Here is a 57671-nt window from a genome sequence, read left to right on the forward strand (position 1 = left end):
AAGTCCGCAATGCTCACGTTGAGAAAGAGATTGCGGAAGCTATCGCGTCCCTCATTGCGCCCTCTTTGCTGATGATGACGATTACCCTGGTTTTATCTTTCTGGGCCATCAGTTGGATCATCCGGCCACTTAATCAGTTGCAAAAGCGCCTGGAAACCCGTTCTGCGGATAACCTGACGCCCCTGCCACTCAATACAGAAATCCGTGAAGTGGTGGCGGTGACCAACACACTCAACCAACTATTTTCCCGTCTTTCCAATACCATCCAGCAGGAAAGGCTGTTCACCGCCGATGCTGCACATGAGCTGAGAACTCCGCTGGCCGGCGTCCGACTGCACCTTGAAATCATGCAAAAAAATGGTGTGGATGGCAGCGATACGCTGATAAGCCGCATCGATCTGTTAATGCACACCATCGAACAATTGCTGATGCTTTCGCGCGCTGGGCAAAATTTTGCAAAAGGTGAATACCAGAAGGTTGATCTGGTGAGTAACGTCGTCGAACCTCTCCGGGAAGAGCTGAGTGAGATGCTTGCCGATCGTCAGCAGCAGCTGATCATACAGATGCCTGCCCGTGCTGAGATTCAGGGTGACGCGGTACTGCTCCGGCTTATGGTGCGAAATCTGGTGGAAAATGCTTACCGGTACGGGCCGGAGAACAGCGAAATTGCCATCGTGATTGAGCCTCAGAACAACGGCTTTCTGGTACAGATTAATGATGAAGGTCCGGGGATCGATGAAGCCAAAGCCAGTGAACTGACGCAAGCCTTCAAACGAGGCGATCAGCGGTATGGCGGCAGTGGATTAGGACTAAATATCGTTATACGCATTGCGAATTTACATGGCGGAACCCTGGCGCTCCGCAATCGCTTGGGGGCAAAAGGGCTCAGCGCCCAATGCTGGTTGCCACATGTGGCAATACAGAATTCGCTTACTCTCCCTTCTCTTTGAAAAAAAACCATTAAAAAAGCTGCCATAACAGGCAGCCTTTTCGCTATACGCACAACGCCAGTGCAGGGGATTAACGTTCGTAAATGATTTCGACGCCTTCGTCGTCATCTTCATCCCAGTCATCATCCCAGTCGTCGTCGGCTTCAGATTCCACTTCAGCCAGCTGTTCACGATGATAATCATCCCACATGAACTCAACTTTCTCTGGCACAGCAGCTTCAACGGCCATGTGCTTAGGATTTTCATTGATGAATTTCATCACATCCCAGCACAGTGCGTTAACGCCTTCGCGGTTCGCGGCGGAAATCAGGTAGTAATTACCTTCCCAGCCTAAAGCCTCAGCGATCGTTTTAGCACGTGCTTCTGCTTCTTCTTTTTCGATCAGATCAACTTTGTTGAATACTAACCAACGCGGCTTTTCAGCCAGTTTAGCGTTGTATTGCTTCAGTTCGTTGATAATAACTTTAGCATTTTCGATCGGATCAGATTCGTCGATTGGCGCAATGTCAATCAGGTGCAACAAAACGCGGCAACGCTCAAGGTGCTTCAGGAAGCGGATACCGAGGCCGGCACCTTCAGAAGCGCCTTCGATCAAACCCGGAATGTCGGCAACCACGAAGCTTTGTTCGTGATCCATACGCACAACGCCCAGGCTTGGAACCAAAGTCGTAAACGGATAGTCAGCAACTTTCGGTTTTGCAGCAGACACTGAACGGATAAATGTAGATTTACCTGCGTTCGGAAGACCCAGCATCCCCACGTCGGCTAACAACATCAGCTCGAGCGCGATATCACGCTCCTCACCTTTGGTGCCCATTGTTTTCTGGCGCGGAGAACGGTTCACGGAAGATTTGAAACGGGTATTACCCAAACCGTGAAAACCGCCTTTGGCGACCATGTTGATCTGACCATTCTGAGTCATATCGGCCAGCACTTCACCGGTGCTCTGGTCCAGAACGCGTGTTCCGACAGGCACTTTAATGGTGATATCTTTACCGCGTTTCCCCGTACAGTCGCTGCTTTGACCGTTGGTGCCGCGCTCAGCACGATAAGATTTCACAAAGCGGAAATCGATCAGCGTATTAAGGTTTTCATCAGCAAGCAGGTAAACGTCACCGCCGTCGCCGCCGTCGCCTCCATCAGGGCCGCCACGAGGGATATATTTTTCGCGGCGGAAGCTGACGCATCCGTTACCGCCATCACCGGCCACAACCAGAATCGTGGCTTCATCAACAAACTTCATTTGTACCGTCTCCGTAAATCATTCACCGGGCAGCTAGTGTTTAGCTACCAGGTTTTGCCCTGTCCGACGCGGCCACCAGCGATGGCCAACTGCGGAAAACATTGCCCCCGCCACCACCACAATTGCCCCGATATAACCAACAAAATTGAGCACGGGTGCAGCAAAAAAATCGGGCCAGGCAAGTGCCAGTAAATCTGAAAATAGCAGGGTAAACAGCGGAGTCAGCGTCACAATTGCACTGACCTGGGCCGCCTGCCATCTCGCCATCGCTTCCGCTAAGGCGCCATATCCTACTAAGGTATTCGCGCCGCAAAACAACAGACAGGCAAACTGCCAGCCGCTGAGCTGTGAAAGCACCGCCGGGCTGGCCAGCGGGAGCAATGCGATAGAACATAAAGTGTACAGCAAAAACAGGATCTGCGGTGAGGCGAGTTGACGCAGCAATACTTTCTGTGCCACACCATAAATCACCCAAACCGAGGCTGCCCCGACACCAAAAATCACACCCAAAGTGTAATCTGTCAGCCGGGTAAAAATCTCAATCAGGCTGGTATTAAAGAATAATACCAGCCCGAAAATCAGCATAATGGCGCCAATAACCTGCGTGATCCGCATCTTTTCTTTCAGGATAATCACACTCGCAAACATCATACCGACCGGCGAAAGCTGGCCGATAACCTGCGAGGCTGTCGGGCTTAGGAATTGCAAGGAGGAACTAAAAAGTACGAAGTTCCCCAGCAACCCGCACGTTGCGATCAACACTAAAATCAGCCAGCGTGGGCGGCTAAAAATCGCTCTGGGCGGCAATCTGCGTTTAACTGCCAGAATGCACCCCAGCACAATTGCAGCCAGAGAAAACCGATACCAAACCACAGTAAAAGGATCCATTACCACCAGGACCTGCTTCATGGCGATGGGTAAAGAACCCCAGCTCATAGCAGTAATTAGTGCTAACAGAATACCAACAGATGCCTGTGATTTTATGTCCATATCCCGCCAGAATGGGCTAACCAGAATGTAAAAAGCCCCGCAACGAATTGCGGGGCTTACATCTATTTACTAAGACGCGAAAAACTTATTCAGCTTCGATGCTGATGTACTTACGGTTTTTCGGGCCTTTAACTTCGAACTTGACTTTACCGTCAGCCAAAGCAAACAGAGTGTGGTCCTTGCCGCAACCCACGTTGATACCAGCGTGGAATTTGGTGCCGCGCTGACGAACGATGATGCTGCCTGCCAGTACTGCTTCGCCGCCAAAGCGTTTTACGCCCAGACGTTTAGCTTCTGAATCGCGACCGTTACGTGTGGAGCCGCCAGCCTTTTTGTGTGCCATTGTTCCGCTCTCCTAATCTTAAGCGCTGATGCCGGTGATTTTAACGTCAGTGAACCACTGACGGTGGCCCTGCTGCTTACGATAGTGTTTACGACGACGAAACTTAACGATTTTGACCTTTTCGCCACGACCGTGAGCAACGACTTCAGCTTTGATTACACCGCCAGCAACTAATGGCAGGCCGATGTTAATTTCTTCACCGTTTGCAATCATCAGAACCTGATCGAATTCGATAGCTTCGCCAGTTGCAACGTCCAGCTTCTCGAGACGAATAGTCTGCCCTTCGCTGACACGGTGTTGTTTACCACCACTTTGGAAAACCGCGTACATATAAAACTCCGCTTTCCGCGCACTCAACTTTGTATAGTCCAGAGGGCGCTATAAATATTCACAATAGGGCGCGAATTCTACGCAAAAAATCAGCATAAGACAAGAGCACAATGACGACAAAAGAAGAAAAAAAGCGCAGTTCTTTCGATATCATTTATCTACACTGTTTTTCAAGTACAATCCCCATTACAGTTAGCGCCATGTGCCAATGTGAGCCAGACCTCATTGCGGCGAAGAGAAAAACAGCCGAAAAAACACAATGAACCTAGAACAGATTATCGATCTTACCCAGGATGACATGGCTGCGGTCAACGCATCCATCCTTGAGCAGTTGAATTCAGAGGTTTCTCTCATCAATCAGCTGGGATACTACATCATCAGTGGCGGCGGCAAACGTATCCGTCCGATGATAGCAGTACTGGCAGCCAAAGCACTATCCTACGACGGTGATAAACACATTAAAGTCGCCGCTCTGATTGAGTTCATTCACACCGCGACATTACTGCACGATGACGTAGTTGATGAGTCCGATATGCGCCGTGGAAAAGCCACGGCCAACGCCGCTTTCGGAAACGCCGCCAGCGTGCTGGTCGGTGATTTTATCTACACCCGCGCTTTCCAGATGATGACAGATTTGGAATCACTGCCGGTTCTGGCTCTGATGGCCAAAGCGGTGAATGTGATTGCAGAAGGTGAAGTGCAGCAGCTCATTAACTGCAATGACCCCGACATCACCGAAGAAAGCTACATGCAGGTCATTTATAGCAAAACCGCCCGCCTGTTCGAAGCGGCATCACAATCTTCTGCCATGCTGGCTGGCGGGAACACCGAACAAATCACGGCGTTGCAGGATTATGGTCGCTATTTGGGCACGGCATTCCAGCTGATTGATGATCTGCTCGATTATGACGCCGATGGCGAAACGCTGGGCAAAAATACCGGTGACGACCTCGATGAAGGCAAACCGACTCTGCCTCTGCTGCATGCAATGCAATACGGCGACGCTGAGCAGTCAGCAATGATCCGCAAAGCTATCGAAGAAGGCAACGGACGCCATTTGCTGGAGCCCGTTTTGGCCGCCATGCATCAGTGGGGTTCTCTGGCTTATACTCGTCAGCGTGCTGAAGAAGAAGCTGACAAAGCGATTCAGTCTCTTCAAGTACTGCCTGAATCTGAATATCGCTCCGCGCTTGAAGGTTTGGCGCATCTGGCCGTTAAACGCGATTTCTGATGTTTCATGTTTCCTGACGTGCCTGTCTGCACAGGCGCGTCAGTTCTGGCAAATCTATGAATCGTCAGACTTACGCAGCCTGTTTAGTATTTCCGATACCCCTTCCCTCACGATAAAAGAGATCATCGTTTCGCGCTCAGGCTCCTTGAGTTGCTTATAACTTTCGATCCAGATCGCCAGCGGATCCTGATGTGACGTGTAAACATATTCAGCAGAATGTTCATTCATCGCGAGACTGGCGACGGTATTACCCGGCAGGCTGTCAATGTGATATTCCACTGCACGTCCCTGGACACCACGTCTGCGCCGTTTGATCCAACATAATCTGCGCGCCATGCCGTGCACGCCCTGTGTTGAGGTAGGAAGGCCATCTTTTCCGGTCAGTTCCTTTGCTGCAAACCACTCTTTTTTCATAACGATCCTTGTCTTTCTCATATAATCCAATAAGAAAGGTTGCTGTTATAAATCCATGAGAATTCTGCGGATGCTTTCCCTTTTCGCTGCAAGCCCATTTTAGAGAAGATATTAAAACAGACTATTTAGGAAAACGCCTATTTAACGGAAAGAAGATATTCAATTTTTCGGAATGAGTCTACTGTTGCCGCACAATGTTTCCATGAAATATGTTTATCAACAACAGAATATCTCCCTTGAAAGTCTTTTTTAGAAAGTTATGTAATCAAATTGACAGGCCGCATGCGCAATAAAATAAAAACCCTATAATAAACAAGCAATAATGTCATTTTAACCTTATGTGAAGTGCATATCCTCTTCATCATTCATTAACCCAAATCGTTATTTTCTTCTCTTAAATCATTCAGATCTATAATTGCGTTCAAATTATCAACACTTCAATAACGCGTTCGTATTAAATGAACTCGAAAAATAGGATAAAAAAAGAGTATCAGGCAAAAAAGCAAACTGAATTTACTTGTTTGTTTTAATTCTAATAAGAATGTATTTTCTTAATCCGAGCAGAAAATATTTTTTAGGAAACATTGATAGGATTGAACTGGACGCGACTAAGCAATCATTGAATATATGTTTTCAAAGAAAGTCTTATAAAAGCGATTTAAAAATAAGGAAAATACCATGATGACAAGGAATGATGACTGGCATCAGGCTGATATTATCGCAGCCCTGAGAAAGAAAGGGACGACACTCGCAGCGGTGTCACGATCCGCCGGATTGAGCTCTTCAACCCTTTCTAATGCACTCTCCCGGCCCTGGCCAAAAGGAGAATTGCTCATCGCCGGGGCGCTGGGCGTTCACCCGTCAATTATCTGGCCAAGCCGTTACTTTGATGCCACCACGTTTCAGATCATCGAACGCCGGTGCCGCATTCCCAATGAGCATAAATGATGCCAATAGAGAATGCCGCCGGAGATACCGGCGGCTTCACTTGAGGCTTATCAGTGATTGATAAACTGTTCTCCCAATTCGATATCTTTACGCAGGATATCCAGCATCGAATCCAGTGATTGCTGTTCGAAAGCGCTGAGCTTGCCAATATCAATGAGCTCAGTGATGCCCTTTTTACCCAACAGAACAGGCTGTGCGAAGAAACGGGCATAATCGCCCTTTCCTTCTACATAGGCGCATTCAACAACGTTACTTTCACCTTGCAGGGCACGAACCAGTGAAAGCCCGAAGCGTGCTGCCGCCTGCCCCATAGACAAAGTAGCAGAACCGCCACCCGCTTTAGCTTCGACCACTTCGGTTCCTGCATTCTGAATACGCTTGGTCAGCGCAGCGATTTCACTATCGCTAAATGCCACACCGGGCACCTGAGACAATAAAGGAAGAATTGTCACCCCAGAGTGTCCGCCAATCACGGGCACGTCAATTTCCTCAGGCTGCTTACCTTTAAGTTCAGCCACGAATGTGTTCGAGCGGATTGCATCGAGCGTGGTGACGCCGAACAGTTTGTTTTTGTCGTACACACCTGCATTTTTCAAAACTTCGGCAGCAATAGCAACCGTGGTATTGACCGGGTTGGTGATAATACCGATTAATGCGTGCGGACAGGTTTTCGCAACCTGCTGAATCAGATTACGCACAATACCGGCGTTAACATTAAAGAGGTCGGAACGATCCATACCCGGTTTGCGCGCCACACCGGCAGAGATCAAAACGATATCCGCGCCTTCAAGCGCTGGCGTTGCGTCTTCGCCACAGAAGCCTTTAATTTTTACTGCAGTAGGGATATGGCTCAGATCGACGGCGACACCCGGAGTAACAGGTGCGATATCGTATAATGACAGTTCGGAACCGGAAGGTAGCTGGGTCTTGAGCAGAAGCGCGAGGGCCTGACCGATACCGCCCGCAGCACCTAGAACTGCAACTTTCATCCTATACTCCTTTTTTATCACTAACTTATAAGTGTCGTGGAATTATTTTGGGTGTGACCTTAATCACTTATACAGCTAAAAACAATCGCTCAACTGCTGGGAAACTGAGCTTGGTCGTTAAGAAAGTAAAAAAACACCGCTTAGCGCCATTTTTCCGGTCTTTTATGACTTTTTATCGGAAAGCTACACCTTAAAAGTAGCACCACAAAACCCGCCAGGTTAAAAAATGGTTAAATTCAATTCAATGTGAGAGCTGAATCGAGATCATCTGATTAACAGCAATCCGGCGAATCATTCCCCGCGATGCACTATTTCGGCATATTCATGACGTCCAGATGTATACTTCGCCGCTGTCATACCCGTCTGAGTGCAAAATTCTGATGTTACGTGCCGACCCCGTGTTGCATAAAAATTCAAATATCTGCATAATCAACAAAACGATGATACAGAGACCAGGGTGCAAAATGCGTAATCCTGCTAAACAGGAAGATTTGATCAAAGCCTTCAAAGCACTGTTGAAGGAAGAGAAATTCAGCTCTCAGGGCGAAATTGTCGTCGCACTTCAGGAAGACGGTTTCGATAATATCAATCAGTCAAAAGTCTCACGGATGCTGACAAAATTCGGCGCGGTGCGGACCCGCAACGCAAAAATGGAGATGGTTTATTGCCTGCCTGCCGAAATCGGCGTGCCGACAACGACCAGCCCACTGAAGAATTTGGTCTTAGATATTGACCATAACGACGCCGTCGTCGTTATCCGCACCAGTCCGGGCGCGGCACAGCTGATCGCGCGCCTGCTTGATTCTCTGGGCAAATCCGAAGGGATACTGGGCACCATTGCCGGCGATGACACAATTTTTACCACGCCCGCACGGGGTTTCAGCGTCAGACAACTTCACGACGCAATCCTCAGTTTGTTTGAACAGGAACTCTGATACGGCGATATATTGCGCTGTTTCCTGCTTCAGTTCTGTGCCTGAGGTCAGAAGAAAATAATTTCTGGCCTCAGCCTTCCTTGCCTTATCCAACTATCAGTTACCCTTCTCTAACGTTATACCGTCGTTTTAAATACACGCCTCACGTCGTTATCCCTGTTAATTCTGTTCACACGAAGCACTTTCCCGTCACATAAACATTTCCATGGTGTGATTGACTGCAAAATTAAGCACAAATAGTCAAATTCACTCAATCCGTTGATTTTACGAAAAATTAACACCAAAAGATCGATTTTCGAGCAATTTTTATTCCTTTTTGTTATTAAAAATTCAAATAGCCCCCACATAACCACCAAAATAACTATTAGCAAACTATTAATATTCCGAGTGACTAGATGTATACTCATTTCCGTGGTGTGAAACACCAGTTGTTGAAAACATAATAAAATCGACGAGGTCAAAATCATGAACGTTAAAACTAAAATTGCAACATTAAGCATTCTATCTGCTCTGTCATTCGGTGCTTTTGCAGCACAACCTGTTTCTCAGGATCAGGCCGCTCATCTTCAGTCACACGGGATGATCAGCGTAAGCGGCGTTGCCGGTGCACCTTCTGATATCCGTCAGGCATTGTCTGATAAAGCGGATGCCAAAGGGGCTAAAGCATTTCGTGTTATCGAAGTGCGTGAAGAAGGTAACTACCACGCTACCGCAGAAATTTACCAATAAACCTGGGTAAATGAAGCGAAGGGGCCTGAATGATTCAGGCCCGCGCAAAGCGCATCAAGACGGATTTGTCTCTGCCATCATCAATGTTCCTCCACGCTTTTCGCGTTGCCGGACTCAGATATTCCAGAACTGATGAATCCAAATCTCAACCGGCGTTGCTCTCTCATTTTTTAACATCAACGTCTATGAAATTAGGAAATTATCATGAAAATCATGACCACTATTGCCGCTCTTAGCCTGCTGTCTGCTGTTTCTTTCGGCGCGCCTGCCGCACAACTGGTTTCTAATCAGCAGGCAGAGAATCTTCAGCCTATGGGCACTATCAGCGTCAGCGGCGTCAATGGCGTCCCGACAGACATTCGCCAGGAGCTGTCCGATAAAGCCGACAGCAAGGGCGCAAAATCTTATCGTGTGATCGAAGCACATAACGACGGTGCTTATCACGCAACCGCAGAAATCTATCAATAAGATTTCTGAGTCAGTCCCTGATACAAAACCACTGCCTGAGTATTTGAATTAGCGTTACCGGGTTTCAACAGCCACATACCAGCGAAAATTAATGCGCTGTTGAGGCTGGGAAGAGAGAAGACACTGCCACTGCCGCTCTCTTGCTAACGTAACCCTCGTCGTCCTGTCCGACGACACCCTTTGGCCCTCAAACTTTTTGAGGGCCTTTTTTTGTCTGCAAATCGCCGCATAGCCAAATCCCAGGCAAAAAAAAGCACAGCCATCGCTGTGCTTTCAGTTTATACGCTGCGGGTATAACTGTTACTGAGCGGCTTCCGCTTTGGCAGCCAGCGCCGTCAATAACTTCCCGTGAATGCCACCAAAACCGCCATTACTCATCACCAGAATATGATCGCCCGGCTGTGAAGCCTTGATCACCATATCGACCAGTGAATCGACGTCCGCACTCCAGTGCGCAGGCTGGATACAGCGCTCTGCCACTTCAGCAACCTGCCATGGAATATGCTGCGGCTGAAGCAGGAACACTTCATCGGCGCGACCGAGAGAAGGCGCCAGCTCATTTTTGCTCATGCCCATTTTCATGGTATTTGAACGCGGTTCGAGAACAGCCAGAATACGTGCCGTCCCGCCCACTTTGCTGCGCAATGCAGAAAGAGTTGCCAGAATAGCCGTCGGGTGATGCGCAAAATCGTCATACACGCTGACGCCATTTTCAACGCCACGCAGTTCAAGACGGCGACGGGCATTGATAAAATCACCCAGTGCCTTGCAGGCATCTTCAGGTTTCACACCAACATGACGCGCAGCCGCAATCGCCATCAGCGCATTATGCATATTGTGTTCGCCCACCAGATTCCAGTTCACCTGACCGACCACTTCGCCATGAAGATAAACCTCGAAAGCGCTGGCATCTGGTGTCAGTTTTTTTGCATCCCAGGCGCAATTTTCTGCTTCACCGGCAAATTCCTGTTCGCTCCAGCAGCCCATCGCCATCACTTGTTTCAGCGGCGTGTCATGCTCAGGAAGGATAATTTTACCTTTACCTGGCACCAGACGAACAAGGTGGTGGAACTGTTTCTGGATCGCTTTCAGATCATCGAAAATATCCGCGTGATCGAATTCGAGATTGTTCAGGATCAACGTCCGCGGGCTGTAGTGAACGAATTTGGAGCGCTTATCAAAGAACGCGCAGTCATATTCGTCCGCTTCCAGAACCATAAACGGGCTGTTTCCAAGACGAGCAGAAACCTCGAAGTTGCCCGGCACACCGCCAATGACGTAGCCCGGCTCGTAGCCGCAGGCTTCAAGGATCCACGTAACCATTCCCGCCGTTGTGGTTTTGCCGTGCGTACCCGCGACAGCAATAACCCAGCGCTCCGGCAGAACATGATCGTGCAGCCACTGCGGGCCGGAGACATACGGGATCCCCAGTTCGAGCACGGCTTCGACACACGGGTTTCCGCGCGTCATCGCGTTGCCGATAATTACCAGATCCGGTTGAGGATCTAACTGAGCCGGATCGTAACCCTGGATCAGCGCGATCCCTTGTTTTTCCAACAGCGTACTCATCGGTGGATAAACGTTGTCGTCCGAACCGGTTACCTGATGCCCTTGTGCACGTGCCAGCATCGCCAGCCCGCCCATAAACGTGCCGCAAATCCCAAGAATATGAATGCGCATATATTTTCCATTAATGCCTTTAAGTCAGCCGCTATTCTACCGCTCAGAATCGCCCAGAAGAAATGGATTTGCCTATGATTCGTCCATATATTTGGGCTAAACTGCCCATGCTCTTGTGAAGGTTTTATTAACGAACCGTTATCCATCCTAGATTCAGGGAACGTGTTATGAAAACGTTAGGCGAATTTATTGTTGAAAAACAGCAAGACTTTCCTCATGCAACCGGTGAGCTCACCGCCTTGCTGTCAGCAATAAAACTCGGCGCTAAAATCATTCACCGCGATATCAACAAAGCGGGTCTGGTTGACATTCTCGGCACCAGCGGTGCAGAAAATGTGCAGGGTGAAGTACAGATGAAACTCGATCTGTACGCAAATGAAAAATTGAAAGCGGCGATGAAAGCACGTGGAGAAATTGCCGGTATCGCGTCTGAAGAAGAAGATGAAATTGTCATTTTCGATGGCGAACGTGCTGAAAATGCGAAATACGTTATTTTGATGGATCCGTTAGACGGCTCTTCAAACATCGACGTGAACGTTTCAGTCGGAACCATCTTCTCGATCTACCGCCGGACTTCTCCGCTCGGCCAGCCCGTAACGGAAGCAGACTTCCTGCAACCGGGGAACCGTCAGGTTGCCGCAGGTTACGTGGTTTACGGCTCTTCCACCATGCTGGTTTACACCACCGGCGCAGGCGTTCATGCCTTTACTTATGATCCTTCACTCGGTGTATTCTGCCTCTCTCACGAAAAAGTCCGTTTCCCTGCAAAGGGCAACATGTACTCCATTAATGAAGGCAACTACATCAAATTCCCTCTCGGCGTTAAAAAATACATCAAGTATTGCCAGGAGCAGGATGAAGCGACGCAACGCCCTTACACCTCACGTTATATCGGTTCACTGGTTGCAGATTTCCACCGCAACCTGCTGAAAGGTGGCATCTATATTTATCCGAGCACAGCCAGCCATCCGAACGGAAAACTGCGTTTGTTGTATGAATGCAACCCGATGGCATTCCTGGCCGAACAAGCTGGTGGTAAAGCCAGTGACGGTAAAAACCGCATTCTGGATATCATTCCGCAAAAACTGCACGAACGCGCGCCGTTCTTCGTCGGTAACAGCTCAATGGTTGAAGATGCAGAACGCTTTATCGCTGAATTCCCCGATGAATAAACCAGTACCCGACTCAAAAATCATCTAAGAATGAACGTGATACCTCTGTAACCTAGCGTTTCTCAAACGCAAAAAGGTGGCTTTTAAAGCCACCTTTTTATTGTCTTCAACGTCACATTCAACGTATTAGTAATGCTCAGCGCGGTTTAGCTTAAACACCGCCATGCTTTCCGCCAGCAGTTGCGCCTGCTCTTCCAGAGAACGCGTGGCCGCCGTGGCCTGCTCGACCAGTGCCGCGTTCTGCTGCGCAACCTGATCCATCTGCGTAATCGCCACATTCACCTGTTCGATGCCGTGCGTCTGTTCAATAGTTGCGATGGAAATTTCGCGCATCAGGCTGGTCACCCGCGTTACTTCGCTGGAAATCTCAACCATCGTATCCGCCGCAGATTTCACCATCGCCGAACCTTCGGACACGCGGCTTTCTGAATCTCCGATCAGCTCTTTGATTTCACGGGCGGATTGCGCACTGCGCTGCGCCAGACTGCGAACTTCACCGGCCACCACCGCGAAACCCCGCCCCTGCTCACCGGCGCGGGCGGCTTCCACTGCGGCGTTCAGCGCCAGAATATTGGTCTGGAATGCAATGCCGTCAATCACGCTGATAATGTCACCGATACGTTTCGAACTGTCGGTAATCCCCTGCATTTTATCCATCACCTGATGGACAACTTCGCTGCCCTTATCGGCAATGACGGAGACGCTTTGCGCCAGCTGATTAGCCTGCTCGGAATTCGCCGCGTTCATGCGCACCGTTGATGTCAGCTGTTCCATACTGGCGGCGGTTTCTTCCAGAGAAGCGGCGGATTCTTCCGTACGTTGCGCCAGATGAACGTTACCGGCGGCCAGTTCGCGGGAGCCTACATCAATCTGATTCCCGGCATCTCGGACGCGCCCGACGGAGAGCACCAGCGAATCCTGCATTTGTTTCATGGCCTTGAGCAGGCGTCCCATTTCATTATTACGTGAATCATCGATTTCATGCGTCAGATCGCCTTTGGCAATGAATTCGAGCTGCGCTATAGAGAAATTCAGCGGATGCATAATAATTTTTTGCAGAGCAAACCAGGCGATCAGCGCAATCGCCAGTGCGATTAGAAAACCGATCACAATCACGGTCACCTGAATGCGGGCATTAGTACGTGCCTGTTCGATTCTCCGGGCCGTATTATCGGTGGCGTACGCCCGGAAATCTGCCAGCGCTTTGTCGTAAGCATTGCTGTACGGCGTGATTTTATTTTCCAGTACGTCGTAATAACCGTCGGCGCTTTGCGCCTGAAGTGCGGCCAGAAGTGGCACCAGGCCGTTAGCCTTATAAGCTTCGTAGCTTTTACTGACCGCCGCCGATAATTCACGGCCCCGCTCGGTGTCATCCTGAATGCTGTTGAATTTCGCCAGATCTGCATCAGCCTGTTTGATGTAACCGGCAATCCGGTCGGTGGTGGATTTGGCGTCGTCCATCATGCCAATTTCAAGCTGACGCACCGCAACACCACTGGCAACACGCGTGCGCAGCGAGAAACTGTAGCTGTCTGCCAGCGATCCCAGTTCATCTCCCTGAAGCTGGTTAATTTTCTGTAGTGAAGTGGCACTTTGCCGGATGGCATTGGCGCCAAGGACACTAACCAGCAACAAAATCAACGTCATCACGACCAGTAAGCCAATCAGACCGGCTTTTACGCTCAACTTATTCAACATACGGTGTTATCCAGCTATTCAGGTGAAAAGGAGAAACTGCGAATGAGGTAGGGATCAGGTTTGCCTGATTTTTTGTATGAATATTGTTATCGGCAATCCACTGAATCTCTTGATAAGAAAAGCAAAAACAGCCAGTTACACGGTAAAGAGGTACATGCGTAATGTTTACTGCCGATTCTGAAGATTTTGCCAATCCTCAGCAGCAGGTCATGCCGGAAAATTGGCAAAGGCGATACGACGAAAAGGGCGGGAAATCACGGGAGAGTTGGCTATAATGTGCGGCACTCTATTCCTGGTTCAATGAAGGAAACCAACAATGAGCTTACTGAACGTGCCGGCAGGCAAAGAACTGCCAGAAGATATCTACGTTGTTATCGAAATCCCGGCAAACGCGGATCCTATCAAATACGAAGTTGATAAAGACACGGGTGCACTGTTCGTAGACCGTTTCATGTCTACCGCAATGTTCTACCCTGCGAACTACGGTTACATCAACCATACCCTGTCTCTGGACGGCGACCCGGTTGACGTACTGGTTCCAACGCCATACCCGCTGCAACCAGGTTCTGTGATCCGCTGCCGTCCTGTTGGCGTTCTGAAAATGACTGACGAATCTGGTGAAGATGCGAAAGTTGTTGCGGTTCCGCACAGCAAACTGAGCAAAGAATACGATCACATCAAAGATGTGAACGACCTGCCAGAGCTGCTGCGCGGCCAGATCACTCACTTCTTCGAGCAATACAAAGCGCTGGAAAAAGGCAAATGGGTGAAAGTTGAAGGTTGGGCTGATGCCGCTGCTGCAAAAGCTGAAATTGTGAGCTCCTTCGAGCGCGCTAAAAACAAGTAATTGTTTTCTGCGACACGAAAAAAAACACCGTCCACTGGGCGGTGTTTTTTTATGTATAACGCGTTGGCTAGCAACGACTATTTCTGACGACCTTGCTCAGATTACTCGCTGACCGGTTCGTTACGCTTCACCCAGTCGCCACCCTCAATTCTCGGCACACCATCCAGTGAGCGAATGTAGAGGTAAATCCAGGCACTGCCGTAAGGCGTCGAGATCAGCTCGCGACGGTAATCTTTCGTATTGCTTTTCAGCTCATCCAACTCAGCCATGATTGACGAGTTAATGCGGTAAACTTCGCAATAGACCTTCCCGTCCCCTGGAATGACTGCCGGATAGTGCCCCAGATTATAAAGCGCATACCCTTCCAGCTCATGGTCACCCAACCATTGAGCATTCGTCATCCAATGACTGTTGCCTTGCTTGCGTCGCAGACTACCGTAAACAATTATTCGCATGTTTATATTCGTATAGTAAAAGTCACATGAATTAAAACTCAAACTGATAGAGCAAATCCAATGCCTGATCGATGCCCGATACCGCCTGCAGGTAAAGCTTCGGCATCAACCGATAGCGCAATGTCAGGGTTGCCAGCGAGTCAAATATCCCGACACCATATTTCACCTGTAAACCCGGTAAAACATAGCCACTGACCACGACCTGAGAACTGTCTCCCACGCCCTGAGTATCCAGCGCCAGATTGCTGACGCCAAATGCCTCGCCGATTTTACCCACAAGTTTACCACTTTGCGCAACCCCTAACCCGATAAGAGCTGAGGTCATAGCACCGCTGTCACCGCCAGAATTGTCTAATCCTTGCCCGCGAAGCAGGTAGGACAAGGCTTCCTGCTGCGACATCGCCGGATCTGAGAATATTTCAAGTTTAGGTGCATCTGCCTCGCCGGTAACGCGTAAACCGGCTACAACGTCATTTTCTGTCGCTTCAGGGTTACGGATGGCTTCCAGATTCAGCAGTGGCTGGTCCGCCGGACCGGAGAATAACAGCTGACCTTTGCGCACAATTAAGTCCTGACCGTACGCATGGAAACGCCCGGACGGAATATTAATTTGTCCGTTCAGACCCAACCCGCGGCTGTCCTGAGCCACTTTCAGCGCACCTTCCAGACGGGCTTTCAGACCAAACGCGTCCAGACGCACATCCGGGCCGATATTGACCATCAGGTTGCTATTGATCGGAATCGAAGCCGAAACGGGTGCGATCGGCTGACGCTGATCGTTAAGCATCACTTCATCCGACGAAATGCCCACAGCGCTTTCCGGCAGTTCCTGCACGGTAATGCGCGCCCAAGGAATATCGACAGTGCCGTTGAGGGAGAACAATTGCGGCGTGGCATCAAACACCAGGTCCGGCGAAACATCCAGCCGCACCATCGGCGGCACCGAAACGCGGACTTTATTCCCGCGCGCGGCAATACGGGCGCGCCAGGCGTTGATTTCGCTCCAGTCGGCGTTGCCGTTCAGCTCCAGCTGACCCTGAGCGGTTTTGATGACGCCTTCCATAATCGACGACATGCCGTTGAAGTTGATGTTGATATTGGCATCCGTGATATCAAACGGCATAAATTGCCCGTCGAAATCGACGCCTGTCAGCGCCAGTTTGCCGAAGACCTGCGGTTTTTGCGCATCACCGCCCAACCGCAGATTCGCATTCAGGATGCCGGAGGCTTTCTCACCATCCATCAGTGCGGGTTGCAGCAATGCCATAGAAACACGGGCGATATTCACGTTCCCGCTGAGATTACGTTTCCCTTGCGGATCGGCGATCTGGATATTGCCGTCGAGCTGGCCGTTGTGGGTAATTTTGATCAGCCAGTCGAGATTTGCCCGACCATTGTTTAGCCCGGCGTTCAGGTTCAGCGTATCGAACGCGACCGGCAGCGGATTCCCCTGCACCAGTTGCTGTACTTTCACGCCTTTACCCACCAGCGAAACGCTGGCCTGCGGCAGACCGCCTTCGGCTTTCCAGCTCACGTCGGCTTTGCCGCTGAATGTCCCGCTCAGCTGCGTATCGTCAGTGAGGAAAGGTTTGAACATCGCCAGATCAAAGCGGTTCAGCACCACGCTTGCCTGCCCGCTGGCACCGGCATCAATGGTTTTCGGTACGCACAGATCTGCATTCGGATTTTGCCAGCAGTGTGGCCCGACGGTGATCCGCTGCTCTTTATTGAAATAATCCAGCGCGATAGAACGGTTGAGACGCCACTGCCCGACCGGCGTATCAAACGACGTATTGTTGATAGTGCCTTTCCATTCTTCGGTTGCGCGGTCAAAACTGCCGGTCAGCGCCAGGCGCCCCGAGACCGGTTTGCCCTCCACTTTCAGCGTCAGCTGATGCTGCTTTTCATTGCCTTTGGCTTCCAGATTGATATCTGAAATATCCAGTGCATCCTGCTTAAGTTGCTGGACGCGCACAGCAAGATTGCCCTGAATCTGATCGGTGGAACTGACGTCGCCCTTCACATCCACGCGACGCACCGTCAGCGCCTGCCATTTCAGGCCGGTGGCAGTCAGATCGGCCAGCAACTTCGGCGCTTTCAGATCACCGCGCAGTTGCAGCATCCCTTTCACCACGCCGCCCAGCCCCGGCAATGCGCCATCAAGATGCGGCGCATCCACTTTAGCGTCCAGATTCCAGGTGTCGCTGAGCTTGCCTTTCACGTCCAGATTATTGCGCCCCAGCTCAAGGTGCAGCTGTGGAATATCCCACTGCCCGTAGCTGTTTCCGCGTACGTTGCCCTGCGCTTTGACCGCGTTTTGTTTGACGTTACCGGTCAGATCCAGCACCGGAACCTGCATCTGCCACGTGCCGCCATACAGGCTGCCGCGCGTGGTAATTTTACCCTGCAACTTCGCAGGCCAGTCCGGCCACTGTCTGGCGGTGTTAATCCCCGTCAGTTTCAGTTCGCTGTTCCAGCTTATTGCTTTGCTCCAGTCGACCACGCCGGTCAGGTCTGTATTGCCTTCCAGCGCCGCCAGGCGCAGCAACGTCAGTTTGAATTGCTCCACGTTCCCTTTACCGTCAACGGTCAGCGTGGCGGGCGGGATCTGATCGCCTTTGAAATCAGAACGCAGCGAAAGCGCATAATCCGTCGCTTTACCGCTGAAATTCAGTTTGAAGCCTTTCACCTGATACTGCGGCGTGCCGGTCAGCGGCCACTGCAATGCATCGCTGCTGAGTTTCAGATCCAGCGGCAGTCCGGCTTCCGCCAGCTGAGTCTGCAACGCCAGTTGGGCACGCACCGGGCCGGAAAGGTTCAGCCCCACATCAAGCTTGTCGCGCAGCCCCCCGGCAATTTTAAGTTTGATCTTCTCGCCTTTGAGCGGATCGAGATTCACGGCGGTATTAACCGTCATATCCACCGGCCAGTTTTGATTCAGCGTTGCCTGCCCGATGCCGTCCAGCGAACCCTGTGGCGAACGCACCTGCAATTTATCGAGCTTAACGATCTGATTTTGCGTACTGGCTTTCAGTTCGAAACGGGTGATGAGCACATCGGTGTCACCGGTCAGACGCAGGTTTTCACCTAGAATTTGCTGAATATCGAGATCGACCGGCAGACGGAAATCCGGTAATTCAGGCAGCAGCGGTTTGGCAAAAAGCTCCTGTAAAGTCTCACCCAGTGGTTTTTCAGGCACCATAACGGCCGGTTCTGCCGGTTTTCCGGTAGCCTTTTCGACCGCTTTGTCCTGCGCTGCCTGAACAACTTCCGGTAACGGATTGACCGGCGTTTTCGGCAAGGCAATCAGCAACCCGCCGATATGCGTTGGCATCAGCTGAATCGCCCGCCCTTCCCAGTGCGCGCCGGTGCGGAATGACGCCAGAGAAATCGCCCGGTCATCGAGCGTCACGTTGATATTATCCAGCGTCAGCACGCGCAGCGTAATCGGATACGGCGTGCTGAGATTGGTCAGCGGCTCGCTGTTTTCTGGCTGAGGTTGCTCCGCCGCCGGCGTCATTTCTTTGGTGTTCACCACCACATTGACGTCCTTCACGCGGAGCGCGTTAACGCACAGCGCGCTGTTTTTCAGGCACGAAAAATCGAGCGAAAGATGGAATTCTCCCGCTTTCACGTCAACGCCCGGCATTTCGTAATGCACACCTTTAAGGGTCAGATCGCGCCATCCGCCTTCGGTGCTGGCGATATTCAGCCCCGGCACGAAGCGGTTCGCGCCATTGATCATCAGATGCAGACCGGTTTGCGTACCGACTAAAAACGCCACCAGACTGATGATCAGCAGCAGGAAGATCAGGAAACCCAGGCAGATTTTCTTAAATACACTCATAATTCCGGACCTAAACCGATGTAGAACTGCAATCCATGCTCATCTTTGTCGCCAACGGGGGCGGCAACGTCTAATTTCACCGGACCGATCGGTGAAGCCCAGCGCACGCCTACGCCCGCACCGGTTTTAAAATCATTTTGCGTGATGTCGTTCACCGCTTCGCCGGAATCTACAAACACCGCACCCCACCATTTTCCGGTCACGTTGTACTGATATTCCACCGAACCGGTGCCCAGATACGAGGCGCCGGTCAGTTTGCCGTCATCATCGCGCGGGGAAATGGATTTGTATTTGTAACCACGAATGCTGCGGTCACCACCGGCAAAGAATCGCAGGGACGGCGGCACGCGCTCGAAGTCATTGGTTTCAATCCAGCCCAGATTGCCGCGGAATACGAAACGATGTTTTTCAGCCAGCGTCCGGATCCAGACGTTCTGCGCCTGAATCACGGCGAAATCGACGTCCGAGCCCCAGGTCGTATCCGAGACATCCAGAGAATAACGTTGGGAATCGCCCCAGGTCGGCATCAGTCCGCCGCGCTGACGCGTACGGTTCAGGCTCACACCCGGATAAATCAGCATCGTCGTGTTAGTGACGCTGCCTTGGGTAAAGTGGTCGAGGCTCCAGCGCAGGTTAACAGCGTGCTGCCAGCCGCTGGACAAATCCCAGTAACGGGCCAGATTCACCGTGGTGGAATCGGAGTTGGTGTCGTTCAGGTCTTCACGTTTGAAGCCGCCCTGAACCAGGTAATACTGTTCGAGCGGCGATTTCAGCAGCGGAATTTTATAGCTGAGATCCAGCGATTGTTCAGGGCCGGAGAGCGTCGTGGAAGTTTCAAAGCTCTGACCGCGATCGTTAACCCACGGTTTTTTCCAGTTAGCCGTCAGACGCGGACCGATATCCGTGGAAAAACCGACACCGGTTTCGATCGTATTTTCGGTACGCGGTGACGCCAGCGCATTCAGCGGCAGCGTTTTTGTGGCTTTGGCATCAGTAAAATCTGGTGACACAACGACCGAGTTAAACCATCCCGTGGCGGACAGGCGGCGGTTAAGCTCAGCCAGTTGCGCAGACGTGTAATAATCACCCGGCTTAAATGGCACCAGATTTTGCAAATATTCATCGCGGATTTGCGAGCCCTGATAATGAACGCCGCCAAAGCGATAGCGGTCACCGCTGTCGAACTGGATATCCCAGAACGCTTTGTGTTCATCTTCAATCACACCCAGCTGGCTTTTGCGCATATTGGCATCGAAGTACCCTTTGCGCACGGCCTCGCCGGTCAGAGAACTTTTAAAACTGTCGTAGGTGCCGTGGTTCAGAATGGTGCCTACCGCAGGAACCTGCTCTTTCTTCAGTTTCTCAAACTCATCATCTTTGGCCGCCTGCCCTTCAATAACGACATTCGTGCCAGCGATTTTTACCGGCGTACCCGGCGTCACTTTGGCAATCAATACCGGGCGGCCCGGCGGAGGGGTTTCGCGGTAATCGAAATCGATTGTTGGCGAATAATAGCCTAATGGCCGCAACCCCTGCTCAATGGCGGCGCTGACACGCGCGCGAAACCGCCCGTTAGCCCCGACTTCATCACTTTGAATTGAAGATAAGCGAACGCGAACGTTCCTTTCCAAATCGCCATCCAGGCCTTCCAGCTGCAAACGCACTTTCGCTGCCATGGAGAGTGAGGGGGCCAGCAGTACACATAACAAACCCAGTTCACGATATCGTGGCACACGCACTCCTGCTAATTTTGCTGTCCTGTTAAAAAATTCGTTACCCGCCGGGGCGTATCTGTTCGTTTCTGGCAGATTCATCTTTCCAAAGTCAGATGACAGCATTTTAGTGCTAATACCCTGAAAATGTTCAACGACGAAGCAACGTTCCCCGTATTGTGTGCAAAGACGCAATCAGATACAACTAAGAGTGGCCTGTTGGTCACTGATATTCACTAAGACCTTTAGTTACAAACCTTGTTCATTAAAGCAACAACTGGAGTTTTCCGTGGTGCAACTTTCCGATAAAGCGCAACCCGTCAGTCATGAGGATGCGTTACCTGGCCGTACAACCCCGATGCCGGTTGCAACGATTCACGCAGTAAACGGCCATTCAATGACGCATGTGCCTGATAATATGGAAGTCGCCATCTTTGCGATGGGCTGCTTCTGGGGCGTTGAGCGTTTATTCTGGCTGCAGAATGGGGTTTACAGCACAGCCTCCGGTTACAGCGGCGGTTTCACACCGAACCCGACTTACCGCGAAGTATGTACCGGCCAGACTGGCCACGCCGAAGTCGTCCGCGTGGTGTTTGATCCGGCAGTTATCAGCTACGCGAAGTTGCTGCAAATCTTCTGGGAGAATCACGATCCGGCTCAGGGGATGCGTCAGGGCGGCGATATCGGGACACAATATCGCTCTGCATTGTATGTGCTGAGCGCAGACCAGCAGGATCAGGCGCTGGCCAGCCTGGCGAGTTTCCAGCAGGCGATGGATGAAGCGAACGATAAGCGCACCATCACCACAGAAATTGCTGAAGCCCTGCCGTTCTATTATGCAGAAGACGATCATCAGCAATATCTGTATAAAAACCCGGAAGGCTATTGCGGATTAGGCGGCATCGGCGTCTGTTTACCGCCGCAATAATGCGGGATTTTTAAGCGCTGGCGGCAGTCTCAGTGCTGCTGCTATACTATGCGGGTCACAAATGTGGCCCTTTAAAACTATTTCTGGCAATTATCTTTGTTTTTCATCCTTACGCTTTTTTCTTATGAACTGCTTTTTACGGCTTCATTTAAAAAGATGTTCTTTTAAGCAACAAAAATAATGAGAGCCTTTCCCTGCCGGTTTACCCCGGTGTTAAACGGATAGATTATGTTAAACAGTATTTTACTGATTCTTTTACTCATCGCGATCAGTGCATTTTTCTCGCTGTCAGAGATATCGCTGGCAGCTTCCCGCAAAATCAAACTTAAACAGTTGGCAGACGAAGGAGACGTCAATGCCGCACGCGTAATGAAATTACAGGAAACCCCTGGCCTGTTCTTTACGGTGGTTCAGATTGGCCTGAATGCCGTCGCCATCCTCGGTGGTATCGTCGGTGATGCCGCGTTCTCCCCCGCTTTCCAGACTTTCTTTGTTCGCTTTATGTCGCCTGAACTGGCGGATCAAATCAGTTTCATCTGCTCATTCGCACTGGTCACCAGCCTGTTTATTCTGTTTGCTGACCTTACGCCGAAGCGCATCGGTATGATTTCACCTGAGTCGGTTGCCGTCCGTATAGTCAACCCGATGCGTTTCTGTCTGATGATTTGCCGGCCGATGGTCTGGTTCTTTAACGGCATGGCAAACATGATTTTCCGTTTGTTCAAACTGCCGATGGTTCGTAATGACGATATTACGACAGACGACATTTATGCCGTGTTTGAAGCCGGTGCGCTGGCTGGCGTGCTGCGTAAACAGGAACATGAGTTGATTGAAAACGTGTTTGAACTCGAATCGCGTACCGTTCCGTCGTCCATGACCTCGCGTGAAAGCGTGATCTATTTTGACCTTCGCGAAAGCGAAGAAAGTATTAAAGAGAAAATCGCCACGCATCCGCATTCCAAATTCCTGGTTTGCGATGGTCATATCGATCAGGTCGTGGGCTATGTCGATTCCAAAGATTTACTGAACCGCGTGCTGGGCAATCAGAGCCTGATGCTGAGCAGCGGCGTGCAAATCCGTAATGCGCTGATTGTGCCGGATACCCTGACGCTTTCCGAAGCGCTGGAAAGTTTCAAAGCGGCAGGCGAAGATTTCGCGGTGATCCTCAACGAATACGCGCTGGTGGTGGGCATTATCACGCTCAATGACGTGATGACGACGCTGATGGGCGACCTTGTCGGTCAGGGCATGGAAGAGCAGATTGTGGCCCGTGACGAGCATTCATGGCTGATTGAAGGCGGTACGCCAATTGAAGATGTCATGCGCGTGCTGCATATCGAAGAATTCCCGCAGTCCGGCAACTATGAAACCATTGGCGGCTTCATGATGTTCATGCTGCGTAAAATTCCAAAGCGTACGGATTTCGTGAAATTCGCTGGTTATAAATTTGAAGTCGTGGATATCGACAGCTACAAAATTGATCAGCTGCTGGTGACACGGATTATCGATCAGCCTGCTGCTCCTTTGCTGCCAAAAACACCGCAGGAAATTAAAGACGAGAAGAAGGCACAGGCGTAACGCCATCCGTTTTTTGTTCTCCGGAAAGACAAACGGCCCCAAAAGGGGCCGTTATTGTTTGCGCAAGCTGCTCGCAAAAGGCGGCAGCGACAACGCGCAGGGCTGTCAGCCCATTTCCGCCTGCAGGTGCGTCACCTGGCGGTTAACTTCAGACATCACGCTGAAATGGCGCTTATCCCGGACCTTTGGCAACAGGATTTTGCCTTGGTCAAACTCGAACGCGCCGACGTCTTTAATATACAAACGCCCACGAAACAGTGTCTTGACGTACTTTGCGACTTTCATCGGATTGTAACGCTGGAAGATTCTCATTTTTCTACTTTTCTCCGTTAAATCACTGCATGCACCAGCCACGTCGCAAGGCGACAGATACTGGGGCAGAAAAAGGTCGATTGCAGTGAAGAGACCTATAACATAGCAGGGCAGTCAGGTATTGCCAGTGTATTTAACTGCTTTTACATTGCTTTTCAGTATTGTCCTAAGTCTTGACGCTAAATGGCAGTATAACCCTGCTTTATGTGGCAATTTTGTAACCTGCAACACAAATTTAACAACCCAACAGGACAGACCACTTGGGCGATCCTATGATGGAGTGGACTGTTCATTTGCGCCCCGGAGAATCTATGCTTTTAAGAAGTCTTTTTGTGATCACTTTTATGACATTTTCGCTTTTTGCTTCCGCTCATAATTTTACCGTCGGCCAGCGCGTGGCTCCTGTTGGCGTAGACGATAAAGGCGAGCTTAGTGACGTCAATGACCAGTTCAGCTACAGCAAATGGAACAGCGCGAAATTGCCGGGCAAAGTCCGCATCGTGCAGCACATGGCGGGCAGAAGCAGCGCCAAAGCGCTCAATGAACCGCTGATCACCGCCATCCGCGCCGCAAATTTGCCGCACGATCGTTACCAGACCACCACTATCGTTAACACTGACGACGCAATCATCGGCACAGGCCTGTTCGTGCGTAAAAGCATTGAAAGCGGCAAGCGTGAATTCCCGTGGTCACAGGTGATTGTCGACAGCAACGGAGCAGTGAAAAAAGCATGGGAACTGCAACCGGAAAGTTCGGCGGTCGTCGTGCTGGATAAAAATGGCGTGATCAAATTTGCCAAAGACGGGCAACTGACGCCGCAGGAAGTGCAGCAGGTGATTACGCTGGTAGATCAGCTGGTGAAAGAGTAATGAAGAAAACCCCGGCGTGAAACCGGGGTTTTTGTATCAGAAGAGAGAAACCCGGAAGCCCGGATTCAGGAAAGACTCACGCGGCGTATACGTCAGCGTCTGCCCTTTCCAGTCATGCACCTGCGCACCGGCGGCCAGCGCCACGGCGTGTCCTGCGCCAGTATCCCAGATATTGGTCGGCCCGAAGCGTGGATAAAGCTGCGCAGAACCTTCGGCCACCAGACAGAATTTCAGCGATGAGCCGATAGCCACGGTCTGATGTTCGCCCAGCTGCGCCAGATAATCCTGCAATTCCGGGTCATTACTGAAATGTGAGCGACTCACAACCACCAGCGGCGGATGCGCTTCGAGCACCTGAATCTGCCGGCGCTCGCCCTGGTCTTCCTTCCACGCCTTGCCTTCGGCTGCGCTGTACATCACTCGGGTTACCGGCACATACACCACGCCCAGCACCGGAACACCGTCTTCGATCAGCGCGATATTCACAGTGAATTCACCGTTACGCTTCAGGAATTCTTTGGTGCCATCCAGCGGATCGACCAGCCAGTAGCGCGTCCATGTCTGACGCTCGCTCCAGCTTTGCGGATCCTCTTCCGACAACATCGGCGTTTGCGGATCCAGCTTTTGCAAACCGGCCTTAATCACGTTATGCGCCGCAATATCGGCCGCCGTGACCGGTGAATCGTCTTTTTTATGACGCGCATCGAGCGGCTGCTCGCCGTCATAGACCGCCATTATGGCGTCGCCCGCCTCGCGCGCTAACTGACAAATTTGTTCTAACATCTTTTACCTCAATGCTTTGAATCTCATTTCTCAAGCCTAGTTTTTTTTACCGTGAATAGCCATCCCGTAATGTTACCGGGCCAGCGTAATGGCGGTTTAAAGACGTCATAAATTTGTTACAACTCACATTTATTTATGGCAACTGGTTACAGTCTCAGCAAATTTTGAGATACATATCCGGTTTTTCTTTTCCGGGCGTCGCCCGTTCTCTGGAGGCAAGGCAATGAATAAGCGTCATCTGACGTTATCCCTGTTGGCTACGCTGGTCGCAACATCTGCGGGCGCGGCACAGGTGGATCTGCGCATCATGGAAACCACGGATCTGCACAGCAACATGATGGACTTCGATTACTACAAAGATAAACCGACGGACAAATTCGGGCTGGTGCGCACCGCCAGCCTGATCCACGCGGCGCGTAACGAAGTAACCAACTCTGTGTTAGTCGATAATGGCGACATCATTCAGGGCAGCCCGCTGGGCGACTACATGGCATCAAAAGGGCTGAAACAGGGCGATGTTCATCCCGTTTATCTGGCCATGAACACGCTGGATTACGCGGTCGGTAACCTGGGGAATCACGAATTCAACTATGGTCTGGATTACCTGAAAAAAGCGCTGGCCGGGGCGAAATTCCCGTACGTGAATGCCAATGTGATTGATGATAAAACCGGAAAACCACTGTTCACGCCGTTCCTGATAACCGATAACGCAGTCAAAGACCGCGACGGCAAAACGCATAATCTGCGCATCGGTTATATCGGTTTCGTACCTCCGCAAATCATGGTCTGGGACAAGGCTAATTTGCAAGGCAAAGTGACGGTCGCCGATATCACCGAAACCGCGAAAAAGTGGATCCCTGAAATGCGCAAGCAAGGCGCCGACATTATCGTCGCCATTCCGCACTCCGGCCTGTCGGGCGATCCGTATAAAACGATGGCCGAGAACTCGGTGTATTACCTGAGCCAGGTGAAAGGCATCGACGCCATTATGTTCGGTCACGCGCATGCTGTTTTCCCCAGCGAAGAGTTTGCCAATATCAAAGGCGCTGACATCAAACAGGGCACGCTGAATGGCATTCCTGCGGTGATGCCGGGCATGTGGGGCGACCATCTGGGCGTGGTGGATATGGTTTTAAATAACGACGGCAACGGCTGGAAAGTTGAAACCGCGAAGGCCGAAGCGCGCCCGATTTATGATAAGGTGCAGAAGAAATCGCTGGCCGCTGAAGATCAGGAGCTGGTGAAAGTCCTCGCGCATTCTCACGATGCCACACGCGAATTTGTCAGCAAGCCGATCGGCAAATCTAATGACAACATGTACAGCTATCTGGCCCTGGTTCAGGATGACCCGACCGTGCAAATCGTCAATAATGCGCAGAAGGCCTATACCGAGCATTTCATTCAGGGTGATCCGGATTTAGCGAATCTGCCGGTATTATCCGCTGCAGCACCGTTCAAAGTGGGCGGGCGTAAAAATGATCCGGCCAGCTATGTTGAAGTGGAAAAAGGTGAGCTGACCTTCCGTAATGCGGCAGATTTATACCTGTATCCGAATACGCTGGTGGTGATGAAAGTCACCGGTCAGGAAGTGAAAGACTGGCTGGAATGCTCTGCGGGTCAGTTTAATCAGATTGACGTGAACAGCACTAAACCGCAGTCGCTGATCAACTGGGACGGATTCCGTACCTATAACTTCGACGTGATCGATGGCGTGAATTATCAGATTGATGTCAGCCAGCCGGCGAAATATGACGGCGAATGTACGCTCATCAACAAAGATGCTGAGCGCATTAAAAACCTGACGTTTAACGGTAAGCCTATCAATCTGAAAGCGACATTCCTGGTTGCCACAAACAACTACCGTGCCTACGGCGGAAAATTTGCGGGCACCGGCGATAAACATATTGCCTTCGCTTCGCCGGATGAGAACCGTTCTGTAGTGGCTGCATACATCGGCGCAGAAACCAAAAAGCACGGTGCCGTTACGCCAACGGCGGACAACAACTGGAAGCTGGCAACGATTAAAGCGCCGCAGCCGCTGGATATCCGCTTCGAGACATCGCCGGGCGACAAAGCCGCAGCCTTCATCAAATCTCACGCGCAATATCCGGTCACCGCCAAAGGCACGGACGATATTGGCTTCGAGGTTTATCAGGTCGATTTGCAAAAATAGCCCTTCACTCAACGCTCCTCCGGGGGCGTTTTTTCTTTCTGTACTTCTTTTGAGCTATAGCCTTGCCTTAAAGATGCATTTATAATGCATGTTATAAATTAATTCATTTAACGAGGCTTCATCATGGACTATCGCGACCAACCTCTTGGCGCTCTGGCAGTTGCCATTCCGCGCGCAACCCGTCTTTTTCGTCAGTATGATTTAGATTTCTGCTGTGGTGGCAAACAAACGCTTCTGCGCGCCGTAACCAAAAAAGAGCTGGATATTGATGCGATAGAACAGCAACTTGCTGAAATTGCACAGCAACCGGACACTTCGACGGACTGGAAAACCGCGCCGCTGGCAGAGATCATCGATTTCATTATTCCGCGTTATCACGATCGTCACCGTCAGGAGTTGCCGGAACTGGTACTGATGGCGGATAAAGTCGAACGCGTTCACGGTGACAAACTGCCCTGCCCGCACGGTCTGGCGATCCAGCTGCAACTAATCCTCGACGAACTGACCCAACATATGATGAAAGAAGAACAGATCCTGTTCCCGATGATCCGCAGCGGAATGGGACGTCAGGCCGCCGGTCCGATTTCAGTGATGGAACGTGAACATGATGATGCGGGCGATATTCTGGAAGAGATCAAACGACTGACCAATAACGTGACGCCGCCGGAAGGCGCCTGTGTCACCTGGCGTGCGCTGTATGCCGGGATTAATGAGTTCATTACCGACCTGATGGAACATATCCATCTGGAAAATAATCTGCTGTTCCCGCGGGCATTACGCGGCGAGTAATTTCGCTATCCGTAAGTGACACGCCCTAAAAGTCAAAGATGAAAAAAGGGCGCAAATGCGCCCTTTTGGTTTCTGGTTTCCGCGCGGAATTACAGAATTTCTAACAGCTCAACTTCGAAGACCAGCGCGCTGTATGGAGGGATGGAAGCACCCGCACCACGTTCGCCGTAAGCCAGGTTATGAGGGATGTACAGTTCCCATTTAGAACCCACTGGCATGAGAGTCAGTGCCTCAATCCAGCCAGCAATCACGCCGTTAACCGGGAATTCAGCCGGCTCACCACGTTGTACGGAGCTGTCGAACACAGTGCCGTCGATCAGTTTACCGGTGTAATGAACACGTACGCGGTCCTGACGGCCCGGGATAGTGCCTTCACCCTGAGTGATAACAGAGAATTGCAGACCAGATTCGGTGCTGCTCACGCCTTCGCGCTGTGCATTTGCAGCCAGGAATTCCTGGCCCTGAACAGCCAGGGCTTCCTGACGTTCACGACGAACAGCATCAGCACGTTCGTGGACTTCACGCAGTGCGCGGTGAACCACATCAACAGGAACGGCTGGCGTATTCCCTTCCAGCGCGTCACGTAAGCCTGCCAGCAGTGCGTCAGGCTCTAAGCCTTGCAAACCTGATTCCTGCAACTGTTGACCGACCTGCAGGCCGATGCCGTAACTTGCCTGCGCTTCTACGCTGTCAAATGAAGGGGTAGTCATGAATTTTCCTTAGCTCTTAAAAATGTCGAACGCGCAGCATAGCAGCGCAACGCTTTTGGGTAAAATTCTCTGTGAGGCAACTTGACGCCTGACGCAGTTCCTTCCACTTTTCGATAAATTTTTCGTATTTGCCGCTATTTAACACATCGTTTGAGTGATATTTATGCTTTGCCCCTTTCCGCATCAAGCAGTTAAACGGCTATACTAGGCAGCAACAGGCAGTCGAAATTGTGACAGTGAAAAAGAGAGGTTGTCATGGGCAGAATCCCGCCCAGGAGAAGGAAAGCCGTCCGTATTTATCAACCCATGTTGAGATCCTGGATTGCCATTATGAAAAGGCCGATGCAAGACACGACAGCGCAAACTGAAAACGAAGAGGAAGAAAACGTCGGGCAAACCGGTCGCGGTTCTTCTGCGATGACGAAAAGCAAAACGCTGCTCAGCAAAATCTGGCATATGAGCGACGATTTCCACTGGATGTCGCCCCTGCCTTATGCGCACCGCCGTGGCATGATTATCAGTGTACTGGTGATCCTTCTGGCACTGCTCTGGCCTTATACGCCGGAAAATACTTACGCGCCTTCACAACCGCAGCAGCCGACCAGCATTCCGATGCAGGCCGATTTGCGTAACGATCAGGGCCGGACCACGCAAATGGCTGAACCGGACCCGGTACAGCCGCAGGTGAACGACAGCACCGGCACCTGGCGCAATTATCAGGTTCAGTCAGGGCAAACGCTGGCTCAGCTGTTCCGCGATAATAATATGGCCGTGAATGATGTGTTCGCGATGGCGCGCGTTGAAGGTGCTGACAAGCCGCTGAGCACGCTCAAAACGGGTCAGCAGGTGAAGATTCAGCGTGATGCGCAGGGCGTGGTCACCGCATTACAGGTGACGACGGATCAGAATGTGACGGTGACGTTTACGCGCCAGCCGGACGGCAGTTTCCAGCGCGGCGGTTAAGCATTGAGCTTTTTATGCAGTTTTTCCAGTAGAAACTCGCGCAGCACGACGGCCTGATTATGGTGTACGTCTTTGCTGCCAAACAGCAGGGTCAGCGAATGGCCTTGCTGCACTATCTCCAGTAATCCCTTCCAGTGCTCACTGACTTCTAGCTGCTGACGATAACGTGCGGTGAACGCATCCCACTGATCGGTGTGATGATGAAACCACTGACGTAGCTCAGTTTTCGGTGCTACCTCTTTGAGCCAGACGACGCCCTGCAATCTTTCTTTGCTGATACCACGCGGCCATAAACGATCCGTCAGATAGCAATGTTGTTGTGCCGGACCGTGGAAATCGTAAACGCGCTGAAGAGTAATGTCTGCCATCGAATCGCTCCATGAATGCCTTTTCAGACTAGCGTATTTTGCCGGACGCAGAAAAGCAAAACGCCGGCACAAGGCCGGCGTTTTACAGGTTAACTGCAGCGTATTACGCTTCAGCAACCACAACTACGTTCAGTTTAGCGAATACGTCGCTGTGTACCTGGAACTCAACTTCGTGTTCACCAGTGGTACGCAGAACGCCATTCGGCAAACGAACTTCGCTTTTAGCAACTTCAACACCAGCAGCAGTTACTGCATCAGCGATATCGCGAGTACCGATAGAGCCGAACAGTTTGCCTTCGTCGCCTGATTTAGACGCGATGGTTACTGAACCCAGTTCGTTGATTTTAGTTGCGCGAGCTTCAGCAGCGTTCAGAACGTCAGCCAGTTTGGCTTCCAGTTCTGCACGACGTGCTTCGAAGAACTCAACGTTTTTCTTGGTAGCAGGAACAGCTTTGCCCTGTGGTACCAGGAAGTTACGAGCGTAGCCCGCTTTAACGTTAACTTGATCACCCAGGCTGCCCAGGTTTGCTACTTTATCAAGCAGAATAACTTGCATTACCTTATCCTCTCAGAGTCGTTAATTGACAGTTGCCGATTACTGATGACGATCAGTGTATGGCAACAGAGAAAGGTAGCGTGCGCGCTTGATGCAACGAGCGAGCTGACGCTGGTATTTTGCACGAGTACCGGTAATACGGCTCGGGACAATTTTACCGCTTTCGGTAATGTAGTTTTTCAGCGTAGCGATGTCTTTGTAATCAATCTCTACAACGCCTTCCGCGGTGAAACGGCAGAACTTGCGACGACGGAAATAACGTGCCATTAGGCTAGTCTCCAGAATCTATCAAATCAATCTGCTCGGCATGTAACACCACTTTATTCAGTCCATTGCGCCCTTGATGGCAACTAATGAATCCGGAAACAGTGAGTTGCGTGCCGACCGTTATGCTGTGAGTTAATGCTTGTGACGCTTGTCCGCTGACAACGATGGGCATTCTGCACCATGCTTGTCGGCTAAATCCGGCTTCCTGCTGCTGCGAGCGGTGCTCAAGCACAAACTGGCAGTGAGGAATGCCCGAAGGACTGACTTTACGAATGGGGGTCTTGCACACAGTGCCTGACAACACCAGACGATTCGCCGTCACGGCAATTACTCTTCAGAATCCCCAGCTTCAGCATCATCGTTAGCTTCAGCAAAGTCTTCACGGCGATCACGACGCTCGTCTTTTGCTTTAACCATTGGAGATGCTTCAGTTACCGCGTGTTTAGTACGCATAACCATGCTACGGATAACGGCGTCGTTGAAGCGGAAGTTAGTTTCCAGCTCATCGATCGCTTCCTGCGGAGCTTCAACGTTCAGCAGAACGTAGTGAGCTTTGTGCAGTTTGTTGATCGGGTAAGCCAGTTGACGGCGGCCCCAGTCTTCCAGACGGTGAATCTGACCAGCAGCGTTAGTGATTACTGCACTGTAACGCTCGATCATGCCCGGAACCTGTTCGCTTTGGTCAGGGTGAACCATAAAAACGATTTCGTAATGACGCATCGAATTGCTCCTTACGGATTATTCAGCCTCCTGTCAGGGTCAACCGCGGCCCATGGAAGCAAGGAACGTGTTTGTGTGCGGTCGAAAAAATGACGCGCAATTATATGTACAGCCTGTGGGAAACTCAAGGATAAAGGCAGATTAATTTCTCTACAGCTTTGCGGCGAAGAATGCCGTACTTTTCGCCAGCGCATTCACCGACACTTTATGCTTCGCATCCGCTTCTGAAATAAACGTCAGGTTTGCATCCGCGCTATTCTCTGCGAGTTCCTGCCGCAGGCGCTGACTTTCGCCGAACGGGACGACATCATCCTGTTCACCATGCCAGACAAACAACGGCTTACCGGCAATTAAAGCCGCTTTCCCGCTGAAATCAAGGCTGAGTAACGGTGCAAATTCACGTTCAAACGCGTCGCGTTGCGCGGTGTCTTGCGTGTCGTAAGCCGGAAAAAGATGGTGCGATAATTTTGAAAAATAACCGGAACCCATCAAATTAGCCGCCACTTTTACCCACGGGAATTTTACCAGCGCGGCCATCGTCGTCATTCCGCCCATCGACACGCCGCCGACGCCCAATCTTTCAGAATCAGCCAGACCTTTGCCGACGAAGTGATCTTTCAGGACCGGTAACTCTTCGACGTTGCCCTGTAAAATGCCCCAAAAATTCGCCAGCAGCCGGGCTTCATCCCCGTCCGCGCGTGCTCCATGCAGGCGGGCGTCGGGTAAAATAACGCGAAAACCGGCCTTCGCCAGCGTGTAACCAAAATAGGAGTAAATTTCTTTCGAAGAGGTAAAACCGTGATAGAAAAATATCGTCGGGAGCTGCTGCTGATATTGCCCGGCAGGAACGGCGTGAACAACCTGGATCCCGTCAATATTTTCTTCATACATCTCAACCATCGGATACTCCCTTTACGCTTTCTGGCAAATGAATTTGGCTTCGGTCTGGTTTTCATTTTACCGGCCTGCGGCCAGCCGACCACAACCTTTTTCGTATGATTTATAACCATTTACTGAAGTGAAAGTAAAATCAGCTCTTTTCATAAAATGAAAATTCACACATCGAGAATGATTTCATTGATTCAGATCAATTTTTTATGAAATAACCGGTTACATTTGAACGTTAATCCTTTCCCGTTTGCCGCCGTTAGTGCGCTATCAGAAGCAAACGGAAAAACACCATGAAAACGGCATCAAAACGCTCATTTCGCCGCTGGAGCATAGGCGCAAAACTGGCCAGTATCGCTTCGCTGCTGGTCGGCACCCTGTTTATTATTTTCACTTTGTCACTGACACACTCTGCGGGCAGACAGGTTAATGCACTGGCCGTTAACGCCATTTCAGAACAGGTGACCGGCGTCGTTGACATGATTGAGATGTATAACGCCAGCCTGAATGCCGAAGTGGACAGCTACACGCGCCTGTTCAGCCATTTTCTGCCTGAGAATTTCGAGCTGGATACCGCCAGCCAGGTGATGATCGGCAGTGAGTCTGCCCCTGTCATTAAAGCAGGCGGCAATCCCCTGAATCTTGATACGCGTATCCCCGATGATTTTCTGGCACGCACCGGCGCGATCTCTACGGTTTTCGCCCGCCGTGGCGATGATTTTATCCGCGTGACCACTTCGCTGAAAAAGCAGGACGGCAACCGCGCCATCGGCACTTTGCTCGACAATACCAGCCCCGCTTACGCACAAATTATGGCAGGACAACCTTTTAGCGGTCTGGCGACGCTATTCGGCAAAAAATACATCACCAAATATCAGCCGGTTCGCGACGCGCAAGGCAGCGTGATTGGCATCCTGTTTGTCGGGGTAGATATCACCAAAGAATATGCAAACATGCGGGAAAAAATTCTTTCCAAACGCATTGGTGACCATGGGTACTTCTTTGTGCTCAATAGCGCGCCCGGTAAAGATCTCGGTAAATATCTGGTGCATTCCACTGATGAAGGCAAAACACCGGCCTGGCCTGAAGGCGAACTGCAACAGGTGATGGCGCAGCCAAAAGGCCAGCGCGAGTACACAGACACTGCCAGCCAGCACCAGCAATTCATGGTGTACGCGAATGTTCCGGCATGGCACTGGGTCGTGGCGGGCAGCACCGATAAAGACAGCCTGATGGAGCAGGTGAACAGCACCCGTAATCACTTCCTGCTGATAAGCCTGCTGGCGCTGGCGTGCTTTGCCGCATTTTTCATCTGGCTGACGCGCAAACTGGTCAGCCGTCCGCTCAGTGACGTGGTTCATATCGCCCAGCAATATGCCAGCGGCGATCTGCGCGCGCGGGCACAAACGCAGCGTGTGGACGAAATCGGCGCGCTGATGCATGCCATCGACGGCATCGGTCATGGTCTGGAGAAGATTGTCGGTGAGGTACGGCAGGTTTCGTCCGAAGTCATGCTCAACACGCAAGGGCTGGCGCACGACAGCCAGCAGATTAATCAGCAGATCGGCACGCAGGCCAGCAGTCTGGAAGAAACGTCCGCCAGCATGGAGCAAATTACCGCCACCGTGCAGAACACCGCAGACAACGCCTCACAGGCAACACAACTGGTGCAACAAACCGATAAAGCCGCCACGGTCGGCGCGGATGCGGTGAATCAGTCCGTCGAAAGCATGGAAGCCATCAGACATGCCTCAACGCGCATTGCGGATATCACCACGGTGATTGAAGGCATCGCCTTCCAGACCAATATTCTGGCGCTGAACGCCGCTGTAGAAGCCGCCAGAGCGGGTGAGCATGGTCGTGGTTTCGCCGTCGTCGCCTCGGAAGTGCGGGCACTGGCACAGCGCAGTTCGAATGCGGTGAAAGAAATCGAAATGCTGGTGGCCGATTCCCTGAGTAAAGTGGAAGATGGCCATCAGAGCGCGGCAAAAACACAGGCGAATATGAGCAATATCTTGCAAGGGATCCGCCAGGTGAAAGTGCTGATGAGCGATATCGATGTGGCTTCGCACGAGCAGTCTTCCGGCATTTCGCAGGTGAACATTGCCATTATGCAGATTGGTAAAGCGACGCAGGAAAATGCCACGCTGGTGGAAAACTCACAGCAAACCGCGGCGGCGCTCAGCGAACAAGGGCGTCATCTCTCACAACTGGTGAGCGTCTTTAAAATTTCCGAACGGTAAGACGTGAAATGCGCGGCAATAAACGCCGCGCAGACTCGCCAGCAGACCGGTGAAAGGACTACACTTCAGGCATCGCCCTTTTACCGGATATCACAATGAAATCCCTCCGAATCTCCGCTGCGCTGCTGTTACTGGTTGCGCTGAGCGGTTGCAGTAATCTGATGCAAACCACGCCGGTTGCGCCGCCTGCCATAACAGCTAAAGCGCAGGAAATTACCCGTGCGCAGACCTCCACTCTCACCAAAATTGGCAGCATCACCGTCGATGTGATTGGCAGCCCGATGGATGCAGAAGCAGAAGTTCAGCGCCGCGCCGATGCGGCGGGGGCGCATTATTACGTCATCATGTTTAACAGCGAAACCATTATTCCCGGCCGCTGGTATTCGCAGGCCACACTCTACCGCTGATTATTCAGCGCCGATCGCGCGGTTGAGCAACAGCTGGCACAAACGTTCCGGCAACAGCGTTTCACCGCGCGGATCGAGCACCATTCTGCACCACGCGTCCGCCACCGGTGGCGAAGCAAATTCCAGCATCTGAGTTGCTGTCATCAGGTTAAACAACTGACTTGTCAGCCAGCGGCCATGCGCTTCTTCCGATGAGCGCAGGCGCTGTAAAAACTGGCGGGATGCCCGGTCAAATATGCGGTTTTGGCCGCGCACCTGATACAAGACCTGTTGCAGCATTTCTCCGCTGGCGGGTAATTTTTTGAGCGTGCGCAGAACATCCAGACACATCACATTCCCCGACCCTTCCCAGATGCTGTTGACCGGCATTTCACGGTACAAACGCGGTAACTCGCTGTCTTCGCAATAACCCAGACCGCCCAGCGCTTCCATCGCCTCAGCAACAAAAGGCATCCCCTGACGGCATACTTCAAACTTAGCGGCGGGTGTCAGCAACCGGCACAGTAAGATTTCCGCAGGAGTATCCTGTGCGCCGGACGCCGCCGCCAGTCGCATCAGCACCATCGTCTGACCTTCCAGCATCAGCGCCATGCGGCTCAGCGTCTGACGCATCAGCGGTTGTTCGATGAGGGGCTTTCCAAAAACCTGCCGCTGGAAGGCGTGATACAGCGCAACCGACAACGCCCGGCGCATCATGGCGTGGCTGCCCAGCGCACAGTCAAAGCGCGTATGGCCGCCCATTTTCAGGATATGTCGGATGCCTTCGCCCTCTTCGCCCAGCAGCCAGCCGGTGGCATTCTGAAACTCCACTTCGCTGCTGGCGTTCGACCGGTTGCCCAGTTTGTCTTTCAGGCGCTCAATGCGGACCGCATTGCGGGTTCCATCGGGCAGAATTCGGGGCAGGAAGAAGCAGGACAGCCCGCCGTCAGTCTGCGCCAGTACCAGATGCGCATCGCTTTGCGGTACGGAGAAAAACCATTTATGACCGACCAGATGATAAGGCTTTCCGCTGCCACGCCCTTCCAGCGCTGTCGCCCGTGTGGTGTTACTGAGCACATCGGATCCGCCCTGCTTTTCCGTCATGCCCATGCCGATCAGCACGCCTTTCTTCTGGTCGCCGGATTGCAAATGCGGATCATAGCGATCGGATAACAGGGGTTTAAGCCAGCCGCTGAATTCCGCTGGCAGCGTTTTTTGCAGTAAAGGGATCGCCCCAAAGGTCATGGTCACCGGGCATAACGTTCCCGCTTCAACCTGGCCGTGAAGAATAAAGCGCGCTGCACGGGCGACCGCCGAGCCGATGCGTGCATCCTCCTGCCACGGCAAATTATGCACGCGGTTGGCAATCAGCCCCTGCATCAGCAAGTGCCAGGCCGGATGAAAACGCACGTCGTCGAGACGTTCACCACAAGTGTCATAACGTAAAAGTTCTGGCGGATGAGTATTCGCCAGCCTTCCGAGCTCCAGCGATTCGGCAGAACCTAACTGTTGCCCGAGCGACGCCAGTACATCAGCATCCCAGCCAGCCTGCTGACGGGAAACCGCCTCGCGAAGCGGAGTGTCGGAAAGGAATAAATTGCTGTTACTCAGCGGTTTGGGCTGATTAAAAACCCGGTGTGTTTCCCAGTTCATCGCCTGCTCCCTGTTCAAAGGATATGGCCTAAGTATGGTAAAAATCGGGGAATTAACAGGCGGGCAGATCACAAAGGCAGAAATGCAAACGGGAGCCCTGAGGCTCCCGTTTCATCAGCAACAAAGAAAGCAGTAATCAGCTTTTCTTCAGGCCACGCTGACGTACCGCTTCGAACAGACAAACACCGGTTGCAACTGAAACGTTCAGTGAAGACACGCTGCCCGCCATTGGGATGCTGATCAGTTCGTCGCAATGTTCGCGGGTCAGACGGCGCATACCTTCACCTTCTGCGCCCATCACCAGCGCCATCGGGCCGGTCATTTTGCTCTGGAACAGGTCATGATCGGCTTCACCGGCAGTGCCGACGATCCAGACATTGTGTTCCTGCAATACACGCAAGGTGCGCGCCAGATTGGTCACGTTGATCAGCGGCACGTTTTCAGCCGCGCCGCTGGCAACTTTTTTGGCGGTCGCATTCAGTTTGGCAGAACGGTCACGAGGCACGATCACCGCGTGAACACCGGCCGCATCCGCGGTACGCAGGCAAGCACCGAGGTTATGCGGGTCAGTGACGCCGTCCAGCACCAACAGGAACGGGCAATCCAGGCTTTCCAGCAATGCCGGCAAGTCATTTTCCTGATACTGACGGCCTTCGCGCACGCGCGCGATAATGCCCTGATGCACTGCGCCTTCGGATTTTTCATCCAGCCACTGGCGGCTCGCCACCTGGATCACGATCCCGCTGGCTTCCAGTTCGTCGATCAGCGGTTTCAGGCGTTTATCGTCGCGGCCTTTCAGAATAAAAACTTCCAGAAAGCGTTGCGGATCGTTGTCGAGTAAGGCTTTAACGGAATGGATACCGTAGATAATTTCGCTCATGATGCTCTTTAAAATAGACTTGCGGACAGCAAGCTGTCCGCAATTTAATAAGGTTACAGGCGATTCTACCATAGAAGAATCGCCGGAAAGGATTAGCTGTCAGTCGACTTTTTCTTCGCGCGCTTGGCTTTGGTGGCCGCCGCAATTTTTGCCGTTTTATCAGAAGGCTTTTTGGCTTTCTTCGGCTTGCCGTCTTTACCGACTGCGCCGGCCGCTTTCTCTTTCTTCGGTTTGGCAGGTTTCGCGTCATCTTTACGGAAGGCGCTGTCCGGCTCAAAGTTCACGTTTTTCTTACCGGTGCGACGACGCCCCGCATTGGCCGGTGCAGTGGAACGCATGGAACGCTCACCGCCTTTTTTGGCGCGGTCACGTGCGGTTTTGCCTTCACCACGCGCTTTACGGGTGCTGGAAACCAGTGCGAAATCGATTTTACGCTCGTCCATATGTACGGCTTCAACACGGATTTCAACAGTATCGCCCAGGCGGTAAACTGCGCCGGAAGATTCGCCGACCAGACGCTGACCGATGTTGTCGTAACGGTAATAATCGTTGTCGAGCGAGGACACATGCACCAGACCATCGATGAACAAATCGTTAAGGCGCACGAAGAAACCGAAACCGGTCACGCTGGCGATAATGCCGGTGAAGACTTCGCCGACGTGATCCTGCATGAAGTCACATTTCAGCCAGTCAGCCACGTTACGCGTCGCTTCATCCGCACGGCGTTCTGCCATCGAACAATGCTCGCCGAGCTGCAACATATCTTCGTAATCGCTGTGCCATCCGCCGGTTGGCGTCCAGCGCTCTTTCAGCGTGCCGTGCTCTTTCGCCAGCAGGTATTTGATTGCACGGTGCAGCGCCAGATCCGGATAACGACGGATTGGTGACGTGAAGTGCCCGTAGGACTGCAACGCCAGACCAAAGTGACCACGGTTTTCCGGGTCATAAATCGCCTGTTTCATCGAACGCAGCAGCATAGTCTGCAACATTTCGCGGTCAGGACGATCCGCCAGTTCATCCATGATCTGCGCATAATCTTTCGGCTCAGGCTTCAGACCGCCGCCCATGACCAGACCCAGTTCACCCAGCACGCTTCGTAGCGCGGAAATATGATCATCGCTTGGACGGTCATGTACGCGGAACAGCGCAGGTTCGTTATGTTTTTCAACAAAACGTGCGGCAGCGATATTCGCCAGGATCATGCACTCTTCAATCAGTTTGTGGGCGTCGTTACGCACGGTCGGTTCGACACGTTCGATACGGCGCTCGGCGTTAAAGATGAATTTGGCTTCTTCAGTTTCGAATGCGATACCGCCACGTTCTGCACGTGCCTGATCCAGCACTTTGTACATGGTGTGCAGTTCAAGCAGATGCTTCACCAGCGGCGAATATTGCTCGCGCAGTTCCGGATCGCCTTCAATGATGCGCCAGACTTTGTTGTACGTCAGACGTGCATGGGAGCTCATCACCGCTTCGTAGAATTTAGAGCTGGTCAGCTTGCCCTGCGCGGAGATCGTCATCTCACAGACCATACACAGTCGGTCTACCTGAGGGTTCAGGGAACACAGGCCGTTGGACAGCACTTCCGGCAGCATCGGGACAACCTGCGACGGGAAGTAGACTGAAGTGGCGCGGCTGCGTGCTTCGTCGTCCAGCGCCGTGCCGTGACGGACGTAATAACTCACGTCAGCGATAGCCACCCACAGGCGCCAGCCGCCACCGCGTTTTTTCTCGCAATACACGGCATCATCGAAGTCGCGCGCATCTTCACCATCAATGGTGACCAGCGGCAGGCTCCGTAAATCCACCCGCCCTTTTTTGGCCTCTTCCGGCACCTGCTCACTCAGGTCTTCGACCTGTTTCAGAACCTGTGGTGGCCAGACGTGCGGGATCTCGTGAGTACGCAGCGCGATATCCACCGCCATGCTGGTGCCCATTTTATCGCCGAGGACTTCAACGATTTTACCGACCGCTTTAGTGCGGCGCGTCGGACGTTGTGTCAGCTCGACCACCACCATATAACCCATGCGCGCGCCGTTAATGGCGTCGGCCGGGATCAGAATGTCAAAACTCAGACGACTGTCGTCAGGCACCACAAAACCGGCACCGGCGTCAGTAAAGTAACGGCCCACGATCTGGCTGGTTTTCGGCACCAGAACGCGCACGATACGCGCTTCGCGGCGGCCTTTACGGTCGGTGCCAACCGGTTGTGCCAGTACCACGTCGCCGTGGATGCACATTTTCATTTGTTCAGCAGAAAGGTATACGTCGTCTTTCTTAACGCCTTCAAGACGCAGGAAACCGTAACCATCGCGATGGCCAATAACCGTACCTTTCAGCAGGTCCAGACGCTCCGGTAGCGCATAGCACTGGCGGCGGGTGAAGACCAGCTGTCCGTCACGCTCCATCGCGCGCAGACGACGACGCAGCGCTTCGAGCGCTTCTTCTCCGGACAGATTCAGTTCATTACCGATTTCTTCCCGGCTGGCCGGGGTTTCACGTTTCGCGAGATGTTCCAGAATAAATTCACGGCTGGGAATAGGTGATTCGTATTTTTCTGCTTCTCGTTCCAGGAATGGATCTTGTGACATAGCGGTTCCTCCGTTGTCATCAGCAGTTTGTTGAAAGTCTTTCATTCAACAAGCAATAATTTGTAGAGCGTTGAGTTATCTTTGACCATATCGGCCAGAGTGTACTGATTCAGCTCATCAAGAAAATGTTCTACAGCAGTGTGCAGGACTTGTTTTAGCCGGCAAGCGGGCGTGATATGGCAAAAATCACTGTCACAGTTAACCAGTGAAAGCGGCTCGAGTTCGCGAACCACATCGCCAATGCGGATTATTTCCGCGGGTTTCCCCAGTTTAATGCCCCCGTTTTTTCCACGGACAGCGGTGACCAGGCCCGCACGGCTCAACTGATTAATGATTTTCACCATGTGGTTGCGCGATACACCATAAACTTCGGTGACCTGCGAAATGTTGGTCATCTGATCGCCTGGCAGGGATGCCATATAAATCAACGCTCTCAGACCATAATCAGTAAAACTCGTTAACTGCACACATACCTCTGGGTAGTTGTTTACCCGGTCTTTCCACGTCAGCAATGACAACAGGGTGAAGATGATTGTTTATTATGACACTTTGATGATAAACCAGCCGCGAACTTTGCAGCTAATCATTTAGATAGTGGATGCTTCGCGGGAAGTAAACAAGCGTGGAAGGTCAGAAAAAAATAAACCGGGCAAATTTGCCCGGTTATGACGTTTTTACACAATCAGCTCAGGCTGTTATGCGTCAAACGGGTCGCGCAGGATCATGGTTTCGCTACGATCCGGACCAGTCGAAATGATATCAACCGGAACTTCAGTCAGCTCTTCGATACGCTTGATGTAGTTCAGCGCTGCCTGCGGCAGATTTTCGACTTCTTTCACGCCGAAGGTGGTTTCGGTCCAGCCTGGCATGATTTCGTAGATTGGCTCGATGCCTTCCCAGCCTTCTGCAGCCAGCGGGGTGGTGGTCATTTCGCGGCCATCAGGCATGCGGTAACCGACACACAGCTTCACTTCTTTCAGTCCATCCAGCACGTCCAGTTTGGTCAGACAGAAACCAGACAGGGAGTTGATCTGCACAGAACGACGTACGGCAACGATATCCAGCCAGCCGCAACGACGGCTACGACCGGTGGTCGCACCAAATTCGTTACCTTGCTTACGCAGGAATTCGCCGGTTTCGTCGAACAGTTCAGTCGGGAACGGACCTGCCCCCACGCGGGTGGAATAAGCTTTTACGATACCCAGAACGTAATCTACGTAACGCGGACCAATGCCTGAACCGGTAGCAACGCCGCCAGCGGTGGTGTTGGAAGAAGTTACGTACGGATAAGTCCCGTGGTCGATGTCCAGGAGCGTACCTTGTGCGCCTTCGAACATGATCAGATCGCCACGCTTACGCGCGCCATCCAGCAGCTCAGACACGTCAACAACCATAGCCGTCAGGATGTCGGCGATAGCCATGACATCATCCAACGTTTTCTGGAAATCAACGGCTTCTACTTTGTAGTAGTTAACCAGCTGGAAGTTATGATAATCGATGATTTCTTTCAGCTTGATAGCGAAAGTTTCTTTGTTGAAGAGATCGCCAACGCGCAGACCGCGACGGGCAACTTTATCTTCATAAGCCGGGCCGATGCCGCGACCGGTCGTGCCGATAGCTTTATCGCCACGCGCTTTTTCGCGCGCCATGTCCAGTGCGACATGGTAAGGCAGGATCAGCGGGCAAGCTTCAGACAGTAACAGACGTTCGCGTACAGGGATGCCACGAGCTTCAAGTTCGCCCATTTCTTTCATTAAAGCGTCAGGTGCCAGAACAACACCGTTGCCGATGATGCTGATCACGTTCTCACGCAGAATGCCAGACGGAATTAAATGAAGAACGGTTTTTTCACCGTTGATAACCAGAGTGTGACCGGCGTTGTGACCGCCCTGATAGCGCACAACATATTTAGCCCGTTCAGTAAGCAGGTCTACGACCTTGCCTTTCCCTTCATCACCCCATTGTGTGCCGAGTACGACGACGTTCTTACCCATCTCAAGAATCACCAGGTTGCTTAAAAAAGGATTCTAACATCTCATTCTGTGCTTTCCAGTACTTTTAGCACACGTTTGCGGGAAAAATTTTAATTGCGTGCTACCGGTCTCAACAGGACGTGACACGCTGAACGTAACAAAACCTCAACCACCCAGACGACCACGCAACATGTAGTAAATTACGAAGCCTGCGACCACAAGACCCCCGCCAAAACGACGTAAAACGGAGTCCGGAAGATTCGCCAGAGTGAGGATCATTTTTCTCCACGATTTTGGATAAAGCATCGGCCCCAGGCCTTCCAGAACCAAAACTAAGGCCAGCGCCAGCCAGATTGTCGAATTCATGGTGAATGCGTCTCAGTGATTCCCTTCAACAGGAAAAGGAGTTTCAGAAATGACAAAAGGCCCGCGAAGGGCCTTTTGGAAATTGCATCAGCAATTATTTGTTTTTTAGCTGGTCAGGTGACTTCATAAAGCGGAAGAAGTCGCTGTCAGGGCTTAACACCATGACATCGTTACCGCTCTTGAAGCTGGCCTCATAAGCACGCAGGCTACGGATGAATGCGTAGAAGTCCGGATCCTGGCTGAATGCATCAGCAAACAGTTTCGCCGCTTCGGCATCGCCTTCACCGCGGGTGATACGGGCAGTACGTTCTGCTTCAGCCACTGTACGGGTTCTTTCGTAATCCGCCGCTGCCTGAATCTTAGTCGCCTCTTCTTTACCCTGAGAAATATGGCGCAATGCCACCGCATTACGCTCTGCGCGCATACGGTCGAAAATCGCGCTGGACACTTCTTCCGGCAAGTTGATTTGTTTCAGACGAACGTCAACCACTTCAATACCCAGCGCCGCCATGCTGTTCGGGTTCACCGCAGGCTGTTTGCCTTTGGTTTCCTGCTCAACACGTTTCGCCGCAGACGCGATCGCATCATCAGCTTCGGTTGTCGCTTCCGGCTCATCACCTGCGCTACCGGTGTTCAGCGCGTCACGCACATCCAGCGTCAGACGACCGCGGGAATCGGTCACGATGTCTTTCACATCCAGACGACCAATTTCAGAGCGCAAACGGTCACTAAATTTACGTTTCAGCAGAACTTCGGCCTGAGAGACGTCCCCGCCGCCCGTTGCCAGATAGTAACGGCTGAAATCGCTGATACGCCATTTCAGATAGGAATCGACGATCAGGTCTTTCTTCTCGCTGGTCACGAATCGGTCAGCCTGGTTGTCCATGGTCTGGATACGCGCGTCGAGCATTTTGATAGATTCCACAAACGGAACCTTGAAATGCAGACCCGGCGCATACACCAGAGGCTTGTTATCGCTGTCGCGCAGGACTTTGCCGAAACGCAGCACGATACCGCGCTGACCTTCCTGAACCACAAACAGTGAAGCATAAAGCGCCACCAGCACCACAACGACGATAAGTAAAAATGACTTACGCATTGTTATTCTCTCCCTACGCGAAGTGTATCGTCACGCTGTGCATTAGCACGGCGCTGGTCCATGACACTGCCAGACGAACGGGAACTGCTGTTATCGGCACTGCTTTTGCCATTACTGCTGGTCAAGCCCGGCACAGAAGGTAACAAACCTGCATCATCATTTTTGCTGGTGTCGTTCGCTGCCGCGTTATTTCCGCGCAGCATCTGATCCAGTGGCAATACCATCAGGTTATTTCCTTTGTCACTCACCAGAACTTTACGGGTGTGACTGAGGACTTTTTCCATGGTTTCGATATAAAGACGCTCGCGGGTAATTTCCGGTGCGGCTTTATATTCTGGTAACAATTTGGAGAACCGGGCCACTTCACCCTGCGCTTCCAGAACGGTACGGTCTTTATACGCTTTCGCGTCTTCCAGCAAGCGCTGTGCTTCACCGTTTGCCAGAGGCTGGATCTGGTTCGCGTAAGCTTCTGCTTCACGAATAGACTGCTGCTCTCTTTCACGGGCGGCAATCGCGTTATCGAAGGAAGCTTTCACTTCTTCCGGCGGACGCGCGGTCTGGAAGTTGACGTCCTGAATAGTAATACCCATTTTGTACGGACGAATGGTTTCTTCCAGTACACGCTGAGTGTCGCTACGCACCGTGGTACGGCCTTCAGTCAGGATTTTATCCATCGTGTATTTGCCGATAACGCCACGCAATGCGCTGTCCGTTGCCTGGCTCAGGCTGTCGTCAGGGTTGGCAACGCTGAAAAGGTAAGCTTCAGGGTTTGTCACGCGATACTGCACGTTCATTTCGACGCGTACCACGTTCTCGTCAGAAGTCAGCATCACACCAGACGCGGCCAGTTCACGTACCGACTCGACGTTCACTGCGCGAACCTGATCGATGAAGGTCGGTTTCCAGTTCAGGCCCGGCTCAACCAGATGGCTGAACTTACCAAAACGGGTGACCACACCACGCTCAGCTTCTTTTATGGTATAGAAGCCCGTCGCCGCCCAAATCACAACCACCGCGGCAACCGCGATGCCCGCAATCCGGGTACCACTCATCCCGTGACCAGAACCGGTTGGCACGCCATTGTTGTTATTGTTGTTGCCTGAACCTTTTCCACCGAATCCACCCAGCTTCTTGCTGAGTTTACGAAAGATATCGTCCAGGTCAGGTGGCCCCTGATTGCGGCCGCCTTTGTTGTCATTATTTCCACCAGAATTTCCACCAGAGTTGCCGCTATTATTGCTGCTGCCCCAGGGGTCGCGGTCCTGTCCGTTATTACCGGGCTGATTCCACGCCATGTTATAGCTCCATTATTCTATGATTGGTGTTCTTCAGGCTAAATCAGACAGGCTCTGGTTGCGGACATAGCTTTCCAGTTCCTGCTCTTGTTTGCAGAGGCGACGCCAGTCAACAATGGGCATTCGCACCATCAGACCGATACTGCCATCCTCTTCAATCCATTCTTTTTCAATGGCCTGAAGCTGGTAAAAACGGCTACGAAGGCGGCCAGCTTCCGGCGGCAGGCACAATTCATGCTGCGCAATTTCGCCAGATAACCGCTCCGTTAACGCCTGAAAGAGCAACGGAATACCTTCACCTGTCACGGCTGAGAGCCAGACCCTGACCGGCAAATTCTCCTCGTTGCGGTCGATACGCGGGACAAAATCATCCAACATATCTATTTTGTTCATCACTAACAGCGCAGGAATTTCATCTGCTTCAATCTCTGCCAGCACCGTATTAACCGCGTCAATATTTTCCTGAACACGGATGTCCGCTGCATCAATCACATGTAATAACAGAGATGCCTGTCGGGTTTCCTGCAACGTTGCCTTAAAGGCGGCAACTAAATCATGGGGCAGGTGACGAATAAACCCTACAGTGTCTGCCAACACTGTTTCCCCGACATCTGCCACCATAATGCGGCGCAGCGTAGGATCCAGCGTAGCAAACAACTGATTGGCCACGTAAACATCGGCCTGAGTGATACGGTTAAAGAGTGTAGATTTTCCGGCGTTGGTATACCCCACCAAAGACACCGTCGGAATATCCGCACGAACGCGCGAACGGCGACCCTGTTCACGCTGCTTAGCCACTTTTTCAAGACGGCTGAGAATTAAAGTAATCCGGTCCCGCAGTAAACGGCGGTCCGTTTCGAGCTGGGTTTCACCCGGGCCACGTGCACCAATGCCGCCGCCCTGACGCTCAAGGTGTGTCCAGCCGCGAACCAGTCGGGTAGCAATGTGGCGTAATTGCGCCAGTTCTACTTGTAACTTACCTTCGTGAGTTCGTGCCCGCTGGGCAAAAATATCTAAAATCAAACCGGTGCGGTCGACAACGCGACATTCGCATAAGGCTTCCAGGTTTCGTTCCTGGCCGGGGGACAAAGCGTGATCGAACAGGATGACAGAAGCGCCCGTTGCTTTGACGGCATCTGCGATTTCTTGGGCCTTTCCTTCACCGACAAAGTATTTAGGGTGCGGTGCCTTGCGGCTCCCGGTGACGACTTGCAACGCCTCTACACCTGCAGAAGAAACCAGCGATTCAAATTCGCTCAGGTCTTCCGTGTCTTTGTCTTGCGAGAAATAGATATGAACCAGTACGGCCTGCTCACCGGCTTCATAACGGTCAAACAAGCTTGCGACCTCTCATTTGGGAAAAATTCGCCAGCCGGGGGTGCATAAGCATAATCGGAATACTTATGAACCCCTTCGTGGTTGACCAACGTTGCGCTTTATTCAGCGTCATCGTTTTCCTGCTGCGGCTGTTGCGCAGACGGAGTACTACCTTGGTGATAATTGTTGGTGCTGCCCGAACCTGGATTATTGCTATGGTGTGACACCGGGCGGGAAGGCACTACGGTGGAGATAGCGTGTTTATACACCATCTGGCTTACCGTATTTTTTAACAGAATGACAAACTGGTCAAAAGACTCAATCTGGCCTTGCAGCTTAATACCATTCACCAAGTAAATAGAAACCGGAACACGTTCACGACGCAATGCGTTCAGGAACGGATCTTGCAAAGATTGCCCCTTAGCCATTCTATCTTTTCCTTATTAGTTTGTTGTTTGTAACTTTGAGCCTATCGGCTCGAAAATAAATCACATAAAAAATTTGCGCGCTGAGTACTCATCAATTGTACACAATCACCCAACCTATGCACTAACAACCTGAATTACACGGTTTAAGGCCTCTTCTGGCTTCTCAGAATCGAGCCATTCGACACCCTCCCAACCCCGCAACCAGGTCATCTGACGTTTGGCCAGTTGTCGTGTCGCGCAAACACCACGATAAACCATTTCATCGTAATCGAATTCACCAGACAAATATGACCACATCTGGCGATAGCCTACACAGCGAATAGAAGGCAAATCGGTATGCAAATCGCCCCGAGCTATCAGCGTTCTGACTTCGTCTTCAAAACCATTGGACAACATCTGACTAAAACGTTCCTCGATCCGCGCATGTAATGTTTCACGGCGGGTCGGGGCAATCGCAAACTGATGAACGCGATAGGGTAACGTTTCACCCGAAATTTTAGTCAGTTCCGTTAAAGTTTTACCCGAAATATAAAAAACTTCCAGTGCTCTGGACAGTCTCTGCGGATCATTCGGATGAATTCGCATAGCCGCGACGGAATCAATCTCGCTCAGCTGACTATGAAGTGCTTCCCAACCCAGCTCTGCGGCCTGTTTTTCAATGCGTTCGCGCACAGCCGGATCGGCGGGCGGCAACGGTGAAAGTCCTTCGAGCAATGCCTTGAAATAAAGCATAGTCCCACCCACCAATAACGGGATCTTATTGCGCGAGGTTATTTCTGCCATTTCGCGTAAAGCATCCGCACGAAAGTCAGCCGCAGAATATGCGCGGGTCGGGTCGAGAATATCAATCAGACGATGTGGTGCTTGCGCCAGTTCTTCCGCCGTCGGTTTCGCGGTGCCGATATCCATGCCACGGTAGATCAGTGCGGAATCCACACTGATTAACTCAACGGGCAGATGTTTCATCAGCGACATCGCCAGTGCGGTTTTACCGGATGCGGTCGGCCCCATAATAAAGATCGCCGGGGGAGCGGTGTGTTTTTCAGAATCAGTCATGCTTAAAAGCCGCCAGCGCGGACTGTAAATCAAGAGGTTGCAGAAGTCCGGAGGGAGGCGCTTTAACCAAATGTGGGCAAAGCCGCTCAACGTCCGTGAGTAATTGTATGGCTTGTGAAACTGACCAGACCTCGTGTTCGCAGCCACAGTGGCGGGCAAACCACATAGCTACCGCATCAGAAGTCACCTCCTGCTGAACAGCAAGGTAACCTAACAGATCAGGTATCAACTTTTGTAAATTTTGTTGGCGTAATGGTAAAGGTACCGCGCGAACCGTCACACGCTGTGACTCGCTGAGCATTTCTAAACCAAAATGCTGTAATAGCGTCTGATATCTCGCCAGCGCGGCGATTTCTTCTTTACTCAACGTCAGCTTTAGCGGGATCAGCAAAGGCTGCGGGCGAAGCCCTTCTTCCGGCGGTGTCAGTTGCGCCCACTTCAGCCAACGATCGGCCACCGGCAACGATAAAAGCACCAGCTGCTTTCCGCGTTCCAGCAACGCATATTCCGCCGAACAGACCGTCAGTACGCGCCCGAAACTCTGGCTGTGCGCTTCAAGTGCCGGTTCAGCCAGTGTACGAGCGGCGGATGGCGCAGGCTTAGCGGGTTGTGCCACGACCGGAACCGGTTCCTGCAAAGAGAAATCCCCGGCGGCAGGCTGCAAAAGCTGCTGATAGGGCTTTGCTTCATTACGGTTGTATGCCGGTTCAGAACTCCGGAATGTCGGTTCGCGCGGCGCGCTGCTTCGGGCAGTTTCAGGAAAAACATTTTCCTGTAGGGGCTGAGCCGGCTTTTTATCTGCGGGCTGTGAGAAATGATTTCCCCCTGCCGCCTGCCGGTTTTCCGGCTGCCAGCGCGGTGCTTCTGCCTGCAACTGCGGTTCTTCAAGCACCGGATTGCCTGCCTGTTGTAAAACAGACATGACAGCCTGATAGATGAAATCATGCACCAGCCGCGACTGATGGAAACGCACTTCATGCTTGGCCGGATGCACATTCACATCCACCTGATGCGGATCGACATCCAGGTACAACACATACGCAGGCTGCTGATCGTCTTTTAACTGATCCTGATACGCCTGGCGGATCGCATGATTAATCAGACGATCTTTCATCATACGGTTATTCACGTAGCAATATTGCATGTCAGTCAGGCTGCGCGAACCCGTGGGGTCAGCAACCCAGCCGCGGATCGCCAGATCGCCGTGGCTCCATTCAACTTCCAGCGCATGTTCAACGAACGTCGGGCTGCAAATACTGGCCAGGCGGCGGGAAGACTGCGACGGATCTTTCACGGCGCGGTACTGGCGGATCAGTTTGCCGTTGTGGCTGAGATTGACGGAAACGTCAAAGCGCGCCAGCGCAATGCGACGGACGACTTCATCAATGTGGGTAAATTCGGTCTTTTCGGTGCGCATAAATTTGCGCCGGGCTGGCGTGTTGTAAAACAGATCCAGCACTTCAACGGTAGAACCCTGCGGATGCGCGGCCGGTTTGACGGTTACCGCCATGTCGCGGCCTTCGGCGTACGCCTGCCAGGCTTCCTGTTGTTCTGCGGTGCGTGAAGTCAGGATCAGGCGTGATACCGAGCTGATACTGGCTAGCGCTTCGCCGCGAAAACCGAGGCTGAGAATGGCCTCCAGATCGTCGAGGCAGGTGATTTTACTGGTGGCGTGACGCGCCAGCGCAAGAGCCAGATCGTCTTTACCAATCCCGCAGCCGTTATCACGAATACGGATGAGTTTGGCGCCGCCACGATCGATATCAATATCAATGCGCGTCGCACCAGCATCCAGACTGTTTTCCACCAGTTCTTTCACCACGGAAGCCGGTCTTTCGACAACTTCACCGGCCGCTATCTGATTAGCAAGCTGCGGCGGCAATACCTTGATCGGCATATCGGCTCCTGTGGCTGGCGGCTATAAACCGCCGTTATGACTGTGGAATCGTTAAGGTTTGGCCGAGCTGCACCTCGCCAGACTTCATGTGATTCGCCGTTTTGATGTCATTCATGCTGACACCGTATTTGCTCGCTATCGCGGAAAGCGTGTCGCCGCGTTTCACCGTATGTTTTGCCGGTTTCTTCGTTGCTTTGGCCGTCGTAGCAGAAGCGCGCGATGACGATGCTGTAGAAGTGCGGGTGCCAGCTGGCACTTTCAATCTCTGGCCGACCCAGACGCCATCTTTTTTCAATTTATTCAGGTCACGCAGCGCCGCGTTGGTCGTTCCGTAGCTACTGGCAATGCCGGTCAGCGTCTCACCACGGGTGACTTTGTGGATTTGCGTTGCCCCGCCGGAAGCCGCAGTGGCTTCAATCGGGCCAGGCTGACTGACGGAAGAACTGGCTGATGTATCGCTTCCCGCTACGCTATCACTTGCCGCCGATGCTGATGCCAGCAGCGGACGGTTTTCGACCTTTGGGCCGTTTTGTATCGGATGCGACTGGAAATAATTACGCAGGCCAATGTGAATGGCTCGTGCAATTTTATCCTGGTACGCGCTGCTGCCCAGCAGCCGCTCCTCGGTTGAGTTACTGATAAAGCCGGTTTCTACCAGCAGAGACGGGATATCCGGAGAACGGAGTACGCCTAAACTGGCGTGTTCCGGTTTGGCTTTGTGTAGCGAGCCGACCGAGCGAAGTTCCCGTAAAACGCGGGTCGCCACGTCATAACCCACGCGCTGGGAATGGCCGAACTGTAAATCCAGAACCGCCTGGCTCAGGTAAGGGTCAGACGCAGTATTCGCCAGTACATCGCCTGCACCGCCGAGCAATTCTGATTGTTTCTCGTGTTGTTCCAGCCAGTTACCCATTTCGCTGTTCGCGCGACGGTTAGACAGAACCCACACCGACGCCCCGCGCGCACTGCGGCTTGGCGCCGCATCGGCGTGAATGGAGACCAGAACGTTGGCGTTTTTCTTACGCGCCACGTCAGAACGCCCCATAACGGAAATGAAATAGTCGCCGTCGCGGGTCAGCACCGGTTTGAACATCGGGTCGGCGTTGAGCAATGTCTGAAGCTTGCGGGCAATAGCGATAGTGACATTTTTTTCTTTCAGGCCGCCGCCGCCAATAGCGCCCGGATCCTGCCCGCCGTGACCGGCGTCGATCGCGACAATAATTTTACTGTCGCTGGTGGAAACAGTGGAAGAACGTGAGTTGTCCGGCGCGACGGTGGTAGCGATAACTTTCGTCTGATCATTGGTAAACGGATTCGATTTTTGCGAGGCGTCTGGCGTGACGGTAGCATTCGGCGACGGCGTATTGGTGACCGTGGAAACCGGCGCATTGCGGCGCGGTGCGGCCGATGCATTCATGGTCAGCACAACGGTGTACTGGCTGCCGTCTTTTTGTTTCGTCGCGTTGGTTCTGACTTTCTGATTCAGTTCAAAAACCAGACGCTGACTTTGCGCATTCGGCGGCGTACTCGCACGCACGCGGGTCACCAGATTCTGGCCGTTAAATGTCAGCGGCAACCCTTTCATCACGCCATCCTGACGGATATCCATGACAACGCGTTCGGGGTTATGCAGCGGAAAAAAAGAATAATCCGGCGAGCCGTCAAAGGTAATCGTCACCGTCGACTGCATTGCGCCATTGGAAACATTGATGTTTTTCATACCAGCCGCCAGTGCGGCGGACGGAATCAAAACAACAAAAAGCAGCAGCGTCGACAAAAGTATTGCCGCTGAATGGAAAAGAGAGGTGAAGCGTAAGTTCATCGCGCGGTCATCCTTGCTGTTGAACACGATGCAATAACGTAACACCGGCTTGCGACACTGCGACCAGTTTCGCCGTGCGCGCCAGAGGCTGCTCCTGCGATGAATAGTCCAGCGTCAGTTCAATATCCGGCTCGGGTAAAATACCTGCGCCTTTCTGCGGCCATTCCACCAGACAAATGGAATCCTGCGCGAAATAATCACGGATCCCCATAAATTCCAGTTCCTCCGGATCGGCAAGGCGATATAAATCAAAATGATAAACAGCGATATTGCTCAACTGATAAGGCTCAACCAGCGTATAGGTCGGGCTTTTCACGTTGCCCTGATGCCCTAATGCCTGAAGAAAACCCCGGCTAAAGGTCGTTTTACCGGCGCCCAGATCACCATAAAGATGGATAACCGCAGAGCCTTCGCAGGCTTTCGCCAGTGAAGCACCTAATTGCAGCGTCGCTGCTTCGTCGGGTAAAGAGATATTAAGTTGATTCATTCAGATATCTGTTTCTTCAGGTCTGGATTAACTAACGGGGGAATCACCGCTAAAAGATCAGTCGCCAGCATACCGCGCGTTCCCTGCCGGTGGGCGATTTCGTCCGCAGCTGCGCCATGAACTACTGTGCCCGCGCAGGCCGCATCATATACATCGAGTTTTTGAGCCAGTAATCCGCCGATAATACCAGAAAGTACGTCGCCCATGCCGCCCGATGCCATTCCGGCATTACCGACGTCGGCAACGGCGAGCCCGCCGCGTTCACTGGCGATCAGCGTGCCTGCGCCTTTCAGGACGACCACGCCGCCGTAGCGTTCAGTAAGTTTTCTGGCAGAAAGTAAGCGATCACTCTCAATATCCTCCACACTGCACCCGAGTAAACGAGCTGCTTCGCCGGGATGCGGTGTCAGTACGCGATTTTGCCGTTTCCCGGGATTGATTGCCAGCAGGTTAAGCGCATCGGCGTCCCATAACGCCGGTTTATCCGATTTTTCAGCCTGCTCTACCGCCTGCCTGCCCCAGTCGCGTTGTCCTAGCCCCGGACCGATGACCAGAACGTCTGCCCATTTCAGGCCTTCTTCCAGTGATTTCGCCGTGAGCTCCTGCACCATCAGTTCAGGTCTTGCCGTCAGCAATGGCCCGGCGTTTTCAATGTGAGTGAGTACTCGCACCAGACCGGCACCGGCACGCAGCGCGGCTTCAGACGCCATGCGGATGGCACCGGCAAAACCTGTGTCGCCGCCAACCACCAGCAAACGTCCATGATCGCCCTTGTGCGAACAGGGGCGACGCGGATGCAACCATTGCGCCAGCTGCGTTGCGTCCAGCCGTTGCAGGTGCGGAAGATGTCCGCCCAGCCAGCTTTGCAGCCCGAGCGGATCGCAATGCAATTTCCCGACGTAATCTCGCGCCTGGCCGGTCAGTAAGCCGGGTTTCAGGGCAATAAAGCTGAGCGTGTGCGTGGCGTGAACCGCCTGTCCGGCGGCCTGCCCGGTTTGGGCATCCAGACCCGAAGGGATATCTAAAGAAAGAACCGGAACCGGCGTCGCGTTAATGTTTCCGATGAGCCCGTCGTAGGGCGCGCGCGGTGCAGACGTCAGGCCGGTGCCCAGCAAACCATCGATTATGAGATCAATATCCTGCGGCCATTGCGTATCAGCAGCGCCGCTTTCTCCGCCCGCTTTCTCCCAGCCCAGACGCGCTGATTCTGCTTCATCAGGCAGCGGCTTGTGGCTGTCGACCGCCAGCAGCGTCACCCGAATTCCAGCCTGCTTAGCCAGACGGGCAACTTCATAACCATCGCCGCCATTATTGCCGTGCCCGCAAAATATCAGCCAGTGCCGCGCGTCAGGAAATTGGCGCTGAGCCATCAAAAAAGCCGCTTTGGCCGCGCGCTGCATCAGGGTAAACAGAGAAATCCCTGTTTCCTGCGCCGCCTGGCGCTCAGCTTTTCGCAGCCAATCAGCAGAAAACACGGAATGTGGTAAACTCGCCTCGTTTCGTTTTTCACGTTGGTTCGTCATGACACTCCCTCTCGATCTCGTTCAACTGGCTCAACATATCAAGCAATGGGGCCAATCGCTAGGCTTCCAGCAGGTCGGCATCTGCGATACAGACTTATCCGCAGAAGAGCCCAAACTCCAGGACTGGCTTGATAAACAATATCATGGCGAGATGGAATGGATGGCACGCCATGGCCTGTTGCGCGCACGCCCTCACGAGCTTTTGCCCGGCACATTGCGGGTGATCAGCGTGCGCATGAACTATTTGCCCGCCAAAGCCGCCTTCGCCAAAACCCTGAATAATCCGCTGCTCGGCTATGTCAGCCGGTATGCGCTCGGCCGTGATTATCACAAAGTGTTGCGCCAGCGGCTGAAAAAGCTCGGCGATATGATTCAGGCGTATTGCACTGAACATGCTGACCAGACCGTGACTTTCCGTCCTTTTGTCGATTCCGCCCCGGTGATGGAGCGCCCGCTGGCGGCCAAAGCCGGTCTTGGCTGGGTAGGTAAACACTCACTTATCCTCAACCGTGAATCCGGCTCCTGGTTCTTTCTCGGCGAACTGCTGATTGACCTGCCGTTGCCGGTTGATCAGTCACAGGAAGAAAAGTGCGGCAAATGCGTGGCCTGCATCACTACCTGCCCGACTGGCGCCATTATCGCGCCTTATACCGTGGATGCGCGTCGCTGCATTTCTTACCTGACGATTGAACTGGAAGGCGCGATACCCGAAGAATTCCGGCCCATGATGGGTAACCGCATCTATGGTTGTGACGATTGCCAGCTGATTTGTCCGTGGAACCGTTATTCACAACTGACGGATGAAGAGGATTTCAGCCCGCGTGCGGCGTTGCATTCGCCGGAGCTGATCGCATTATTTGGCTGGACGGAAGAGAAGTTTCTGCGCATCACCGAAGGCTCGCCTATCCGCCGTATCGGTCATTTGCGCTGGCTGCGGAATATTTCGGTGGCCCTGGGCAATGCGCCCTGGTCGGAACAGGTGCTGGACGCGCTGAATTCACGCGCAGGTGAAAATCCGCTGCTGGATGAACATATTGAATGGGCAATCCGGCAACAAACCGAAAGAAGAAATGAACATCGTATTGAAGTGCAAACTTCGCAGCAGAAACGGCTGATTCGTGCTGTTGAAAAAGGTTTGCCAAGGGATGCATAACAAATCCCAAATCACATTACCAGATAAGCTATATTTTCTGTGCATAAAAATAAAAATGCTTTGCCAATCAATTGCAAAAAAAAGAGCAAGTGATCGTCATAACGTTTTGTTATAAATTTATTTTTAATAAAATCAAATAATTATGAATTGGCAATATGGGCAGCACAAAAAACGGACAGTGTAAAAAAACAGCTAAACCTGTGGATAAGTCTGTTTAAAAAATTACTACAAACCGTGTAATGATCGTCTGAATCACGCACAAAATATGCACGAAAACGCTGCTGAGAAATGAAAGTAAACCGAAGAAGAAAATTGGAGCGGGAAACGAGACTCGAACTCGCGACCCCGACCTTGGCAAGGTCGTGCTCTACCAACTGAGCTATTCCCGCTCTGCGCACTCAACGAAATTCTTCATCGGTACGGGGTGCGCATTATACGAGAAATCCTTTTAGCCGCAAGCCCCTGAAAGCAAAAAAACGTTTTTTTTGTTCAAGTGCTGATTAAAACAGCAAACCGGCGATTTAAGAAGCGAAACACGGTGATTTCGTGCTTCGCACCGCAGTAAAAAAGATTTCAGGTATTTTAGAGATTAATAAAATGATCGCGGTAATACGCCAGTTCAGCCACGGATTCACGAATATCATCCAATGCCTGATGCGTGTTTTGCTTCTTAAAGCCGCTCAGCACTTCCGGTTTCCAGCGGCGCGCCAGTTCTTTCAGGGTGCTGACATCCAGATAACGGTAGTGGAAGTAGGTTTCAAGCTCCGGCATGTACTTAAACAGGAAACGACGATCCTGCCCGACGCTGTTGCCACAAATTGGCGATTTACCTTCCGGTACCCACTCGCGCAGGAACTCAATCGTCTTTTGCTGCGCGGCATTATCGTCAAACGGACTGGCTTTCACACGATCGACCAGACCACTACCGGTGTGCGTACGGACATTCCAGTCGTCCATTAGCGCCAGTTGTGCGTCAGACTGATGAACTGCCATCACCGGGCCTTCAGCCAGAATGTTCAGATGCGCGTCGGTGACCAGCGTCGCAATTTCAATAATACGGTCTCGCTCAGGATCCAGACCGGTCATCTCAAGGTCGATCCAAATCAAATTCGAGTCATTTGCAGCCATGATGCGTCCTATTACAATGAAAGAGATATAGCTGGTATCATAGACGTTTTGGTCGCACCGAGCGATTAAAGCCAGTCAAGTGAGGCGCAGTGACTAAGTCAAAACTGTCTAAAGGGCAACAACGTCGCGTTCAGACTAACCACCAGCGTCGTCTGACACAGACCGACAAACGGAAAGAGCTGGACGATTCTCTGCACGGCGAACCGCAGGACGGCATCGTCATCAGCCGTTTCGGGATGCATGCGGACGTTGAAGCGGCCGACGGCAGCCAGCACCGTTGCAACATCCGCCGTACCATCCGATCACTGGTCACCGGTGACCGCGTCGTCTGGCGCAAAGGCGAAAACGACAGCGTTAAAGGTATCGTTGAGGCGGTACATGAGCGCACGTCCGTCCTGACGCGTCCTGATTTCTACGACGGCGTGAAACCGATCGCCGCCAACATCGACCAGATCGTCATTGTTTCCGCCATCCTGCCAGAGCTGTCTCTGAACATTATCGACCGCTATCTGGTGGCCTGCGAAACCGTAGAAGTTGAGCCGCTGATTGTACTCAACAAAATTGACCTGCTTGATGACGAAGGCCGTAAATTCGTCGAAGGCATGATGGACATCTACCGCAAGATTAATTACCGCGTGCTTGAAGTTTCAAGCCAGACCGGTGAAGGCATGCCGGCGTTTGAAACCGCGCTGACGGATCGCATCAGTATCTTTGCCGGTCAGTCCGGCGTGGGGAAATCCAGCCTGCTGAATGCCCTGCTTCCGCCGGAAGAAAAACAGATCGTGGTGAACGAAGTCTCCGATAACTCCGGTCTGGGCCAGCACACGACGACCGCAGCCCGCCTTTACCACTTCCAGCGCGGCGGCGATGTTATCGATTCCCCTGGCGTGCGTGAATTTGGTCTTTGGCATCTCGCGCCAGAGCAAATCACACAAGGCTTTGTCGAATTCCGCCCTTTCCTCGGCTATTGCAAATTCCGCGACTGCAAACACGGCAGCGATCCGGGCTGTGCAATCCGTGATGCGGTCGATCGCGGCGAAATCGCGGAAGAGCGTTTCGACAACTACCATCGCATTCTGGAAAGTATGGAAGACGTAAAAACGCGTAAAAACTTCGACGCGCTTTAATGTTAAGCCATTGAGCTAAAAGGTTAAGGGCAAGCGGGTGAAGTTAACGGAAGTTGAACCGATGATTTCACCCCGTTACAATCCTCCACCTTAAAACACTGTGCGGCCGTCAAAAAGACGGCCTCCTGCAAAATGGCCGGATAAAACCGGTCATTCATACCATCCAAGAGGTTTTCCCGTGCTGGACAGTATCAAAATCAAACTCCAATATTTACTTCCTAAACAAGGATTAACCCGTCTGGCAGGCTGGGGCGCAGATAAACGCGCGGCCACGCTGACGCATTGGGTCATCAAAGCTTTCGCCCGTTTCTACAGCGTAGACATGAAAGAAGCGCAGAACCCGGATCTCAAATCGTACGCCA

General features: G+C 52.2%; 55 protein-coding genes and 1 tRNA gene (2 of these 56 cut by a window edge). 19 read left to right on the top strand and 37 right to left on the bottom strand.

What is annotated here, in order from left to right:
- Positions 1 to 950, top strand: partial view of a two-component system sensor histidine kinase PmrB gene (pmrB, locus tag J1782_RS20360; RefSeq protein WP_217153809.1) — the 3' portion only. Its footprint begins 136 nt before the window's first position; only the last 950 of its 1086 coding nucleotides appear in the window; its start codon lies beyond the left edge, outside the window; the stop codon is at positions 948 to 950.
- A 70-nt stretch (positions 951 to 1020) separates the two neighbouring features.
- Here the strand turns inward: pmrB and cgtA are convergent, their stop codons facing one another.
- The 4 genes from cgtA to rplU form a co-directional block, all read right to left on the bottom strand.
- The gene (gene cgtA, locus J1782_RS20365) at positions 1021 to 2193 is read right to left on the bottom strand and encodes an Obg family GTPase CgtA (RefSeq protein ID WP_152325295.1); all 1173 of its coding nucleotides are present in this window, start codon (positions 2191 to 2193) and stop codon (positions 1021 to 1023) included.
- 33 nt (positions 2194 to 2226) lie between these two features.
- Entirely contained in the window at positions 2227 to 3183 is a 957-nt protein-coding gene (locus tag J1782_RS20370; protein ID WP_217153810.1) for a DMT family transporter, read from the bottom strand.
- Positions 3184 to 3268: 85 nt separating this feature from the next.
- Positions 3269 to 3526, bottom strand: a complete 258-nt coding sequence (gene rpmA, locus J1782_RS20375; protein WP_013573805.1) for a 50S ribosomal protein L27 — start codon at positions 3524 to 3526, stop codon at positions 3269 to 3271.
- Positions 3527 to 3544: 18 nt separating this feature from the next.
- Complete coding sequence (gene rplU / locus J1782_RS20380; RefSeq protein ID WP_013573804.1) at positions 3545 to 3856, bottom strand: 50S ribosomal protein L21; 312 nt, start codon at positions 3854 to 3856, stop codon at positions 3545 to 3547.
- Between the two features lie 259 nt (positions 3857 to 4115).
- Between rplU and ispB the strand changes: the two genes are divergently transcribed.
- Positions 4116 to 5087, top strand: coding sequence for an octaprenyl diphosphate synthase (ispB, locus tag J1782_RS20385; RefSeq protein WP_208951515.1), 972 nt, complete (start codon positions 4116 to 4118; stop codon positions 5085 to 5087).
- Between the two features lie 54 nt (positions 5088 to 5141).
- On the opposite strand, the gene J1782_RS20390 is transcribed toward ispB, so the two are convergent.
- Entirely contained in the window at positions 5142 to 5501 is a 360-nt protein-coding gene (locus tag J1782_RS20390) for a DNA-binding protein (protein ID WP_152325298.1), read from the bottom strand.
- A 678-nt stretch (positions 5502 to 6179) separates the two neighbouring features.
- Here J1782_RS20390 and J1782_RS20395 point away from each other — a divergent pair.
- Complete coding sequence (locus J1782_RS20395) at positions 6180 to 6449, top strand: helix-turn-helix transcriptional regulator (RefSeq protein ID WP_152325299.1); 270 nt, start codon at positions 6180 to 6182, stop codon at positions 6447 to 6449.
- A gap of 50 nt (positions 6450 to 6499) precedes the next feature.
- Here J1782_RS20395 and mdh read toward each other — a convergent pair whose 3' ends face one another.
- Positions 6500 to 7438, bottom strand: a complete 939-nt coding sequence (gene mdh / locus J1782_RS20400) for a malate dehydrogenase (RefSeq protein ID WP_208950931.1) — start codon at positions 7436 to 7438, stop codon at positions 6500 to 6502.
- 464 nt (positions 7439 to 7902) lie between these two features.
- Between mdh and argR the strand changes: the two genes are divergently transcribed.
- From argR to yhcN (J1782_RS20415), 3 genes are all read left to right on the top strand, one after another.
- A complete protein-coding gene (gene argR, locus J1782_RS20405) occupies positions 7903 to 8373 on the top strand; it encodes a transcriptional regulator ArgR (RefSeq protein ID WP_152325301.1) in 471 nt (156 codons plus the stop codon).
- Positions 8374 to 8838: 465 nt separating this feature from the next.
- Positions 8839 to 9102: a peroxide/acid stress response protein YhcN gene (yhcN, locus tag J1782_RS20410; protein ID WP_152325302.1), complete on the top strand. Its 264-nt coding sequence runs from the start codon at positions 8839 to 8841 to the stop codon at positions 9100 to 9102.
- A gap of 204 nt (positions 9103 to 9306) precedes the next feature.
- Positions 9307 to 9570, top strand: coding sequence for a peroxide/acid stress response protein YhcN (yhcN, locus tag J1782_RS20415; RefSeq protein WP_217153811.1), 264 nt, complete (start codon positions 9307 to 9309; stop codon positions 9568 to 9570).
- A 300-nt stretch (positions 9571 to 9870) separates the two neighbouring features.
- Here yhcN (J1782_RS20415) and mpl read toward each other — a convergent pair whose 3' ends face one another.
- The gene (gene mpl, locus J1782_RS20420) at positions 9871 to 11250 is read right to left on the bottom strand and encodes a UDP-N-acetylmuramate:L-alanyl-gamma-D-glutamyl-meso-diaminopimelate ligase (protein ID WP_152325304.1); all 1380 of its coding nucleotides are present in this window, start codon (positions 11248 to 11250) and stop codon (positions 9871 to 9873) included.
- Positions 11251 to 11417: 167 nt separating this feature from the next.
- Here mpl and fbp point away from each other — a divergent pair, with 167 nt between their 5' ends.
- Positions 11418 to 12422, top strand: coding sequence for a class 1 fructose-bisphosphatase (gene fbp, locus J1782_RS20425; RefSeq protein WP_152325305.1), 1005 nt, complete (start codon positions 11418 to 11420; stop codon positions 12420 to 12422).
- A gap of 126 nt (positions 12423 to 12548) precedes the next feature.
- On the opposite strand, the gene J1782_RS20430 is transcribed toward fbp, so the two are convergent.
- Positions 12549 to 14120 carry a methyl-accepting chemotaxis protein gene (locus tag J1782_RS20430; protein WP_217153812.1) on the bottom strand — a complete coding sequence of 524 codons (1572 nt, stop codon included), beginning with the start codon at positions 14118 to 14120 and terminating at the stop codon, positions 12549 to 12551.
- Between the two features lie 316 nt (positions 14121 to 14436).
- On the opposite strand from J1782_RS20430, the gene ppa reads away from it, so the two are divergent.
- Positions 14437 to 14967, top strand: coding sequence for an inorganic diphosphatase (gene ppa, locus J1782_RS20435; RefSeq protein ID WP_217153813.1), 531 nt, complete (start codon positions 14437 to 14439; stop codon positions 14965 to 14967).
- Positions 14968 to 15068: 101 nt separating this feature from the next.
- Here the strand turns inward: ppa and J1782_RS20440 are convergent, their stop codons facing one another.
- Genes J1782_RS20440 through J1782_RS20450 form a run of 3 tightly spaced genes read right to left on the bottom strand, consistent with a single transcriptional unit; the run spans position 15069 to position 20945 of the window.
- Positions 15069 to 15422, bottom strand: a complete 354-nt coding sequence (locus J1782_RS20440; RefSeq protein WP_104923512.1) for a gamma-glutamylcyclotransferase — start codon at positions 15420 to 15422, stop codon at positions 15069 to 15071.
- Between the two features lie 31 nt (positions 15423 to 15453).
- Entirely contained in the window at positions 15454 to 19269 is a 3816-nt protein-coding gene (locus J1782_RS20445) for a translocation/assembly module TamB domain-containing protein (protein ID WP_217153814.1), read from the bottom strand.
- Positions 19266 to 20945 (bottom strand): autotransporter assembly complex family protein, encoded by a 1680-nt coding sequence (locus J1782_RS20450; RefSeq protein ID WP_254303128.1) that lies wholly within the window; start codon positions 20943 to 20945, stop codon positions 19266 to 19268. Before J1782_RS20450 ends, J1782_RS20445 begins: the two co-directional genes overlap by 4 nt.
- Positions 20946 to 21270: 325 nt before the next feature.
- Here J1782_RS20450 and msrA point away from each other — a divergent pair, with 325 nt between their 5' ends.
- Complete coding sequence (gene msrA, locus J1782_RS20455) at positions 21271 to 21909, top strand: peptide-methionine (S)-S-oxide reductase MsrA (protein ID WP_217153816.1); 639 nt, start codon at positions 21271 to 21273, stop codon at positions 21907 to 21909.
- 228 nt (positions 21910 to 22137) lie between these two features.
- A complete protein-coding gene (locus J1782_RS20460; protein WP_152325310.1) occupies positions 22138 to 23487 on the top strand; it encodes a hemolysin family protein in 1350 nt (449 codons plus the stop codon).
- A 105-nt stretch (positions 23488 to 23592) separates the two neighbouring features.
- Here the strand turns inward: J1782_RS20460 and J1782_RS20465 are convergent, their stop codons facing one another.
- Complete coding sequence (locus J1782_RS20465) at positions 23593 to 23799, bottom strand: DUF1107 domain-containing protein (protein ID WP_013573785.1); 207 nt, start codon at positions 23797 to 23799, stop codon at positions 23593 to 23595.
- A gap of 311 nt (positions 23800 to 24110) precedes the next feature.
- On the opposite strand from J1782_RS20465, the gene J1782_RS20470 reads away from it, so the two are divergent.
- On the top strand, positions 24111 to 24668 hold the full coding sequence (locus J1782_RS20470; RefSeq protein ID WP_217153817.1) for a YtfJ family protein: 558 nt from the start codon (positions 24111 to 24113) through the stop codon (positions 24666 to 24668).
- A gap of 36 nt (positions 24669 to 24704) precedes the next feature.
- Here J1782_RS20470 and cysQ read toward each other — a convergent pair whose 3' ends face one another.
- Entirely contained in the window at positions 24705 to 25451 is a 747-nt protein-coding gene (gene cysQ, locus J1782_RS20475; protein ID WP_152325312.1) for a 3'(2'),5'-bisphosphate nucleotidase CysQ, read from the bottom strand.
- Between the two features lie 223 nt (positions 25452 to 25674).
- Between cysQ and J1782_RS20480 the strand changes: the two genes are divergently transcribed.
- Entirely contained in the window at positions 25675 to 27624 is a 1950-nt protein-coding gene (locus tag J1782_RS20480) for a bifunctional 2',3'-cyclic-nucleotide 2'-phosphodiesterase/3'-nucleotidase (protein ID WP_217153818.1), read from the top strand.
- Positions 27625 to 27747: 123 nt separating this feature from the next.
- Entirely contained in the window at positions 27748 to 28413 is a 666-nt protein-coding gene (gene ytfE, locus J1782_RS20485; protein ID WP_217153819.1) for an iron-sulfur cluster repair protein YtfE, read from the top strand.
- A gap of 89 nt (positions 28414 to 28502) precedes the next feature.
- Here ytfE and fklB read toward each other — a convergent pair whose 3' ends face one another.
- Positions 28503 to 29123 carry an FKBP-type peptidyl-prolyl cis-trans isomerase gene (gene fklB, locus J1782_RS20490; protein WP_095923686.1) on the bottom strand — a complete coding sequence of 207 codons (621 nt, stop codon included), beginning with the start codon at positions 29121 to 29123 and terminating at the stop codon, positions 28503 to 28505.
- Positions 29124 to 29378: 255 nt separating this feature from the next.
- Between fklB and J1782_RS20495 the strand changes: the two genes are divergently transcribed.
- Positions 29379 to 30086 carry an OapA family protein gene (locus J1782_RS20495; protein ID WP_217153820.1) on the top strand — a complete coding sequence of 236 codons (708 nt, stop codon included), beginning with the start codon at positions 29379 to 29381 and terminating at the stop codon, positions 30084 to 30086.
- On the opposite strand, the gene J1782_RS20500 is transcribed toward J1782_RS20495, so the two are convergent.
- The 6 genes from J1782_RS20500 to yjfP all read right to left on the bottom strand — a co-directional run bounded on the left by J1782_RS20500 (position 30083) and on the right by yjfP (position 32897).
- A complete protein-coding gene (locus J1782_RS20500) occupies positions 30083 to 30454 on the bottom strand; it encodes a DUF488 domain-containing protein (RefSeq protein WP_152325316.1) in 372 nt (123 codons plus the stop codon). The two genes, J1782_RS20495 and J1782_RS20500, sit on opposite strands and share 4 nt — an antisense overlap.
- A 103-nt stretch (positions 30455 to 30557) precedes the next feature.
- On the bottom strand, positions 30558 to 31010 hold the full coding sequence (rplI, locus tag J1782_RS20505) for a 50S ribosomal protein L9 (RefSeq protein ID WP_013573778.1): 453 nt from the start codon (positions 31008 to 31010) through the stop codon (positions 30558 to 30560).
- Positions 31011 to 31049: 39 nt separating this feature from the next.
- Positions 31050 to 31277, bottom strand: a complete 228-nt coding sequence (gene rpsR, locus J1782_RS20510) for a 30S ribosomal protein S18 (protein ID WP_002210155.1) — start codon at positions 31275 to 31277, stop codon at positions 31050 to 31052.
- A 4-nt stretch (positions 31278 to 31281) separates the two neighbouring features.
- Entirely contained in the window at positions 31282 to 31599 is a 318-nt protein-coding gene (gene priB / locus J1782_RS20515; protein ID WP_152325318.1) for a primosomal replication protein N, read from the bottom strand.
- Between the two features lie 5 nt (positions 31600 to 31604).
- Positions 31605 to 31997, bottom strand: a complete 393-nt coding sequence (gene rpsF / locus J1782_RS20520) for a 30S ribosomal protein S6 (RefSeq protein WP_013573776.1) — start codon at positions 31995 to 31997, stop codon at positions 31605 to 31607.
- Between the two features lie 150 nt (positions 31998 to 32147).
- On the bottom strand, positions 32148 to 32897 hold the full coding sequence (gene yjfP / locus J1782_RS20525) for an esterase (protein WP_217153821.1): 750 nt from the start codon (positions 32895 to 32897) through the stop codon (positions 32148 to 32150).
- Between the two features lie 281 nt (positions 32898 to 33178).
- Here yjfP and J1782_RS20530 point away from each other — a divergent pair, with 281 nt between their 5' ends.
- Both J1782_RS20530 and bsmA read left to right on the top strand, forming a co-directional pair.
- Positions 33179 to 35128, top strand: a complete 1950-nt coding sequence (locus J1782_RS20530; protein ID WP_217153822.1) for a methyl-accepting chemotaxis protein — start codon at positions 33179 to 33181, stop codon at positions 35126 to 35128.
- Between the two features lie 95 nt (positions 35129 to 35223).
- Positions 35224 to 35535 (top strand): biofilm peroxide resistance protein BsmA, encoded by a 312-nt coding sequence (gene bsmA / locus J1782_RS20535; RefSeq protein ID WP_152325321.1) that lies wholly within the window; start codon positions 35224 to 35226, stop codon positions 35533 to 35535.
- Here bsmA and J1782_RS20540 read toward each other — a convergent pair whose 3' ends face one another.
- The 15 genes from J1782_RS20540 to nnr form a co-directional block, all read right to left on the bottom strand.
- Positions 35536 to 37167 (bottom strand): isovaleryl-CoA dehydrogenase, encoded by a 1632-nt coding sequence (locus J1782_RS20540; protein WP_217153823.1) that lies wholly within the window; start codon positions 37165 to 37167, stop codon positions 35536 to 35538. It abuts the gene before it with no gap.
- Positions 37168 to 37303: 136 nt separating this feature from the next.
- Positions 37304 to 38047, bottom strand: coding sequence for a 23S rRNA (guanosine(2251)-2'-O)-methyltransferase RlmB (rlmB, locus tag J1782_RS20545; RefSeq protein WP_014411562.1), 744 nt, complete (start codon positions 38045 to 38047; stop codon positions 37304 to 37306).
- A 92-nt stretch (positions 38048 to 38139) separates the two neighbouring features.
- Positions 38140 to 40638 (bottom strand): ribonuclease R, encoded by a 2499-nt coding sequence (rnr, locus tag J1782_RS20550; protein WP_152325323.1) that lies wholly within the window; start codon positions 40636 to 40638, stop codon positions 38140 to 38142.
- Between the two features lie 41 nt (positions 40639 to 40679).
- Positions 40680 to 41105, bottom strand: coding sequence for a nitric oxide-sensing transcriptional repressor NsrR (gene nsrR, locus J1782_RS20555; protein ID WP_152325324.1), 426 nt, complete (start codon positions 41103 to 41105; stop codon positions 40680 to 40682).
- 228 nt (positions 41106 to 41333) lie between these two features.
- Positions 41334 to 42632, bottom strand: coding sequence for an adenylosuccinate synthase (locus J1782_RS20560; RefSeq protein ID WP_152325325.1), 1299 nt, complete (start codon positions 42630 to 42632; stop codon positions 41334 to 41336).
- Between the two features lie 144 nt (positions 42633 to 42776).
- Positions 42777 to 42977, bottom strand: a complete 201-nt coding sequence (locus J1782_RS20565; RefSeq protein WP_101078281.1) for a DUF2065 domain-containing protein — start codon at positions 42975 to 42977, stop codon at positions 42777 to 42779.
- 94 nt (positions 42978 to 43071) lie between these two features.
- Positions 43072 to 44076, bottom strand: a complete 1005-nt coding sequence (hflC, locus tag J1782_RS20570) for a protease modulator HflC (protein ID WP_165058829.1) — start codon at positions 44074 to 44076, stop codon at positions 43072 to 43074.
- Between the two features lie 2 nt (positions 44077 to 44078).
- A complete protein-coding gene (hflK, locus tag J1782_RS20575) occupies positions 44079 to 45371 on the bottom strand; it encodes an FtsH protease activity modulator HflK (RefSeq protein ID WP_217153824.1) in 1293 nt (430 codons plus the stop codon).
- A gap of 33 nt (positions 45372 to 45404) precedes the next feature.
- Positions 45405 to 46709 (bottom strand): ribosome rescue GTPase HflX, encoded by a 1305-nt coding sequence (gene hflX / locus J1782_RS20580; protein ID WP_014333660.1) that lies wholly within the window; start codon positions 46707 to 46709, stop codon positions 45405 to 45407.
- A gap of 98 nt (positions 46710 to 46807) precedes the next feature.
- Complete coding sequence (gene hfq / locus J1782_RS20585) at positions 46808 to 47116, bottom strand: RNA chaperone Hfq (protein ID WP_013573763.1); 309 nt, start codon at positions 47114 to 47116, stop codon at positions 46808 to 46810.
- Positions 47117 to 47230: 114 nt separating this feature from the next.
- Entirely contained in the window at positions 47231 to 48172 is a 942-nt protein-coding gene (miaA, locus tag J1782_RS20590) for a tRNA (adenosine(37)-N6)-dimethylallyltransferase MiaA (protein ID WP_165058827.1), read from the bottom strand.
- On the bottom strand, positions 48165 to 50069 hold the full coding sequence (gene mutL, locus J1782_RS20595) for a DNA mismatch repair endonuclease MutL (protein ID WP_217153825.1): 1905 nt from the start codon (positions 50067 to 50069) through the stop codon (positions 48165 to 48167). The genes miaA and mutL overlap by 8 nt, the downstream gene beginning before the upstream one ends.
- A 34-nt stretch (positions 50070 to 50103) precedes the next feature.
- Positions 50104 to 51891, bottom strand: a complete 1788-nt coding sequence (gene amiB, locus J1782_RS20600; protein ID WP_217153826.1) for an N-acetylmuramoyl-L-alanine amidase AmiB — start codon at positions 51889 to 51891, stop codon at positions 50104 to 50106.
- Positions 51892 to 51898: 7 nt separating this feature from the next.
- Positions 51899 to 52378: a tRNA (adenosine(37)-N6)-threonylcarbamoyltransferase complex ATPase subunit type 1 TsaE gene (gene tsaE, locus J1782_RS20605; RefSeq protein WP_217153827.1), complete on the bottom strand. Its 480-nt coding sequence runs from the start codon at positions 52376 to 52378 to the stop codon at positions 51899 to 51901.
- Entirely contained in the window at positions 52375 to 53901 is a 1527-nt protein-coding gene (gene nnr / locus J1782_RS20610) for a bifunctional ADP-dependent NAD(P)H-hydrate dehydratase/NAD(P)H-hydrate epimerase (protein WP_217153828.1), read from the bottom strand. The genes tsaE and nnr overlap by 4 nt, the downstream gene beginning before the upstream one ends.
- On the opposite strand from nnr, the gene queG reads away from it, so the two are divergent.
- The gene (gene queG, locus J1782_RS20615; RefSeq protein ID WP_165058820.1) at positions 53900 to 55054 is read left to right on the top strand and encodes a tRNA epoxyqueuosine(34) reductase QueG; all 1155 of its coding nucleotides are present in this window, start codon (positions 53900 to 53902) and stop codon (positions 55052 to 55054) included. The genes nnr and queG overlap by 2 nt on opposite strands.
- A gap of 313 nt (positions 55055 to 55367) precedes the next feature.
- On the opposite strand, the gene J1782_RS20620 is transcribed toward queG, so the two are convergent.
- Both J1782_RS20620 and orn read right to left on the bottom strand, forming a co-directional pair.
- Positions 55368 to 55443: transfer RNA gene (locus tag J1782_RS20620), tRNA-Gly, on the bottom strand.
- 193 nt (positions 55444 to 55636) lie between these two features.
- Positions 55637 to 56182, bottom strand: a complete 546-nt coding sequence (orn, locus tag J1782_RS20625) for an oligoribonuclease (protein WP_152325334.1) — start codon at positions 56180 to 56182, stop codon at positions 55637 to 55639.
- Positions 56183 to 56271: 89 nt separating this feature from the next.
- Here orn and rsgA point away from each other — a divergent pair, with 89 nt between their 5' ends.
- Entirely contained in the window at positions 56272 to 57309 is a 1038-nt protein-coding gene (gene rsgA / locus J1782_RS20630; protein WP_152325335.1) for a small ribosomal subunit biogenesis GTPase RsgA, read from the top strand.
- Between the two features lie 178 nt (positions 57310 to 57487).
- Positions 57488 to 57671, top strand: partial view of an archaetidylserine decarboxylase gene (gene asd, locus J1782_RS20635; RefSeq protein ID WP_217153829.1) — the 5' end (the start) only. The gene runs 806 nt beyond the window's last position; the window shows 184 of its 990 coding nt (coding positions 1-184); the start codon lies at positions 57488 to 57490; the stop codon falls past the right edge of the window.

The organism is Rahnella sp. BCC 1045 (assembly GCF_019049615.1).
In the GTDB taxonomy this organism is placed as follows: Bacteria; Pseudomonadota; Gammaproteobacteria; order Enterobacterales; family Enterobacteriaceae; genus Rahnella; species Rahnella contaminans.

What these genes read in the sequence shown, in the direction of transcription:
- J1782_RS20430 (WP_217153812.1), bottom strand. Translation starts at nt 14,120, where the DNA reads ATGTTGAATAAGTTGAGCGTAAAAGCCGGTCTGATTGGCTTACTGGTC.
- J1782_RS20480 (WP_217153818.1), top strand. Translation starts at nt 25,675, where the DNA reads ATGAATAAGCGTCATCTGACGTTATCCCTGTTGGCTACGCTGGTCGCA.
- J1782_RS20560 (WP_152325325.1), bottom strand. Translation starts at nt 42,632, where the DNA reads ATGGGTAAGAACGTCGTCGTACTCGGCACACAATGGGGTGATGAAGGG.
- J1782_RS20530 (WP_217153822.1), top strand. Translation starts at nt 33,179, where the DNA reads ATGAAAACGGCATCAAAACGCTCATTTCGCCGCTGGAGCATAGGCGCA.
- mpl (WP_152325304.1), bottom strand. Translation starts at nt 11,250, where the DNA reads ATGCGCATTCATATTCTTGGGATTTGCGGCACGTTTATGGGCGGGCTG.
- bsmA (WP_152325321.1), top strand. Translation starts at nt 35,224, where the DNA reads ATGAAATCCCTCCGAATCTCCGCTGCGCTGCTGTTACTGGTTGCGCTG.
- fklB (WP_095923686.1), bottom strand. Translation starts at nt 29,123, where the DNA reads ATGACTACCCCTTCATTTGACAGCGTAGAAGCGCAGGCAAGTTACGGC.
- rplU (WP_013573804.1), bottom strand. Translation starts at nt 3,856, where the DNA reads ATGTACGCGGTTTTCCAAAGTGGTGGTAAACAACACCGTGTCAGCGAA.
- hflK (WP_217153824.1), bottom strand. Translation starts at nt 45,371, where the DNA reads ATGGCGTGGAATCAGCCCGGTAATAACGGACAGGACCGCGACCCCTGG.
- queG (WP_165058820.1), top strand. Translation starts at nt 53,900, where the DNA reads ATGACACTCCCTCTCGATCTCGTTCAACTGGCTCAACATATCAAGCAA.
- cysQ (WP_152325312.1), bottom strand. Translation starts at nt 25,451, where the DNA reads ATGTTAGAACAAATTTGTCAGTTAGCGCGCGAGGCGGGCGACGCCATA.
- ytfE (WP_217153819.1), top strand. Translation starts at nt 27,748, where the DNA reads ATGGACTATCGCGACCAACCTCTTGGCGCTCTGGCAGTTGCCATTCCG.
- J1782_RS20470 (WP_217153817.1), top strand. Translation starts at nt 24,111, where the DNA reads ATGCTTTTAAGAAGTCTTTTTGTGATCACTTTTATGACATTTTCGCTT.
- rlmB (WP_014411562.1), bottom strand. Translation starts at nt 38,047, where the DNA reads ATGAGCGAAATTATCTACGGTATCCATTCCGTTAAAGCCTTACTCGAC.
- J1782_RS20500 (WP_152325316.1), bottom strand. Translation starts at nt 30,454, where the DNA reads ATGGCAGACATTACTCTTCAGCGCGTTTACGATTTCCACGGTCCGGCA.
- yhcN (WP_217153811.1), top strand. Translation starts at nt 9,307, where the DNA reads ATGAAAATCATGACCACTATTGCCGCTCTTAGCCTGCTGTCTGCTGTT.
- mdh (WP_208950931.1), bottom strand. Translation starts at nt 7,438, where the DNA reads ATGAAAGTTGCAGTTCTAGGTGCTGCGGGCGGTATCGGTCAGGCCCTC.
- J1782_RS20460 (WP_152325310.1), top strand. Translation starts at nt 22,138, where the DNA reads ATGTTAAACAGTATTTTACTGATTCTTTTACTCATCGCGATCAGTGCA.
- J1782_RS20440 (WP_104923512.1), bottom strand. Translation starts at nt 15,422, where the DNA reads ATGCGAATAATTGTTTACGGTAGTCTGCGACGCAAGCAAGGCAACAGT.
- rpsF (WP_013573776.1), bottom strand. Translation starts at nt 31,997, where the DNA reads ATGCGTCATTACGAAATCGTTTTTATGGTTCACCCTGACCAAAGCGAA.
- orn (WP_152325334.1), bottom strand. Translation starts at nt 56,182, where the DNA reads ATGGCTGCAAATGACTCGAATTTGATTTGGATCGACCTTGAGATGACC.
- J1782_RS20445 (WP_217153814.1), bottom strand. Translation starts at nt 19,269, where the DNA reads ATGAGTGTATTTAAGAAAATCTGCCTGGGTTTCCTGATCTTCCTGCTG.
- rpmA (WP_013573805.1), bottom strand. Translation starts at nt 3,526, where the DNA reads ATGGCACACAAAAAGGCTGGCGGCTCCACACGTAACGGTCGCGATTCA.
- amiB (WP_217153826.1), bottom strand. Translation starts at nt 51,891, where the DNA reads ATGAACTTACGCTTCACCTCTCTTTTCCATTCAGCGGCAATACTTTTG.
- J1782_RS20540 (WP_217153823.1), bottom strand. Translation starts at nt 37,167, where the DNA reads ATGAACTGGGAAACACACCGGGTTTTTAATCAGCCCAAACCGCTGAGT.
- rplI (WP_013573778.1), bottom strand. Translation starts at nt 31,010, where the DNA reads ATGCAAGTTATTCTGCTTGATAAAGTAGCAAACCTGGGCAGCCTGGGT.
- ispB (WP_208951515.1), top strand. Translation starts at nt 4,116, where the DNA reads ATGAACCTAGAACAGATTATCGATCTTACCCAGGATGACATGGCTGCG.
- cgtA (WP_152325295.1), bottom strand. Translation starts at nt 2,193, where the DNA reads ATGAAGTTTGTTGATGAAGCCACGATTCTGGTTGTGGCCGGTGATGGC.
- J1782_RS20450 (WP_254303128.1), bottom strand. Translation starts at nt 20,945, where the DNA reads ATGGCAGCGAAAGTGCGTTTGCAGCTGGAAGGCCTGGATGGCGATTTG.
- ppa (WP_217153813.1), top strand. Translation starts at nt 14,437, where the DNA reads ATGAGCTTACTGAACGTGCCGGCAGGCAAAGAACTGCCAGAAGATATC.
- J1782_RS20395 (WP_152325299.1), top strand. Translation starts at nt 6,180, where the DNA reads ATGATGACAAGGAATGATGACTGGCATCAGGCTGATATTATCGCAGCC.
- nnr (WP_217153828.1), bottom strand. Translation starts at nt 53,901, where the DNA reads ATGACGAACCAACGTGAAAAACGAAACGAGGCGAGTTTACCACATTCC.
- tsaE (WP_217153827.1), bottom strand. Translation starts at nt 52,378, where the DNA reads ATGAATCAACTTAATATCTCTTTACCCGACGAAGCAGCGACGCTGCAA.
- yhcN (WP_152325302.1), top strand. Translation starts at nt 8,839, where the DNA reads ATGAACGTTAAAACTAAAATTGCAACATTAAGCATTCTATCTGCTCTG.
- yjfP (WP_217153821.1), bottom strand. Translation starts at nt 32,897, where the DNA reads ATGGTTGAGATGTATGAAGAAAATATTGACGGGATCCAGGTTGTTCAC.
- J1782_RS20370 (WP_217153810.1), bottom strand. Translation starts at nt 3,183, where the DNA reads ATGGACATAAAATCACAGGCATCTGTTGGTATTCTGTTAGCACTAATT.
- miaA (WP_165058827.1), bottom strand. Translation starts at nt 48,172, where the DNA reads ATGACTGATTCTGAAAAACACACCGCTCCCCCGGCGATCTTTATTATG.
- J1782_RS20565 (WP_101078281.1), bottom strand. Translation starts at nt 42,977, where the DNA reads ATGAATTCGACAATCTGGCTGGCGCTGGCCTTAGTTTTGGTTCTGGAA.
- mutL (WP_217153825.1), bottom strand. Translation starts at nt 50,069, where the DNA reads ATGCCGATCAAGGTATTGCCGCCGCAGCTTGCTAATCAGATAGCGGCC.
- hfq (WP_013573763.1), bottom strand. Translation starts at nt 47,116, where the DNA reads ATGGCTAAGGGGCAATCTTTGCAAGATCCGTTCCTGAACGCATTGCGT.
- rnr (WP_152325323.1), bottom strand. Translation starts at nt 40,638, where the DNA reads ATGTCACAAGATCCATTCCTGGAACGAGAAGCAGAAAAATACGAATCA.
- rpsR (WP_002210155.1), bottom strand. Translation starts at nt 31,277, where the DNA reads ATGGCACGTTATTTCCGTCGTCGCAAGTTCTGCCGTTTCACCGCGGAA.
- J1782_RS20390 (WP_152325298.1), bottom strand. Translation starts at nt 5,501, where the DNA reads ATGAAAAAAGAGTGGTTTGCAGCAAAGGAACTGACCGGAAAAGATGGC.
- J1782_RS20465 (WP_013573785.1), bottom strand. Translation starts at nt 23,799, where the DNA reads ATGAGAATCTTCCAGCGTTACAATCCGATGAAAGTCGCAAAGTACGTC.
- J1782_RS20495 (WP_217153820.1), top strand. Translation starts at nt 29,379, where the DNA reads ATGGGCAGAATCCCGCCCAGGAGAAGGAAAGCCGTCCGTATTTATCAA.
- fbp (WP_152325305.1), top strand. Translation starts at nt 11,418, where the DNA reads ATGAAAACGTTAGGCGAATTTATTGTTGAAAAACAGCAAGACTTTCCT.
- argR (WP_152325301.1), top strand. Translation starts at nt 7,903, where the DNA reads ATGCGTAATCCTGCTAAACAGGAAGATTTGATCAAAGCCTTCAAAGCA.
- hflC (WP_165058829.1), bottom strand. Translation starts at nt 44,076, where the DNA reads ATGCGTAAGTCATTTTTACTTATCGTCGTTGTGGTGCTGGTGGCGCTT.